Source organism: Mesorhizobium sp. M1428, from assembly GCF_040317515.1.
In the GTDB taxonomy this organism is placed as follows: domain Bacteria; phylum Pseudomonadota; class Alphaproteobacteria; order Rhizobiales; family Rhizobiaceae; genus Mesorhizobium.
Window position 1 is genome coordinate 168,542 of sequence record NZ_JAMYKT010000005.1, and the last position, 55,607, is coordinate 224,148.

The following is a 55,607-nucleotide window of genomic DNA, read 5'->3' on the forward strand; positions in this document are numbered from 1 at the left end:
TAAGGATCGGCAGCAGCGAGCCGACGTCTTCCAGCCTCAAGGTTGTCTGCTCATAGGGCTCGAAATCGGCTATGCGATCGACCTCGCCGGCCGCCATCACGACGAAGGGCAATTTGCCCTGCCGGGCGAGCGCTCGGGCAATTTCGACCGGGAGACTACCGCCGCCGGCGATGATGCCGACCTTGGCATCTGGCGCGAGATCAAGGCCCTTTCCGGCAGCCTCAATCTTCGTCATCTGCCCTCAGTCTTCATCATCGGTATCGTCGCCGTCGCTACCCTTGAGCGACGGCACGGCGTAGTGCCGCTTGCCGCGACCGGCGATGAAGTCGACGATCTTCATGGCAGTCGGCGACGAGGCGAATTCCGCCTTGGCGAATTCGATGTTTTCGCCGACGGTCCGGGAGCGATCGAAGATCGTCTTGTAGGCTTTGCGCAGCAAGTGGATCTCCGAACGCGGCAGGCCGGCGCGCTTCAGGCCAATGATGTTGAGGCCGCGAAGGCTGGCACGGTTGCCAACGGCGATGGCGTAAGGAATGACGTCGCCGACGATCGCCGAGCAACCGCCGAGGAAGGCGTTATCGCCGATGCGGACAAACTGATGAACCGCGGTAAGGCCGCCGATGTAGACATTGTCACCGACTTCGCAATGCCCGCCTAACGTCGCTTGATTGGCGAAGGTGGCATTCTTGCCGACCACGCAGTCGTGGGCAATGTGGGCATAGGCAAGGAAATTGCCGTTGTCGCCGATCGTCGTCTCGCCGCGGCTGGAATCGGTGCCGACATGCATGGTGACGCCTTCGCGGATCGTGCAGTTCTCGCCGATCACCAGCGTGGTACGGCCGCCCTTGTGCTTGGTGTTCTGCGGCGGCCCGCCCAGTATCGCCATCGGATAGACCTTGGTCGATGCGCCGATGGTGGTCGCGCCAATCACCGAGACATGGCTGACCAGTTCGACGCGGTCGCCGATCACGGCGTCGGGGCCGACGTGACAGAAGGGCCCGATGCGGGCGCCTTCGCCGATTTGGGCGCCTGCCTCGATGACCGACGATGGATGGATGACTGTCTGGATTTTCATTAGCATTCGTTTGTCAGCCGCTTGCGACCATCATCGCCGAGATCTCGGCTTCCGCCGCCTTGGCGCCATCGACGAGGGCCTCGCAAGCGAATTTGAGAAGATTGCCGCGTTTCTTGATTTTCTTCACATGAATTTTCAACTGGTCGCCTGGAACGACCGGCTTGCGGAACTTGGCATTGTCAATGGTCAGGAAATAAACCAGCGACGGCTTTTCCGTACCAAGGCTGCGGATGCAGATGGCGCCGGCCGTCTGCGCCATCGCCTCGATGATCAGCACGCCGGGCATGACCGGCTGGTCGGGGAAATGACCTTGGAAATGCGGCTCGTTTATGGTGACGTTCTTGATGCCGATGGCGGATTCGTCGCCATCTATGTCGACAATACGGTCGATCATCAAGAACGGATAGCGGTGCGGCAGAAGCTTCATCAGCCGCATTATGTCAACCGCTTCGAGCGTCGCCGCTGCGATGTCAGCCATTTCCCCCCTCACCCTGTTTGCGCGTCCGTGCAAGTCTGCGCAAGGCCGCTATCTCGCGCATGGCTTCCGCCATCGGCTGCGCCGGATATCCTCCCCAAATCTCACCGGCAGGCACATTGCTCATAAACCCGCTTCTTGCCGCAAGCTTGGCCCCGGACCCGATGGTCAAATGATCCGCAAGGCCGACACCGCCACCCATGGTGACGTTGTCGCCTACCGTCACGGAACCGGAAATACCCGAAAGCCCGGCTATTATGCAATTGCGGCCGATGCGAACGTTGTGGGCGATCTGTACCAGATTGTCGATCTTGGTACCCTGGCCGATGATCGTGTCGGACATGGCGCCGCGATCGACGGTCGTATTCGACCCGATCTCGACGTCGTCCTGGATGATGACACGGCCGATCTGCGGAACCCGCTCCGGACCCTTGGCGCCGGCCACGAAACCGAAGCCATCCTGGCCGATCCTGGCACCGCCATGGATGATGACACGATTGCCGATCAACGCATATTGCACGCTGGCTCCTGGACCGACATAGCCGTCGCGGCCGATCTGCGAGGACGGACCGATGACCGCATGCGGGGCAATAACGGTCCCGCTGCCGATGGCAGCGCGCGGTCCGATGACCGCACCCGCTTCGATGATCGCACCGGGCTCGATATGGGCGGTCGCATCGATATGGGCGTGCGGCGAGATACCGGTTTCGCTGGTCATCGGTCCAGGCGTCGCAGCCGCCGGGAAAAGCAGGCGCCCGACCATTGCGAAAGCCTGCTGCGGGCGCGGATGCACCAGCACCGCAATGCCCGCCGGCGCCTTGCCGGCAAATTCGGCAGGGCAGAGAACCGCCGCCGCCCGCAGTGCCTGCATCAGCGCGAAATTGCGCCTGCCATCGACGAAGACAAGTGCGTTCTCGCCGCCTTCGTTGGCGGGCGCCAGAGCCTCGATCGAAACATCGGAGAGACCGGAATCGACAAGCGTCGAGCCGGTCAGATTCGCGACTTCGCCGGCCGTATACCGGCGTGAGGGCGCGAAGAACACCGGATCGGTCATTCCAGAAGCAATATCCAGCTAGCGCATGACCCCGAAATCGGAAATCGATCCTCGGAAAGGATCATGCGCAAATCAAAGTGCTACAACGTCGTTTGCGCGTCCGCTAGGACGCGCTGCGCTGTAGTTTCGGATCACTGCCATCCACGCATCAGAAGCGGGTCGATATGCCGAAGTTGAATTCCTGCACGTCGTCGGTCTTTTCCTTCTTGACCGGGATCGCATAGTCGATGCGGATCGGGCCGAAAGGCGATGCCCACATCATGCCGACACCGACGGAAGCGCGCCATTCCATGCCGGTTGTCGAAGAATTGACAAGGCCACTTGCGATTTTGCTGCCGTAGAGCGTTGCCGCATCGGCGAACACAGCGCCGCGCAAACCGAAGCTTTCGGGGATGACCGGCAGCGGGAACTGCGCTTCCGCCGAGGCATTGAAGTAGGTGGTGCCGCCGAGATGGTCATTGCTGTTGTCCGAAGCAACCGGGCCGATGCCGCCATATTCGAAACCGCGGATCATACGGTCGCTGCTCTGGAAATGGTCGAAGACGCGCAGATCGCCGTTGCCATACCCCTGGACATGGCCGGCGCCGCCCGAAATGAGGCCCACCAGATCCAATTGTTCGGATAGCGTCTGATAGATGCTGCCGCGCGCCGTGACCTTGATGAACTTGGCGTCGCCGCCGAGGCCGGCCACTTCCGTGCCGACATTGGCATAAATGCCGTCATGCGGGTTCTTCATGTCGTCGATCGTATTGTAGATCAGGCCGAGACTGACCGAAGACTTGAGCCATGGGCTCTCGTTAACGCCGTTTACGATCGCCTGGGAGACGTCGCAGGTGCCACCATTGATAATGGGAACGCAGCCCTCGTCGAACTTGTACTTCTCTTGCGAGATGTTGTACGCCAGCTGCGTCGAAATGTTGTCTGTGATTGGCAGGCCGAAGCGAACGGTCGCGCCCGTCGTGTCGCTGTCGTAATGGTCGTAGTTACGGCTCTGCTTGTAGATGTCGAAGCCGGCCGCGATGCGGCGTCCGAGGAAATAGGGTTCGGTGAAAGAGAAGCTGTAGTCGCGCGAGTTCTTGCCACCGCCCGCCGCCACCTTGATGAATTGGCCGCGACCGAGGAAGTTGCGCTCACTGATGGAGCCTTCGACGGACGGACCTGACGTTTCACCGCCGCTCGAATAACCGGCGCCAACGGTGAACTCACCGGTCGATTTCTCGACCACGTCGACCACCAGCACAACCTGGTCCGGCTCAGAGCCCGGAACGGTGGAAATTTCGACTTTCTCAAAATAATCGAGCGCTTCCAGCCGCCTCTTCGCGCGCTGGATGAGGACCTGATTGAAGGCGTCGCCTTCGCTGACATCGAACTCGCGGCGAATGACGTAGTCGCGCGTCCGATCGTTGCCGCGAATCTCGATGCGCTCGATGTAGGCCTTGGTACCCTGGTCGACCGTATAGACGACCGAGATCGTGTGATTCTCGAAGTTGCGGTCGCCGCGCGGCGTCACCTGGGCGAAGGCATAGCCGGATCCAGCCACCTTCTCGGTCAGCGCAATGATCGTGTCCTCGACGTTCTTGGCGTTGTAGACATCGCCCTTGTGCGTCTCGACCACCGATTCAAGCGACTTGCTGTCGACCTCGGGGATCGTGCTTTCGACGCTGACATCCCCGAACGTATAACGCTCGCCCTCCTGCACCGTGATGGTGACGGTGTATTTGTTGGTGGTGTCGTCGAGTTCGCCGACAGCCGAGACGACCTGGAAGTCGGCATAGCCGTGGTTGTAATAGAAGCGGCGCAGCAGCTCCTGGTCGGCGCGCAGCTTGTCCTCGTCATAGACGTCGTCGCGCAGAACGAACGACAGGAATGACGAGCGCTTGGTGGAGATGATGTCCGACAGCCGGCGGCTCGAATAGGCGCTGTTGCCGACGAAATTGATCGCTGCAATCTGGGTGCGGCCGCCTTCGTTGATGTTGAAGACCACGTTTACCCGGTTGTCGCCGAGATCCATAATCTGGGTGGTCACGGCGGCGTCGTCGCGGCCAATACGCCGGTATGCGGCCTTGACCGCCTCAACATCGGCGTCGAGCTGCTGTTGCGAGAAGGTGCCGCGCGGCTTCAATTGCACCGCGGCTTCAAGCGCGTTGTCCTTGAGCTTCTTGTTGCCCTGGAACAGCACCTGGTTGACGACCTGGTATTCGGAAACCTTGATGACCAGCGTCGATCCGACCTGGTTGATCTGCACGTCCGAAAACAGCCCGGTGCCAAACAGCGCCTTGACCGCATCGTCGATATCCGAACTTGAAAACGCCTTGCCGGGTTTGATCGTCACGTAATTGCGGATGGTGTCCGCGTCGACGCGCTGATTGCCGGTGACTTCGACTCTGGAGACGACAGCCGCCTCGGCGGCCGATGTGGCAACGAACTGCACTGCGAGCGCGCCTGGTACAACCAGAGCGGCGGACATAGCCACCGCGGACGCGGCGCTCAGAAACTTGGATGCTGCCTTCATCGGGCTTTTGTACCTTTTCTCGAAGTCCCCACGGCGAGAAAACCGGACGTGCGGTAATTTCCCCTACCGTATTAACCGGATTTTCCCTACACGCAAGGCTTCTGGTTAATTTGTATTTACTTAACCCTGTGGCGTGGCTTTCGCGTCACGCATATCCCCACGCATGGTAAACGGCGTCTCAACATTGCTCGTGCCGAAGCCAAATTCCTTCATGATTTCAGCACCCAAACAGATCGTTCCAGAAAACAAAGCCCATGAAGCCGAGCACCAATATGAGGCCGCTTCGGTAAGCCATTTCCATCATCCGTTCGGACACCGGCCGCCGGATGACAGCCTCCACGCCGTAGAACAGAAGATGCCCTCCGTCGAGGGGGGGAATCGGCAATAGGTTCAGAATCCCTATCCCGACTGACAGGAATGCAACAAGCTGCACGAGCCATTCAAAGCCGAGCTTTGCCGCCTGACCCGACATCTTGGCGATCTTGATGGGGCCGCCCAGCTGGCACTTGTCCTCGCGACCGACAACGAAACGTTGCAGGAACTGGCCGGTGCGCTGGATGACGTGACCGGTTTCCTGGACCGCTGCCCCGACCGCCCCGGCCGGGCTGTAGGTGATCAGCCGCGGTTGGCCGAGTTCCTTGTTGTTGACGACGCCGATCACGGCCACCTGGACCTTGTTGCCCAGTGCGTCTTGTTGTTCCATCAAGCGCGGCGTCGCCGTGACGGTGATTTCCTTGCCGGCGCGTAGCATGACGAAGGTGATGCTGTCGCCGGCGCGGCCAGAGACCAGACGCTGGACGTCGGCAAAGGTCTCGACCTTGCTGCCGTCGACGCTGACGAATCGGTCGCCGGGCATGATGCCGGCCGCGGCGGCCGGACTGCCGACGGTGACCTCGGCCACCATCGGCTCCAGCACGGGCCGGCCATGGACGGAAAACAGCACGGCAAAGACGGCGATCGTCAGCAGGAAGTTGAACAGCGGCCCCGCCACGACGGTCGCCGCACGCTTCCAGATCGGCTGCGTGTGGAAGGCAACCTTGCGTTCCTCGTCGCTCAGCGCCTCGATCTCCTCCGAGCTGGGCTGGCTCGACGTCGCGTTCATGTCGCCGACGAACTTGACATAGCCGCCGAGCGGTATGGCGCAAAGCTTCCAGCGCGTGCCGCGGCTGTCGTTGAAGCCTATGATCTCAGGGCCGAAACCGATCGAAAAGGCTTTTGCGCCGATACCGCACCAGCGCCCGACGAGGTAATGGCCCATTTCGTGGACGAAAACGACCACGGTCAGCACGAACAGGAAAGGCACCAGCGTGCCGAGGACAAAGCCCTCTGTGCTGAAAAGCGCGTGAAGAATCTCGTTCAACTCATGCCCTCAAATTCATCCACGGCACAGATCACGCCGCGACTGTGACATCAATCCAGGCGAATCCATGGCGCAGCCCCGCGCCGGCCCACCGACGATGCCGCTCAAACCGGAAACAGCCCCTGTGCCGGATGATCGGCGGTCGCGGAAATCCAGCCGATGACGTATAGGGCGACAGCCGCCGCGACAAGCCCATCGACCCGATCCATGATGCCGCCATGGCCGGGTATCAGCGTGCCGGAATCTTTACGGCCGTGGCGTCGCTTGACCCATGATTCGAACAGGTCACCGGCCTGCGCGGCGATCGAAAGCACCAGTGCGACCACGCCAAGCACGACGAGGTTGCCCGTTCCGGCTACGGCGGCCAGAAGCAGCCCGGCCACTACGCCGCCGACCACCCCACCGAGCGCCCCGCTCCGCGTCTTGCCCGGCGAGATCGACGGCGCCAGCCTTGGGCCGCCGACGGAGCGGCCGACGAAATAGGCAAAGATATCGGTCGCCCAAACCACGGCGAATAGGAACAGAATGGCCAGCAGCCCTGAATGGTCGCCGTCACGCAAGAAGGCCAGCGACAAGCCGGACACGGCCGCATAGGCAAGGCCGGATGCTTCCCACGGTCCTGCCCTGCGCATGGAGGAAGCGACGGCAGTGATAGCCACCAGAGCCGCGACGAGCGGCAGCAGCAAAGATGCAGGCAGGCCGGCGACAAGGGCACCAATAAAGACCACGATCAGCGCCGCGGGCAGAAAGCCGAGACCTGCCGTAGCACTAGCGCCCGCCGGGGCAACGGGGCGGCTCATCCGCGTCCACTCGTGGAAGATCGCCGCCGCCATGGCAGCGCAAAGCAACCGGAAGGACAGTCCGCCGAGCCAGGTCAGGGCAAGCGTGACGATGGCAAGCACGACGGCCGAAATGACCCGGAGTTGGAGGTTGCTCATTCCTCAGCCTGAGGCGACATCTTGGGCGGCAAGTCCGCCGAAGCGGCGCTCGCGGCCGGCGAAATCGCGCAGTGCATCGGACAGGTGCTCGCGACTGAAGTCGGGCCAGTAGCAAGGCAGGAAAACGAGTTCGCTATAGGCAGCCTGCCATAACAGGAAATTCGACAACCGAAGCTCGCCGCTGGTGCGGATGACCAGTTCCGGGTCCGGAATGCCCTCTGTATCGAGCGAGCTGGCAAAGGAATCGGCCGTGATCGCCTCGCTCTCGATCTCACCGCGCGCCACCGCCGCTGCGAGCTTGCGCGCGGTGCGCACGATCTCGTCGCGCCCGCCGTAATTGAAGGCAATAACCAGTGTCAGCGCCTCGTTGCGGAGAGTGAGCGTTTCGGCTTCCTCAAGCAGGCCCCTTATGTCGGGCTGCAGCCCTGCCCTGTCACCGATGACCCTGATCCTCACCCCACTCTGGTGCAGCTCGGCGAGGTCACGTCGGATGAAAAGCTTCAGCAGGCCCATGAGGTCGCTGACTTCGGATTTCGGCCGTGACCAGTTTTCCGACGAAAAAGCGTAGACGGTCAGGAAGGAGATGCCGAGGCCGGGGGCGGCCCGCACTGTCTTGCGCAGCGCCTCGACGCCGGCGCGGTGACCGGCCAGCCGCGGCAAGCCACGCGCCTTGGCCCAGCGTCCGTTTCCGTCCATGATGATCGCGACATGCGCGGGCGTTGCCATATTCTCGCTTCCGGGCCAGGCGTGGCCAGACCCTAGACCTGCATGATTTCCGCTTCCTTGTCGGAAAGCAGGTGGTCGATGGTGCTGATTGTCTCGTCGGTCAGTTTCTGAACCTGGTCGGCCCGTTTGCGATGGTCGTCCTCACTGATGTCGCCGTCCTTTTCCGCCTTTTTCAGAAAGTCCATGCCGTCCCGACGAACGTGGCGTGCGGCGACGCGGGCATTCTCGGCATAACCGTGCGAGATCTTGACCAGCTCCTTGCGGCGCTGTTCGTTGAGCTCGGGCAGCGGAATCCTGAGATTGGTACCGTCGACGATAGGATTGAAGCCGAGATTGGCTTCACGGATGGCGCGGTCGACTGCGCTGACCATCGACTTGTCCCAGACCGAAACCGAAATCATGCGCGGTTCCGGCACCGACACTGTTGCCACCTGGTTGATCGGCATGGTGGTGCCATAGGCCTGCACCTGGACGGCGTCGAGCAGGTTGCTCGACGCGCGGCCGGTGCGCAGCGAAGCCAGATCATGCTTGAACGCGGCGATCGCCCCGTCCATGCGCCGTTTGAGATCGTCGTACTCGCCACTCATCATCGTCTCCTCGACCCGTTAACCCGGGTTCACTGCTTAGGCCCTGTTCGAGCCTCATCCGCAACCGGTCCCTTTCGGGTTCATGGTCCGGTCAATCGTCTGCGACAACCGTGCAACGGCCGCCGCCCCTCAGGATATCGCCGAAACCACCCTTCTCGTGGATCGAATAGACGATTATCGGAATGTTGTTTTCGCGCGCAAGTGCAATCGCCGCCGTATCCATGATCGAAAGCCCGCGTTTGATGACTTCGTCATGGCTGATCCGCTCGAAACGTGTCGCGTGCGGGTCCTTCTTGGGATCAGCCGAATAGACACCATCGACCTGGGTGCCCTTGAACAGAGCATCGGCTCCGATCTCGGCGGCGCGAAGGGCTGCAGCCGAATCGGTGGTGAAGAACGGATTGCCGGTGCCGCCAGCGAAGATGACGACCTTGCCCTGGTTCATGTAGGCGGTCGCCTGACGCTGCGAAAAACTTTCGCAAAGCTCGGGCATGGCGATCGCCGACAGCACAACGGCGTCGACGCCGATCTTGTTGAGCGAGGTGCGCAGCGCCAGCGAGTTGATGACAGTGGCTAGCATGCCCATATGGTCGCCGGTAACGCGGTCGCCGCCCTTCGAGGCAACCGCGACGCCACGGAAGATGTTGCCGCCGCCGATGACGACACCGACTTCGATGCCCAGTGCGCGGGCCTCGGCGATGTCGGCGGCGATGCGGTCGACCACCGATACGTCGATGCCGAAATGCTGCTCGCCCATCAACGCTTCGCCCGATGCTTTCAGCAAGACACGTCGGTAGAGGGGCTTCACCGTCATCTGGTCCTCGTCATCGTGCGTGTGACGCGTTTCGGTGCGCCCCGAACCACTGGGCGTTCCGATACACGAAGGGCGCCGCGATGTCACGCGGCCCTCGAGCCGGAAACTTGAGATAGTCGCCCGGGATAGCCGTCAGCTCACGCCGGCAAAAGTGCCTTGCATGAACAGGTCCGGCAGATAACTTGCCGGCTTACCGCCCACCGCCTGTCCACCGGTCAGGCCGCCTTGTTTCAGGGCCGAAGAACGAATACGGAAAGGGCGTGACCGGCCGGCTCACCTCATCGAGCCGTGCCCGAAGATCTTCGGGAATGTCGAAATCAAGCGCGCTGAGATTGTCCTTGAGCTGGTCAAGCCTGGTGGCGCCGACGATGACGGACGCAATGCCTGGCCTGTTTGCCGTCCAGTTCAGGGCGACCTGAGCCATGCTGCGGCCGAGCTGGCCGGCAACCGTCTCCAGTTCGGCCACGATTTGCCAGTTGCGATCGGCGAATTTCTGGAAACCGGGATTGGTCGAACCACGCATTGTCTCCAGCCGGCCACCATCCTTGACGATTGTATCGAAACGGTATTTTCCGCTGAGCAGGCCGCTGGCCAATGGACTCCAGACCATGATTCCGGCGCCATAGCGCGTGCCGAACGGCACGAACTCGTGCTCGATGTTGCGCTCGGCCAGCGAATATTCGAGCTGAAGCGCCGAAACCGGTTCATAGCCGCGCTGCTCGGCGACCGCCTGCGCCCGGCTTGCGTACCAGGCCGGCACGTCGGACAGACCGACATGCCGGATCTTTCCGGCGCGCACCAGATCGTCCAGCGTCCGCATCACCTCCTCCGGTGGTGTCAGCCTGTCCCAGGTATGGAGGATGTAGAGGTCGATGTAGTCGGTGCCGAGCCGCTTTAGCGAACCGTCTACCGCTCGCAGGATGTTCTTGCGGCCGTTGCCGCCGGCGTTCGGATTGCCCGGTTCGGCGTTGTAGGTGAATTTGGTACTGATCACCGCCTTGTCGCGCAGCCCACGCTCGGCGATGAATTCGCCGAGCCACGTTTCGGCCGTGCCACCGGTATAGAGATCGGCGGTGTCGAAGAAATTGCCACCGGCTTCGACATAGGCATCAACCAAGGCGCGCGCGGTTTCCTTCTCCGCGCCCCAGCCCCATTCCGTGCCGAACGTCATGGTGCCGAGCGCCAGGCGGGTGACACGCAGCCCGCTGTTGCCGAGCGTGTAGTAGGACATGGTCATGGATTTCTCCTGAAGTTTGAAAAGCGGGATTGAGGTCTTGCCTGGGATACGCAGTCAGGCCTTGGCCAGCGCATCGACCACCACCTGGAACCGGCGCGGATCGAAATAATCGTGGTAGGCGCTGATCAGACCGCTCTTGAAGCGGAAAATCGCGATATTGCTGTTGGTGTATTCAGTGCCGCCGATCAGCACCGCGCGGTTCTTGTACTCAACGACGATCGCGTCCGAATCTACTGCCGGATAGATGGCTGTCAGCTGCGAATCGAAAAATTCGAAATTGCCGAAGAGGCCTCGGAAGGCCGCCAGGATCGCGGCCTTGCCATCGATGCTGTTTCCAAATCCTGCCGGCGGGTAGAAGATAAGGATTCGGCCGTCTTCAGCCCAAAGGTTGCCCCATGCCTCAATGTCCTTGCGGTGCATCAGATCAAAGAATTTACGCACGGTCTCGAGATTACGGGTTCGTTCGGAATCGGGGTCGGTCATTGGACATCTCCTTGGCTGCTCGGCGATTGCCGTGTGATGCAGCCAAAGATGCGCCCTCCTTTCCCCACCGATAAGATTGCATTATCCGCATGCACTATGCGATATCATGCATGAATGGATCGCGATCTGCTTAGCCACCTACCTATAATCGTTGCCGTCGCGCGGCGTGCCGGCTTCGCGCCGGCAGCCGCCGAGCTCGGCATGAGCCCGTCAGCGGTCAGCCATGCGGTTCGGCTGGTGGAGGAGCGGATCGGCCAGCCGTTGTTTGCCCGCACCACGCGCAGCGTCTCGCTGACCGAGGCTGGCACCGCGCTTGTCGCTGCGGCGGAGCCGGCACTGGAGGACATTGCCGACCGGATCGAACGTATCCGCTCTGTCAAAGGCCGGGCAAGCGGACTGCTCAGGATCAACGCGCCGCGTTTGGCGCTGCCTCTGGCGCTGACGCCCATCCTGACGGTGATGGCGGAACGTTACCCTGACGTGACGGTGGAGATCGTCACCGACGAACGTCTGAGCGATATCGTCGGCGAGGGTTTCGACGCTGGCATCCGGCTGGGCGAGATGATCGCCGAGGATATGGTGACGGTGCGGCTGACTCAGCCGTTCCGGACGACCATTGTCGCCTCTCCGGCTTATGTCGGCCGCCACGGAAAGCCGCGAACAATTGCGGATCTGTCCACCTGCAACTGCATCGGCTATCGGCTGTTGCGATCACGTGCGCTCTATCGCTGGGATCTGTCCGATCAGGGCAAGGATATCAGCGTCGAGACACGCGGCAGCGTGGTCGTCAGCGATCCACTGTCGGCAAGGGAAATGGCGCTTGCCGGCATCGGCCTCGCCTATCTGTTCGAGCCGCTTGTCAAGCCCGACATCGAGGCAGGCCGGCTGGTCGAAGTCCTTGGCGAGGCATCGATCGAGGAGCCGGGACTGTTCCTCTATTTCCCGCGCCGCGCCGCGATGGCCCCGAAACTCCGCGCCTTTATCGACACCGCGCAAGAAATCGGCCGGGCATCCTCGCGGACACCCGGCCGAAAAAACCTTTTAAAGGAATAGTTTACTTCTTGACCGCTGCCGCGACTTCCGCCGCGAAATCGGTCTCTTCCTTCTCGATGCCCTCACCGAGCGCGAAGCGCAGATAGGCAGCGATTTTGGCTGGCGCGCCGATCTCGCTTTCGGCATCCTTCAGCGCCTTCTCGACGGTAATGTCGGGATTGAGCACGAAAGCCTGCTTGAGCAGCACGACCTCTTCGTAGAACTTGCGCAAACGGCCCTCGACCATCTTCTCGATGATCGCTTCCGGCTTGCCGGACTGGCGCGCCTGGTCGGCGAAGATCGCCTTCTCGCGTTCCACCGCGGCCGGATCGAGCTGTTCGGTGGTCAAGGCCATCGGATTGGTGGCAGCGACATGCATGGCAACCTGACGGGCGAAGGCGTTGGCGGCATGCGCGTTGCCTGTCGTCTCGATGGCCACCAGCACGCCGAGCTTGCCAAGGCCGTCGGCGACCGCATTGTGAACGTAGGTTGCGACAGCGCCGTGCTCGACGGTGAGCTTGGCCGAGCGGCGGAAGCCCAGATTCTCGCCGATGGTGCCGACAGCGTCCTTGATGGTCTCGGCGACCGACTTGCCCGAGCCCGGATAGGGAGCGGCGGCAACGGCCTCGGTCTTGCCGCCATAGGCAAGCGCGACCTTCGCGACATTGGCGACGATCTCCTGGAACGCAGCATTGCGCGCAACGAAGTCCGTCTCGGAATTGACCTCGACGATCGCTGCCTCGCGGACGCCGGAATCGACGCCGATCAGGCCTTCGGCAGCGGTACGGCCAGCCTTCTTGTCGGCCTTGGAAATGCCCTTCTTGCGCAGCCAGTCGATGGCTTCTTCCATGTTGCCGTTGGTTTCGTTCAACGCCGCCTTGCAGTCCATCATGCCCGCGCCGGTCAAGTCGCGGAGTTCTTTGACCTGTGCAGCCGAAATGCTCATTGTTGCCTCTTTGTCTAAATGCACCGACGCACCATCGATTTTCGATGATGCGCCTGGTGCGGTAGCGCTTACCGCGCCAACATATTGGAAAGATGAAGGCCGCAGCCGGCCTTCGCTACTATGCTTCCGGCGTCTGGGCTGCCGGGCTCTCGGCGGCCGGGGTCTGATCGAGCGCCGGCTCGACCGGAGCCTCGACCGATGCGCCGATATCGACACCGAGCGCGCCCTGCTGACGGGCGATGCCGTCGATAGCTGCCTTCGCGATCAGATCGCAATACAGCTGGATGGCGCGGGCCGCGTCGTCGTTGCCGGGGATCGGGAAGTCGATCTTGTCCGGGTCGCAGTTGGAATCGATGATGGCAACGACCGGGATGCCGAGACGCTTGGCCTCGAGAATCGCGATCGCTTCCTTGTTGGTGTCGATCACGAACATCAAATCGGGCGTCGAACCCATATCCTTGATGCCGCCCAGCGCCTTGTCGAGCTTCTCACGCTCGCGGTCGAGGTTGAGGCGCTCCTTCTTGGTCAGGCCCTGAGCCTCGCCGGCCAGCATTTCGTCGAGCTTGCGCAGGCGCTGGATGGAATTCGAGATCGTCTTCCAGTTTGTCAGCATACCGCCGAGCCAGCGCGAGTTGACATAGTACTGGGCCGAGCGCTGCGCGGCATCGGCGACGATGTCGGAGGCCTGGCGCTTGGTGCCGACGAACAGCACGCGGCCGCCCTTGGCAACAGTGTCGGAAACCTGCTTCAGCGCCTGGTGCAGCAAAGGCACCGTCTGCGAGAGGTCGATGATGTGGATGTTGTTGCGGGCGCCGTAGATATAGGGCGCCATTTTCGGGTTCCAGCGGTGGGTCTGGTGGCCGAAGTGAATGCCAGCTTCCAATAGCTGGCGCATGCTGAAATCAGGCAGAGCCATTCTTATTTCCTTTCCGGTTAGCCTCCACGGACACAGGCATTTTTGGACTTTGTCCTCGAACGCCACCGGAGGTTTCAGCCGGATTTCTCCCGGGCAGACACCAAAGTCCGTGTGTGGAATGAGCGCGCATATAGAGGGGAAGCGCGACAAACGCAAGCGTTGTGGCGTGTTGCGGCTCAGCGTGCGGCGATCAGCGCACCGGTGTCATCGCCGCATCTTCGCCTTCGGCACGCGCACACGCCGGAAAACGGCGACGATCTCCTCGCGGCTGCATTCGATGGCGCCTAACCGCACTGCGCGGTCGCGCTCGAGCCCGGTTATGTCATAATGCGGTGCCGATGTCTTCGGCGGCCCTTGGTAGGACGAGCGCTTGATGCCGAGCTGCCCAGCAAAGCGATGCAGCTCGTCGGTGTCGTCTGCCAGCAGATGACACCAGCGGTGGCCGACCCATTTCCAGATCGCCGCATCGACATAGACCGCCATGAGGCTTGCCGCACTCCTTCATCTTGCGCCGACCAACACACCGCTAACGATGATAGAAGGGATTGGCATAGAAAATGAACCCGCCGCCGGCCTCGAGTTGCGTCATCGTCCTGGTGACGGTCTCCTGCATCCGATCGTGCAGTTCGGCGAGTGCCTCCTCGACGGAGCCTTGATAGGCGTGCAAGCCTAGCGGCTCCGGTACACGGATATGAGCGCGGCGCGGGCCTGCCGGCTGCGGCACGAAACGGTTGATCGTATCGCGCAGCGTACCCTTGCAATAATCGTTGCGGATTCGCTTCAAATGTTCGGCGATCTCCTCCTGCGTGATGCGCGGATTGGCTGAAGCCCACGACCCGACACGCTGCAGGCGCTGGATTGTATCCGCCAGCATTCGGACCTGCTTCTGCCGTCCGGTGCCGTCTGTGTTTTCTCGCAGCCAGCGCCGCGAACGGCGCAAAAGGTCGGCATTGTCGAGCGTGCCGGCGTCGAGCGAAACAAGTTCGGCAAGGCGACGGCCTAGTTCGGTCAGCAGGTCCTTCTGACGTGCGTCATACGAAGCCCGCTCATCTGATCGCAGGCCATTTGCAGCCTCTTCGCGCGATAGCAGCGTCGCGTAGATATGATGGACGCGCTCCGGCAGCGTATTGGCGGCACGGCGTTCGATCTTCAGGCTGTGCTCGACATAGGCACATTCCTTTGCCAGCGCCGCCTCGACATTCCCCGTGAAAGCGAGCTTCCAGATCACGGGCGCGATCCAAACCTTGAAATCCGGATCCGTCAGGCGGCCGCGCTTCAGCGCCTCGAACCCCATCTCGACCGCGCCTGGCAGCAGCGGGGCAATGATGTTGGCATGCCAGCCGACACCGCCTTCGGGATGCAGCAGCACGCCGTGCCCTTTCAGCGCCCAGGCCACCGAATGTTCCTTGGCGGCCGCGCTGTTGCCGGGGATTTGCGCGATCAGATTGTTGGCCAACCAGAATTTCTGCATCAGCCGGCCAAGCCCATTGACGACGCCGTGCGTGGCCCAGGATGCCGCCAGTGGGCTTACCCGCGACACGACCTCCTTGTCGATCATCCAGTCGGTAAAGAATTCGGGATGGTTGGGTGTGATGAACGTCGCCTTGCCCGCACCGCAACAAGCCTTCAGCCTTTGCCGGTCATCCTCCGGAAAATCGATGTGACGGACATTGGCGACGCCGCGCAAACCGGCCAGGCGGTTGAATGGCAACAGGTCGCGAAGCCCCGGAATGCCGTGCAGCATGACAATCCGGTTGACGAATGTCATGGCCTTGATCAGCGTCGCATTGGGCCGCGGCGCCACAAAAACGTCGATCCTGCTCAACCTGCTCCCCCGCGGCGCTTACCGTCGTAAAACGTTGATTGGCAATTGCGGCATGCTCAAGTCGATGCGACATGCCCCACAAGATCAAGCGCTACTATCCCGGATAGCGGCCGGCGGCTTGTCGGTGGTTCGAGCCTATTTCGACGGGCAGGTCTTTGGCTGATCGAATAGTGACAGATTGACCAGTTTGCCGGTCATCGAGAACTCGCCATAGTCCATGACGAGATCGCGCGTGATGCCGTTCTTGTGCAGCTTGAAGCTGATCCGGTATTCCGGCACCTCCTCGCCGCCTTTGTCGGCATCATCGAAGTAGGCGATGTCGACCGGCCAGTATTTGTCGGTGGCGAGCTTGGCCAGCGCCGGCGCTTCCGGATCGGTGTTGTCGGCATCGGCTTGCTTGCCGACGACAACGGTGGTGGTTACCACCTTGTTGGCATCCTCAGAGCCGTCGAACAGGTTGGTTTCGTAGAAACGCTCGCCCTTTTCCGCCTTGCCGATCATTTCGACCATTTGCTGGGTCGGGAACTGGGTCGGCGCAAGTTCCAGGCTGCTCTTCTCGGGCTTGTCGATATCGACCTTGAGACCGTTGGCTTCCTTCGTCGCGGTACCCTTGACCTCCTTGTCGAGGTTCTGGTCGACAAAGGATTTGTTCACGAAGGAGAAGGTCTTGCCCTCGGCATCCTCGAAGGTGGTCATCTGCTGGTCGGTCAGCCTGGTGTTGTCGCTGGTTACGATCTGGGTCACCAAACGGAACTTTACCGTATAGCCCTCGCAAGGCGAGCCGTTGAACTCGTAGACCATCCGGCCGGTGATGCCGGTAATGCCGGAACGGTCTGAGGCCTTGTCGAGTGAAATGTCGTAAACAGCACGATGCGCCTGCAGCGCAGGCACCGCAAAAGCGGGAGCCGCCCAGGAAGCCGCTGTCAAGAGAACGGCGTTGAATGCGAGGCGCGTTGCGCGCATGGGGTGCTCCGATCATCGCGGCTAATGGCAGGCCGCATGGAAAGATGGTCCAGCTTAAAAAAAGTCGTGGCGGAAGCGAGGCAAAAATAGCAATTTCGGCCCGGCCTGCGCGGCACCTTCAAGCAATAGGGAAATAGCATGAGCGAAACAATCGAAAAGCGGCTAAGCGATCTCGGCGTGACGCTGCCGGCCGCCGCCGCGCCCGCCGCCAATTACGTGCCCTATTGCCGGACCGGCAATCTGCTGTTCACCGCCGGGCAGTTGCCGCTCAAGGAGGGCAAGCTCCAGGCGAGCGGACTGCTTGGCCGCGATGTCGACACCGCGACCGGCAAGGAAGCCGCAAAATACTGTGCGATCAACATATTGGCGCAGGCCCAGGCGGCACTTGGCGATCTCGAGAAAATCCGTCGCTTGGTGAAGATCACCGTCTTCGTCGCCTCGGCACCGGATTTTGTCGAACAGCATCTGGTTGCCAACGGCGCCTCGGATTTTCTCGCCGCCGTGCTCGGCGATCGCGGCAAGCACGCACGCTCCGCCGTCGGCACCGCCTCCCTGCCGCTTAATGCCGCAGTGGAAATCGAAGCGATCTTCGAAGTCGAATGACCGGGACTGAGACCATGACCGATCTTTCCTGGCTGACTGCCCGGCCCGTCGCCCATCGCGGCCTCCACGACATGAACAAGACGCGCTGGGAGAACACGCTTTCCGCCTTCGCCGCGGCGGCCGAGCGCGGCTATGCGATCGAGTGCGACGTGCACCTGTCATCCGACGGCGTCCCCGTCATTATCCACGATGGCGATCTGCGGCGGCTGACCGGCAAGGACGGCTTCGTCTGGCAGCGTACCGCTGCCGAGATCACGGCGCTGACGGTCGGCGGCACCGCTGACCATTTGCCGACGCTACAGCAGGCGCTTGATCTGGTCGACGGCCGTGTGCCGATGGTTATCGAGCTGAAAGGCGCTGCCGGGCACGACGAAGGCCTGGTCGAAAGCGTCGGCAAGATGCTCAAACATTACAAGGGCAGGACCGCGATCATGTCGTTCGACCATTGGCTGATCCGCGAGTTCGCGAAACATGCACCCGGCATACCCGGCGGGTTGACCGCCTACGGCAACGACAACCACCTGATCGAGGCGCATTTCGCCATGCTGGCGCATGACATCGCCTTTACCTCCTACGCCGCCGGCGACCTGCCGAACCGGTTCGTCTCCTTCGTGCGAGAAAGACTCGGCATGCCGGTGATCACCTGGACCGTGCACGACCAGCCTGCCGTCGATCTGACCTTCAAATATGCCGACCAGATGACGTTCGAAGGATTCGAGCCCGATCTGGTACGGCTTGCCTGAGCGGGCTTGTATGGGTCCGCAGCGAGCTTAAGTAAGCCTCATGGATCAAGGGGACGACTGCGAAAGACAAACGGCGAATGCGGAACTGTCGATCCGCATCGCCGCGGGTATCGGCGCCTTTACCAGCGCTGAATGGGACAGCCTCGGCGGCACTACACGCGGTGATGCAGAAAACGGCTACAATCCGCTTGTTTCATTCGCTTTTTTGAGCGCGCTGGAAGATTCGGGCTGCGCTGTTCGGCGCACCGGCTGGCAAGGCCATCACCTCAGGCTGGAAACCGCCCGAGGCAAGCTGCTCGGGGCGGTCCCCTGCTATCTGAAGTCGCACAGCCAGGGCGAATATGTATTCGACCATGGCTGGTCGGACGCATTCGAGCGCGCCGGCGGGCGCTACTACCCGAAGCTGCAATGCGCGGTGCCGTTCACACCCGTCACCGGCCCTCGCCTGCTCGTCGGCAAGGGCGAGGACAGCCCTACCGTCAAGGCCGGGCTTGCGGCCGGCCTGAAGGCGGTGACGGATAAGCTGGGCGTGTCTTCCGCGCATGTTACTTTCGCGCCGGAAGACGACGTCCGGATATTGGCAGCGTCCGGCTTCCTGCATCGTACCGACCAGCAGTTTCACTTCTTCAACGAAGGCTTTTCGAGCTACGACGATTTTCTCGCGACGTTAGCCTCGCGCAAGCGCAAGGCAATGAAGAAAGAGCGGCGCGAGGCGCTCGCCGACGGCATCTCGATCGACTGGCTGACCGGCAAGGATCTGACCGAAAAGGCCTGGGACGACTTTTTCGCGTTCTACATGGATACCGGCAGCAGGAAATGGGGCCGGCCCTACCTCAACCGCGCTTTCTTCTCGCTGATCGGCGAGCGCATGGCCGACGACATCCTGCTGGTCATGGCCAAACGCAACGGGCGCTACATTGCCGGCGCCATCAACTTCATCGGCTCAGACGCGCTCTACGGCCGCAACTGGGGCTGCATCGAAGACCACCCATTCCTGCATTTCGAAGTCTGCTACCATCAGGCAATCGATTTCGCCATCTCGCGCAAGCTGAAGGTGGTTGAAGCCGGTGCGCAGGGCGAGCACAAGCTGGCGCGCGGCTACCGGCCCGTGACAATGCATTCGGCGCACTACATCGCCCATCCAGGTCTGCGCAATGCAGTGGCCGACTACCTCCAGCGCGAGCGGCGCGAAGTCGAGCGGATGAGCGAATATCTGGAAGAGCACACTCCGTTCCGCAAGGACATGGCGGAGTAGAGTAGCGAGCCCCAATCGCTCAGCCGAGCGGGCCGGCACGGCCGATGTCGACCGATCGTGTTGCCCGCCCGGAACAGCTTCGCTACACGAGACAGCGAGCCAAGAACCGGAGCGCGCCATGGCCGAAGCAACCTACGACAGCAGCAACATCTTCGCAAAAATCCTGCGCGGAGAAATTCCTTCGCACCGCGTCTACGAGGATGACGCGGTCATGGTCTTCATGGATGTGATGCCGCAAGGACAGGGTCACACGCTGGTGGTGCCGAAAGCCCCGTCACGCAACCTGCTCGACGCGGATCCGGCGGTGCTTGGCCCGCTCTTCGCTCACGTCCAGAAAGTTGCGCGGGCCGTAAAGAAGGCCTTCGATGCCGATGGCGTCACGGTTATGCAGTTCAATGAACCAGCCTCGGGGCAGACCGTTTTCCACCTCCATGTCCATGTCATTCCGCGCTTCGAGGGCATTCCCTTGAAGCCGCACAGCGGACAGATGGAAAAGCCTGAAGTCCTGGCCGAGAACGCCGGCAAGATACGGATGGCGCTGGCAAGCTGAACCGGCGCAAACCGCTCCGGCGGGCGCCGGGTGCATAACCGGAACGTGTCATAAAAAAAAGCCCCGTTTCCGGGGCTTTTTTACTGGCTGGTTCGTCAGTTCTTGCGCGGCAGTTGCGGCACAAGGCTGCGCTTGCCGCCATCCTTGCCTTTCGGCTCCGGCTTCTGCGCCACCGCCTTTTTCGCGGCGGGCTTCTTCGCCACGGCCTTCTTGGCCTTCGGCACGTCGTCCGGCTCTTCCTTCTTCGGCTTCACCGGCGCCTCGTCGGCGAGCGATTCGAGCTTCAGGCCGGTCTCGCCGGTTTCCTTCTTCTCGACGGTGACACGCACCGTGCCGCCCTTCTTGAGCTTGCCGAACAGGACCTCGTCGGCCAGCGGCTTCTTGATGTGCTCCTGGATGACACGGCCAAGCGGCCTGGCGCCCATGCGCTCGTCGTAGCCTTTGTCGGCCAGCCATGCGATTGCATCCTGCGACAAGTCGAAGGTCACGCCACGCTCGGAAAGCTGCGCTTCCAGCTGCATGACGAACTTCTGCACCACCTGATGGATGACCGGCACCGGCAGCGAGCCGAACGGAATAATCGCATCGAGACGGTTGCGGAACTCCGGCGTGAACAGCCGGTTGATCGCCTCGACATCGTCGCCTTCGCGCTTGGTCGAACCGAACCCAATGGCTGCGCGCTGCGCATCGGATGCGCCCGCATTGGTGGTCATGATCAGGATGACATTGCGGAAGTCGATCTGCTTGCCGTTATGGTCGGTCAGCTTGCCGTGGTCCATGACCTGCAACAGGATGTTGAACAGGTCCGGATGCGCCTTCTCGACTTCGTCCAGCAACAGCACGCAATGCGGATGCTGGTCGACGCCGTCGGTCAGAAGCCCGCCCTGGTCGAAGCCGACATAGCCGGGAGGCGCGCCGATCAGCCGCGAAACGGTGTGGCGTTCCATATATTCCGACATGTCGAAGCGGATCAGTTCCACGCCGAGCGAGGCGGCGAGCTGCTTGGCCACTTCCGTCTTGCCGACACCGGTCGGGCCCGAGAACAGGTACGAGCCGATCGGCTTTTCCGGTTCGCGCAGGCCGGCCCGCGCCAGCTTGATGGCCGAGGTCAGCGCTGTGATCGCGGTGTCCTGGCCGTAAACGACGCGCTTCAACTCGATGTCGAGGCCTTGCAGCACCTTCTCGTCGTCGGCGGAAACCGTCTTCGGGGGGATGCGTGCCATGGTGGCGATCGTCGCTTCGATCTCCTTGATGCCGATGGTCTTCTTGCGCTTGGCTTCCGGCACCAGCATCTGCGAGGCGCCGGTCTCGTCGATCACGTCGATCGCCTTGTCCGGCAGCTTGCGGTCGTTGATGTAACGTGCCGAGAGCTCGACCGAAGCCTTGATCGCCTCGCTCGTGTAGCGGACCTTGTGGAACTCCTCGAAATAGGGTTTTAGGCCCTTCATGATCTCGATGGCGTCCTCGACCGTCGGCTCGTTGACGTCGATCTTCTGGAAGCGCCGCACCAGCGCGCGGTCCTTCTCGAAGAACTGGCGGAACTCCTTGTAGGTGGTAGAGCCGATGCAGCGGATGGCGCCTGACGACAGTGCGGGTTTCAACAGATTCGATGCATCCATGGCGCCGCCGGAGGTGGCCCCTGCCCCGATCACGGTGTGGATTTCGTCGATGAACAGCACGGCGCCGGGATAATCCTCGAGCTCCTTGACGACCTGCTTGAGCCGCTCCTCGAAATCGCCGCGATAACGGGTGCCGGCCAGCAGCGTGCCCATGTCGAGCGCGAAGATGGTGGCATTGTGCAGCACTTCGGGAACGTCGCCCTCGACGATGCGCTTGGCGAGGCCCTCGGCGATCGCCGTCTTGCCGACGCCGGGATCACCGACATAGAGCGGGTTGTTCTTGGAGCGGCGGCACAGCACCTGGATGGTCCGGTTGATCTCGCTCTCGCGACCGATCAATGGATCGATCTTGCCGGCCTTGGCCTTGTTGTTCAGGTTGACGCAATAGGCAGTCAGCGCGTCCTGCTGCTGCTTCTTCTTGCCGCCTTCCTCTTGCGGCTCGGCCCCGCTCTGGCTGCCTTGCTCATCGTCGGCGCCGCGCGGCGTCCGCGTCTCGGAAGCGCCGGGGCGCTTGGCAATGCCATGCGAGATATAGTTGACCGCGTCGTAGCGGGTCATCTGCTGTTCCTGCAGGAAGTACGCGGCGTGGCTCTCACGCTCAGCGAAGATGGCGACGAGCACGTTGGCGCCGGACACCTCCTCGCGGCCTGACGACTGCACATGGATCACCGCGCGCTGGATGACGCGCTGGAAACCGGCGGTCGGCTTGGAATCTTCATCGTAGCCGGTGACGAGGTTGTCGAGTTCGGTGTCGATATAGGTGAGGACCGTATGCTTCAACTCGTCGAGATCGACGTTGCAGGCACGCATGACGGCGGCCGCCTCGGTGTCATCGATCAGGGCGAGCAGCAAATGTTCAAGGGTTGCATATTCATGGTGCCGCTCATTGGCGAGCGTCAGCGCTTGGTGAAGCGCCTTTTCCAGGCCTTGGGAGAAAGCCGGCATGTTACCTCACTTCTTCTCCATCACGCATTGCAGCGGATGCTGATTCTGTCGGGCGAAATCCATGACCTGAGACACTTTGGTCTCGGCCACCTCGAATGTATAGACCCCGCACTCGCCCACCCCATGATTGTGAACATGAAGCATTATGCGTGTGGCGGCTTCGCGGTCCTTCTGGAAAAAGCGCTCCAGCACGTGGACCACGAATTCCATGGGTGTGTAGTCGTCGTTAAGAATGAGGACCCGGTACAGACTGGGCTTCTTGGTCTTGGTTTTTGTGCGCGTGATGACGGCCGTGCCGCGACCGGCCTCATTGCCGTTGCTGCCGTTCTGCATTCGCACCACGTAGCTCGTGGCAGTCAAACCTGTAGTCACGTAGTCCTGCCTCTTTCGAATCCTCATGCATGCTCGACATGTAGGTGTTCGATGGACGATTTTAAGCCCTTCTGTTTAGCTGACAATATGGCTAGGTGGCCAAACTTGACCGATTTTTCAAATCGTGAAGACCGCAGGCCCTCAATTTCGAGCTGGCATGAAAAAACCCGGCCGCGCGTTCGCGACCGGGTCTGTCTTCGCAAGCCCAAGGGCCGGCTCGGAACGTTCGTCGAATTTACTTCGCCTTGGCGACGATCGATTCGAACGGCTTGTAGGCTTCCTTGGCGAGTTCGGCATAGAGATCGCTAAGCTTGGTGGCCTCGCTGACGAAGCTCTCATAGGACTGCTTGGCATAGTCGGACTGGATCTCGATCGCCTTGTCCAGCGACTTGGCGGAAAAGAGCTTCTCGACAGCGGCGCTACCGGCTTCGAAGCTTTTCTTGGTGTACTCGCCCGCCTCGGCGGCGATAGCCTGCGCACCCTTGGACAGCGAGGCGAAGCTCTTCAATCCGGTGTCCGCAAATTCCTTGCCGTATTTGCTGAAATCTTCATAGGTCTGGGTCATTTCACGCATTCCCTTGAACGGTTGCCTTTGGACGATAGACGCGCCTTGTCCGGGCCGCGTTGTGCAATGCGTGTAAATATATTGTGCAGTGCACAAAAGTCAAGATTCCCGCGGCAATACGCATCGTGAGCTGCCGGTAATCGCTAAGATTCGAATAAAGAGAAGCTCAATCCCGCAGAAAATGGTGAACGCGGCGGTTACCATAAACGGATTGGTAACGCTGCCCGCGTTAGCGTGGCCGGAGGTGAGGCAGGACCCTTTGCCGCCTCCAAGGCAACGGAAATTCAAAGGAACTATCAGTGCGTAAGGCGTTGTCGGGCTTCGTTTCCAAATCCGCGTCCCCCCTCAAAACGATCATGATCCTCGCTATGGCGATGAGCTTCGTCGTCGCGGATGCGGCTTCATCCATGGCGGCCAAGTCGGCAGCCATCGTCATCGATGCCAAGACCGGCAAGGTGCTTTATTCGTCGGACGCCGATGGCCGGCGCTATCCGGCATCGCTTACCAAGATGATGACGCTCTATCTGACGTTCGAGGCGTTGGCGAAGGGCAGGATCAGCAAGAATTCCCCGGTCGTGTTCTCGGCCAATGCCGCTGCCGAACCGCCGACGAAGCTCGGCGTCAAGCGGGGCGGCTCGGTCACGGTCGAGACCGCGATCCTGTCGATGGTGACCAAATCGGCAAACGATTCTGCAACGGCGCTTGGCGAGATGCTCGGCGGCAATGAAGCCAATTTCGCCCGCATGATGACCGCCAAGGCGCGCGCTCTGGGCATGAGGGGAACCGTTTTTCGCAACGCCAACGGCTTGCCTGATCCCGGCCAGTTCACGACCGCGCGCGACATGGCGATGCTCGGCATCGCCCTGAGAGAGCATTTTCCGCAATATTACGGCTATTTCTCGCAGCGCTCCTTTCTTTACGGGCGGCAGCGCATCAACGGCCACAACCGGCTGCTCGGACGCATCAAGGGCGTCGACGGCATCAAGACCGGATACACCCGCGCCTCCGGTTACAATCTGGTCTCCTCGGTCTCAGATGGCGATCGGCGCATCGTAGCGGTGGTCATGGGCGGCAGGTCCGGCGGCAGCCGCGACAGCCAGATGGCCGGGTTGATCAATGACTACATGCCGAAGGCGTCGTCGCGCGGCGGCGGCGTGCTGATTGCCAAGGCTAGCGGGGGCAATCCGATTTCAGCCTTGGCCAAGGTGCTTTTACCGAAGCATGACGCTCCGACACCGGACAGTAAGCCGGACGACGATGCCGTTGCCTCCCTTGTCGAGGAAAATGCGCCCGTCGTTGAAGAAACCACTCCGGTCGTTCAGGCCAAGAGGGTCAAGACGACGGCCGTGGCGACAGTGGACGATGTGGCGACAGCCCGGGTCGCCGCAGCCTATGCCGAACCGGCGCCAGAGGTCGATCCGGTCAGCACGGCATCGGTGCCATCCGGCTGGGCAATACAGGTCGCCTCTTCGCCAAAACAGGCCGAAGCGAAGGCTTTCCTCGACAAGGCGACGAAGCAGGCGCCCTCCGTTCTGGCCGATGCCTCCGGTTTCACCGTCGCCTTCGACAAGGACGGCGTCACCTACTACCGCGCCCGGTTCGGTGGTTTCGGTTCGAAGACCGCTGCCTGGAAGGCCTGCAACGCTTTGAAAAAGAAGAAGATCGAGTGTTACGCCGTCCAGCAGTAAGCGGCGCCCGAAACGATATCTTTCCCGAAAGTTCTGCGTCGAAGGAGACTAGTTGTGATTGGAGAGCAAGACGTCCTTGGCTTCATTGATCCGCGCCGCCAGGAAAGACGTGCCACCGATATCGGGGTGCAGGCGCTGCATCAGGCGGCGGTGCGCCTTGCGGACATCCGCCGCGGCAGCCCCCGCTTCAAGACCAAGGATCTTGTAGGCCTCCTCCTTAGTCATGGCGCCAGAACCTGGCGCAACACCCAGCCCTTCGCCACCATTCGCATCAGCGTCTTTGCGCCAGATGGGAAATCTGCCGTCAAGATACGTCTCTAGCAATTGGCGGCTCTCCGGATCGCCGGAGAGTTCGCGATAGAGTTGCTGCAATTCGGCAAGCCCCATCGAGCCAAGCATCTTGCCCTCATGGCGCCCGGCCAGCACAAGGCCTTCGAGGCCGCCGGTATCGTGATCGAGTTCCATCTCAAGCGCCGCGGTACGAACTGTCGAACGCTTGCCTGGTGCCAGTTTGGCTGCCGGCCGATTCATGCGCATGGAGCCGTACCAGGCGAGCGCAGCCGACAGGATCAAGCCGCCGATGCCCTCGCGCCCGACCAGCAGCACGGCGACGCCGACCAGCCCGAGCAGCACAGGTCCAAGCGTTCTCATGCCGCCTGCAAGCTTCGCCGGATCGGCGCGCAGGAAGATGGTGAGCGTGCCGAGAAGCACTAGAAGCAATGCTACAAAAGCGATAATTGCGCCCATCAGTTTCCGCCGCCCCGCATATGCTCGATCATCAGCCGGTCCTCCGGCCTGCCCCGGGCCTCCAGTGCTTTCAGCCCGCCGGTCGCAAACACGGCGACGGACGACAGCAGGCCGGCCAAGGTTGCGGCAGCCCGTCGATCGAACCGGAACCAGGCCCCTTTCGACAGCCGCGCAATTTCCTTGAACGCCTTTTCCGCAGCGGCATCATGACCTTCCTGAAAGACGAAGACAGGAACTCCGTGCAGACCGAGGCTGCCGGCCTTTTCGGCCAGATCATCTATGTTTTCTTCCATCGCGTCGCCGATATAGACCAGCGCGTTGACCTTGGCCGCCGCCGTCTGTTTCAGCGCATGGGCGAGCACCTTGCCGATCTGGGTATGGCCGCTGCGGCAGTCGATGCGCGTCATCAGCTGTTTCAGAGCTTCGGTATCGGTGACGAATGCGGAGGAGCGGCACTCGCCAAGGCCGCGAAAATAGACAAGTTGAACCTTGAGCGCCCCGGCCTTGCCGACGGCGTCGAACATCTCGGCCTGCAGCGCACAGGCGAGATCCCAGGTCGGCTGGCGGCTCATCGTCGCGTCAAGGGACAGGATCAGCCTGCCTGAACCGGTGGCGGATGCAGCGAGCGTCCTTGCCTGACGGAGAAACGCGTCGATTTCGCCGGTGCTCGATTGAGACTCGACCGGCGCAGGATTGGCCTTTGCAGGCACGGACTGCTTCTTGTCGCTCATGACATTCAAGATGTGGCGTTGTTCCCCGGCTTGCAAGCCCAGATGAGGCGACCTGGAGGACCGGTGATGATGGCAACTGCGGACAAGCGCTTCGGCTGGTGGTCTTGGCGCTGCGTTTCTTGGCGTCAGAGTAGGCCGAGATCGGCAAGCTCACGCCTGAGCTTCGGCGGCATCTCGATCAGCCCGGCTTTGCCCTTGCCGAGATCGGCCGGCGCGTCCGCCTGCTTCAGGTAGCGCCACCCCTGGAATGCACGGCGCGGTTGCCAGTCAGTTCGCACGACCTCGGGATCGAGGATCAGATGGCAACGGCCGATGCCCTTGTCATCGGTGAAGGGCCGGATTTCGGTGATCAGCTGGCGGCATTGGACATTGCCCTTGATCACCCAGTAGAGCGAGCCGCCGTCGGTAATCTCGGCGCCGCGTGTCGGCACCATGCGGGTGGTGTGATAGTGCTCGGCCGGTTCGCCGGCGCGGCGCCGCTCGTCGAGACGGAAGGCGATCCACTCCTCCAGATCCTCGACGCTGTCACAGCCGACGCAAAGCTTTATGAGATTGAGAGACATCGTTTAAGGTTTAGTCCAGCACGCGAACGCGTCAACGGCCTGATCGACTTCTCCACAGTGGTGGTCCGGCCCCCAGAATGGCGCTCAGCACTCCACGACATTGACGGCCAATCCGCCAAGGCTGGTTTCCTTGTACTTTTCGTTCATGTCGAGGCCGGTCTGGCGCATCGTCTCGATCGCGGCATCGAGCGGCACGAAATGAACGCCGTCGCCCTTGATGGCCAGCGAAGCGGCGGTCACCGCCTTGACGGCGCCAAGCGCGTTGCGCTCGATACACGGCACCTGCACCAGGCCGCCGACCGGATCGCAGGTCATGCCGAGATGATGTTCCAGCGCGATCTCGGCAGCGTTCTCGACCTGCTCGGGCGTGCCGCCCATGACGGCGCACAATCCCGCCGCAGCCATTGCCGAAGCCGAACCGACCTCGCCCTGGCAGCCGACTTCCGCCCCCGAGATCGAAGCATTGGTTTTGATGATGCCGCCCACGGCCGCCGCCGTCAGCAGGAAATCGCGGATGCTGGGCTGGTCGGCTTCGGGATGAAAATGCAACCAGTAGCGCAGCACTGCGGGCAGGGTGCCGGCCGCCCCATTGGTTGGCGCGGTGACGACACGTCCGCCGGCGGCATTCTCCTCATTGACCGCCATCGCATAGATCGACAGCCAGTCGTTGGCGAGCAGCGGGTTGGGCCGGTTCTGCTGCCATTGCTCCTGCAGCTTGTCGTGCAGCATCCGGGCGCGGCGGCGCACCTTCAGTCCGCCCGGCATGATGCCGTCTTGCGACAGGCCGCGCTCGATGCAGCCCTTCATGGCGCTCCAGATGCCGTCGAGGCCGGCGTCGAGCTCCCCGCGCGACATCTGCGTCTCCTCGTTGACGCGCTTCATCTCGGCAATGGAAAGCCCGCTTTTTGCTGCCATCGATAGCATTTCGACGGCATTCTTGAACGGATACGGAACCTTCTTGCCTTCGGTTGTCGCCGAGCCCCTTGCTTTCATCCGCTGCAGTTCTTCCTCGGACACTACGAAGCCGCCGCCGATCGAATAATAGACGCGCCTCAGCAGCAACCGGTCACCGGCATCATAGGCAGAGAAGGCCATGCCGTTGGCGTGACCCGGCAGCGGCGTCTTGCGATCCAGCACAAGATCCGTTGCCGGGTCGAAACGATAGGACGGATGGCCGGGCGGCGAAATCCGCTTCTCGGCGGCGATGCGAGCGACGATGCCGTCCGCCTGGTCGGGATCCACCGTCTGCGGCGTCTGGCCGGCGAGGCCGAGCACCACGGCACGATCGGAGCCATGGCCGATGCCGGTATAGGCGAGCGAGCCATGCAGGCTGGCCGCGATCCGGTCGACCTTGGCGCCGGCCGGGCGCGGCCAGTCGTCTCCCGCAATCTCGTCGAGAAACCGCCGCGCAGCCGTCATCGGCCCCATCGTGTGCGAACTCGATGGGCCAATGCCGATCTTGAACAAGTCGAAAACCGAAAGGAACACGTGGGCGTTTTCTCCTGGGACCCTGTTGAGGTCTACATATAGGAATTCCCATGATGTTTTCCGCTGTTTTAAGGACCGCGGCGCTGCGCCTGCCGACCTTGTTTGCTCCGGCAGCGACATTCCAGCTTAGGCCATCGAAGCGTTAGCGCCGCCTGTGGTAAAAGCAATGCATGAGCGATTCCTTTCATCTATCGACGGCCGATCTTGCCGCGCTGGGGTTCTTCCTTGCCGCGTGGGTGCTGCATACGCTCGCCGCCGACGGAATGCTGGTCAGCCGCATGTCGCTGACGAGGGCGATGAACGCGCAGCGCGAGGCCTGGATGCGGACCATGGCCGAACGCGAGATCCGCATCGTCGACACCGCTATCATGAGCGGCCTGCAACAGGGGACCGCCTTCTTTGCCTCCAGTTCGCTGATTGCGATCGGCGGCTGTTTTGCCCTGCTCGGCGCCTCGGATCAGGTTCTGACCGTACTGAGCGACCTGCCGTTTGGCGCCACGTCCTCACGCGCGGCCTTCCAGACGAAGGTGTTCGGGCTGGTGCTGATCCTGGCCTTTTCCTTCTTCAAGTTCGGCTGGGCTTACCGGCTGTTCAACTATTGCTCGATCCTGATCGGCGCCGTGCCGATTCCACATGGCGAGGCGTCGCGCAATCCGGTCACCGAAACGGCGGTGTGGCGTGCCGCGCGCATGAACATGCTGGCCGGAAAGCACTTCAATTCGGGCCTGCGCGGCGTGTTCTTCTCGATCGGCTATCTCGGTTGGTTCGTCGATCCCACAGTCTTCGTGCTATCGACGCTGCTGCTTCTGGCGGTACTGGTGCGCCGCCAGTTTTTCTCGGCGGCGCGGCAGGCGGTGCTCGGTCAGCCGCCCGGTCCGGGAAAAGGCCGATCGATGCGGCCCGACAGCCAATAGGCGGTGAGCCCAATCCATTCGCGGATCGCAACAGTGGTGACCTCCAGCCAGTCGCCGGGATAAGGCAAGGTGCCGATGCTTTCCCTGCCGGAGGTGCGATAGTCGACCGGCCACGGAACGGTCGAAAAGCCAGCTTTGTCGAACAGCGCCTTGGCGCGTGGCATGTGGAAGGCCGAGGTCACCAGCAGCCATGTCTCCCCCGGTTTCGGCGTCACCAGTTCCCTGGTGAAGACAGCATTCTCGTAGGTGCTGCGGGATTTGTTCTCGAGGATCAGCCGATCGGCCGCCACGCCGAAAGCGGCAAAAAGACGCGGCGCAGTATCTGCATCGCCTTCGCCGCCGCGGAACGTTTCGACGCTGCCACCGGAGATAACGACTTTCGCTGTCGGAAACCGCCGCGCCAGCACGGCAGCCTCGACCATCCGGTCGCCGCTGGCGTTCATTTCATAGCCGCCACGCACCAGATTGACGGCGCCATCCAGACTGCCGCCAAGCACGATGATACCGTCAACCTTTTCCGGCAGCGGCGGCCTGGGGAAGCGCTCCTCCAGCGGATTGAGCATCATGGGTCCGAGCGGGCTCCATGTCGAAACAACAAGGATGAGGAAGGCAAGAGTGCTGCCGGCGGTCGCCAACCGTCGCCGCCCGAGCATCGCCGCGACCATCCCCGCCAGCAGCAGAAAGATCGCGAGATTCAACGGCTCGACGAAGAACCCGATAACCTTGGAGACATAGAAGAACATCCCTCACCCCCTCCGATGAGAAACGATCCTACCACCATTTTTCCGGCTGAAATGTGCCGGCCGCCTGTTCGATGACATGGGCGGTCTGGAACAGCGTTTCCTCGTCGAAGGGCCGGCCGATCAGCTGCAGGCCGAGCGGCAGCCCCTTGGCGTCGAGCCCGGCCGGAACCGCTATGCCGGGCAGGCCGGCCATGTTCACCGTCACCGTAAAGATGTCGTTGAGATACATCTTGACCGGGTCGGCGGCCATGTCCTCGTCGGCGATGCCGAAGGCGGCGGACGGCGTTGCCGGCGTCAGGATGACGTCGACGCCTGCGGCAAACACGTTTTCGAAGTCACGCTTGATCAGGGTTCGAACTTTCTGCGCCTGCAGATAGTAGGCATCGTAGTAGCCGGCGGAAAGCACATAGGTGCCGATCATGATGCGGCGCTTGACCTCGCGCCCGAAGCCGGCGGCGCGGGTCTTTTCATACATGTCGACAATGTCCTTGCCGGGCACCCGCAAGCCATAGCGGACGCCGTCGTAACGGGCGAGGTTGGACGAAGCTTCGGCGGGCGCCACAATGTAATAGGCCGGCAGCGCGTATTTCGTGTGCGGCAGCGAGATATCGACGATCTCGGCACCGGCATCCCTCAGCCAGGCAATGCCTTTCTGCCACAGCGCCTCGATCTCCGCGGGCATGTCGTCGACACGATATTCCTTTGGAATGCCGACCTTCATGCCTTTGATCGGGCGGCCGATCGCCGCCTCGTAGTCCGGCACTGGCAGGTCGACGGACGTCGTATCCTTCGGGTCGACCGAAGCCATCGACTTCAACAGGATCGCGGCGTCGCGTACGTCGCGCGCGATCGGCCCGGCCTGGTCGAGCGACGAGGCGAAGGCAACGATGCCCCAGCGCGAACAGCGGCCATAGGTCGGCTTGATGCCGACTGTGCCAGTGAAGGCGGCGGGCTGGCGGATCGAGCCGCCGGTGTCGGTGGCGGTGGCGCCTGCGCACAGGAAGGCCGAGACCGCTGATGCAGAGCCACCGGACGAACCGCCCGGCACCAGTTGGGCATTGTCCAACGTGCGCGCGGTCCTGGTGCCGCCCGCCGAAACGAAGCCGCCCTCGCCCTGATGTGTCGTCGGCATCACCACCGTGTCGAGGCGCGAACGCCGCCACGGGTTGATGACGGGCCCGTAATACGAGGTCTCGTTGGACGAGCCCATCGCGAACTCGTCCATGTTGAGCTTGCCGAGCATGACGGCGCCATCCGCCCACAGATTGGCGGTGATAGTCGATTCATAGCGCGGCTTGAAGCCATCCAGCACATGGCTGCAGGCTTGGGTGTGGACACCTTCGGTGCCGAACAAATCCTTGATGCCGAGCGGGATACCCTCGAGCGACCCGCCCTCGCCCTTGGCCAGTTTCGCGTCGGAGGCCTTGGCCATGTCGCGCGCCTTGTCGTCGGTAACCACGACATAGGCATTGAGCGCCGGATTGGCTCGCTCGATCGCCGATAGATAGGCTTCGGTGATTTCGGTGGCGGTGATCTCCCTGGAACGCAATTTGGCGCGGGCCTGCGAAATCGTCAGCTGGGTCAGGTCGCTCATCAGGCAAGGCTCTTTTCGTAAAACACCGACCACTCGGAATCGGGATAATCCAGTACCGGGCCGCAGCGCGAAAAACCGGCGCGTTCGTAGACGGTCCAGGCGGCGGGATGACGGTCCCCCGTCTCCAGCACCAGACGCTTAAGCCCGTCTTGGCGCGCCGCCGCCTCGATACGCTCGACAATCTTTGCGCCGATCTTGCGGCCGCGATGCGAAGGTCGCGTATACATACGCTTGACCTCGCCCACCGTGGCATCGTGGCGCTTCAGTGCGCCGCAACCGATGGCAAGACCGTTATCGCGGGCGATGAAGACGGTCGTGTCGCGGTCCGCCATCTGCTCGACCGTCAAATGGTAGCAATGCTCCGGCGGCGTCAGCTCCAGCAATGTGGCATTGAGCTCCTCGACCAGCCCGCGCACGTCGTCCTGCAGCGGCGTCTCCGCGGCGATCTCGATTGCCATCGGCCTGCTACTCCACGACCTTCGGCACAAGGAAGAAATTCTCTTCGGTCGCCGGTGCATTAGCGACGATGTCGGCTGCCTTGCCGCCGTCGGTGACGATGTCCTGGCGCTTTTTCATTGCCATCGGCGTGACCGAGGTCATCGGCTCGACGCCGGAAACATCGACCTCGTTCAACTGCTCGACAAAGCCCAAAATAGCGTTCAGTTCGCCGGTCATGCGCTCTGCATCCTCTTCGCTCACCGCAATGCGGGCAAGATGCGCAACGCGCTTCACGGTTTTAATATCAACGGACATGTTCGTGCCTCGGGGAAAACCAGCGCTATAGCGACGTAGCGCGTGCCGCGCAACATGCATCGTGCCGACAACTGCCCTATGGCATCGCCACGCCGTCGCAGAGGAAATAACTGCCGCCGTTGCCGCTCTGCTCGCCTTCGTCGGTGGCAGGCCGAACCGATACCAGGTCGATCTGCTTCGGGCTCATCTGTGTCAGTGAGAGCACATCCGGAAAGACGTAGCCCGGCTCCTGGCATATGGCGGTCACCGCCCAGCTTGGTGAACGTGTCGCTTTGGTGATTTGCAGGAATTCACAATTATATTCGATGCTTTCCAGGCCATTTGCCGACAGCACGATATTGCCGCCCTCGATCACCGTCTGCAGCGTATCCTTTTTGGCCTGCGCGCAGAGGTCCTCCGATTGCAGATAGATGCCCTCGATGAAATCCTCCGCCGCCAGCGCCGGCGACGCGGCAACCAGCATGGAAATGCAAAGAGAATTTCTCAAGCGCATCGTATCGTTCCGGATCAGCTTTCTTTACAGCGTAATCGTCTCGCCGATCTTCGGCAACGCCACTTTCACGCCCGATCCGTCCAGCCCGGCCACGAATTTGTCGGCGGTCTGGTCGATCATCGGAAACGTGCCGAAGTGGGCGGGAACGACGGTCTCGAACTTGAAGAAACGCTGGCAGGCAAGGGCTGCTACCGCCCCACCCATGGTGAAGCGGTCGCCGATCGGCACGATGCCGATCTTCGGTTCATGCAATTCGTTGATCAGCGCCATGTCGGAAAAAATGTCGGTGTCGCCCATATGATAAAGCGTCTGGTCCTCGGGGAAGTGCAGGACGAGCCCACCCGGATTGCCGAGATAGGTATTCTGGCCGCCCTCGCCCGAAAAGGACGATGAGTGCAGGGCCTGAACGAAGGTGGTGGTGAAGCCGCCGCAATCGACCGTACCGCCGATATTGCCGGGATTGATCTGCTTGTCACCGACGCCCTTGCCGACCAGGTACATGCAAATCTCGAAATTGGCGACCAGCATCGCGCCGGTCTTCTTGAGCACTTCGATGGCGCCGCTGATGTGGTCGCTGTGGCCATGGGTGAGCAACACGTGCGTGACCCCTTCGGCCGGCCCTTCCCAGCCGCCTGTCCATGACGGATTGCCGACCAGATAGGGGTCGATGAGGATTTTCGCGCCTTCGATTTCAATTCGGAATGCCGAATGTCCGTACCAGGTCAGTTTCATCAATGCTTTCCTCGATTTTTGCTTCGGTAGAGGATAGAACGCCGACGGCGAAATTAAAGCGCCACGCACGCTTTGCGCGTATAGGACGTGCGGCGTCGCGGTCAAAGGAAAAGCCGTTGGGCATCATCACCATCGAAGAGTTGCCGGCCCGGCTCGGCGGCGGCAAGACCCTGGCTGGTCTCGACCTCGGCGACAAGACGATCGGCGTGGCGGTTTCCGACCGCGGCTTGTCCTTCGCGCACCCGCGCCCTGTCATCATGCGCAGAAAATTCTCGCTCGATGCCGCAGTGCTGCTCGCTCTGCTACAGAAGGAAAATGCCGGCGCCGTGGTGATCGGCCTCCCCATCAACATGGACGGCTCGGAAGGCCCGCGCGCCCAAAAATCCCGCGCTTTCGTCCGCAACATGGCTGGATTGACCGATCTGCCGTTCGTCTTTTGGGACGAAAGGCTGTCGACGGTGGCGGCCGAGCGGACGCTGATCGAGATGGATTTTTCCCGCAAGAAACGCGCCGGCAAGATCGATTCAGCGGCGGCCGCCTTCATCCTCCAGGGCGTTCTCGACCGGCTTCAGGCGCTCGGCGTCGATGCCTGGTCGAAATAGCGGTTGCGCATCGCCGTGATCCAGCCGCCAATTGCGTTGCGGCGGCGAAATGCCCAGAACGCCATCAGCAGCAGCCCGTCGAATACGCAAGCTTTCGCCACCATGCCCGGAATAAGCGCCGGATCGACGCCCAGCATCTGTCCATAGAGCTGGAAGACGAGATCGTGCAATTGGCGGCTCAGCATGACATAGCCGAAATTGATGTCGTTGAGCGACAGGAAGAACCAGCCCCAAAACAAGAGGAGCGGAGCCGCCCACAGCGCGAACAAGGTGCGCATCAGCGGTCATCCCTCGAATCCAGCCGGCCGGAAATGCGGGCAAGCGAGGAATTATGCGCCGCTGCCTTGGCCATGACATGCGCGGCCGCTCGGATTTCGCCGGTTCCGGGAACTGCCGCGGCAACGGCCGACCGCCGCTCGGCGAGCATCGCGACATAGGACGCCAGAAGTGCCGCCAATTGCACCGCGACAACCATGAACAGCCCATTGATGCCTTGCGCGGCGCCGCCGATGACTATCAGCGACAGCACGCCCAAGGCGGAGATGAAGGCGATTCGCACGACGCTGTCGGCCGGATCCGGGTTGGTCGTGTCGCTGGTCAGTGCTTCAACAAAGGCCCAGCAGAACAGCACCGCGACGACAAGCAGTGCCACGGCGAGCGGCGCCACGACGACGGCGTTTTCGAGATCGGCAAATCGAGTGTTCTGGACTGGAACGCCCAGCACGCCAAGGGCCGTCGCCACGCCTCGATTCCCGTCGATGCAGATGAACGCCAGCAGGGCGAAAACGGCCGCCCAATGCAATGCCAGAAAAGAGCTCAGAATATGCCGCATGACGCTCCTGCTTCGCAGGGCAAAGCCGCTCAAGCTGAACAATCCTTGCCTTAACCATAACAGTGGGCTTTGCCACCGGCCGCCGCAATGGAAACCATTCGTTAAGGTTAACGGCCATCCACAGGGTCGCGAGAGCGGCAGCGAATAGGGCGACGGCCCTTAGTTGATCGGCGGGTAGAGCGTATCGATGATCATGCGCGCATCATGGCGCGAATCGATCATGCCATAGGTATTGCGCCACTGGCCGGCGAGGCGCGTTTCGACGAAGGCGTCGGCGATCCGCCCTGCCCCCAGCCTGCGAAGCTCTGCCGCCGCCGCCGACAATGCCAATTGCTCGGTCAAGAGCCGCGCCGAGCCCTCGTCGGTTGCTGCGACCTGCATTGCCGCCTTGAGCACGCCGACGGTGCCGCGTCCGCCGGCGCCGAGATCGCGGTCGATGCCGGCCAGCACGTCGTCGAACAGGCCTGGCGCGCGGCCGAGCACGCGCAACACGTCGAGCGCCATGACATTGCCTGAACCTTCCCAGATCGCGTTGACCGGAGCTTCGCGATAGTAGCGGGCGAGCGGTCCCTCCTCGACATAGCCATTGCCGCCGAGGCACTCCATCGCTTCATAGAGCAGCGGCGGCGCAATCTTGCAGACCCAGTATTTGACCACCGGCGTCATGGCGCGGGCGAAGGCCGCCTCGCCGCGGTCGCCGGCCGCCTCGTCGAAGGAGCGCGCCAGCCGGAACGACAGCGCGGTAGCGGCGGCAACGTCGAGCGCCATATCGGCCAGCACACGCTGCATCAGCGGCTGCTCGATCAGATTGGTTCCAAACACCTTGCGGTTGCGCGTGTGGTGGACGGCCTCGGCCAGTCCGGCCCGCATGATCGCCGACGAGGCGACGGCACAGTCGAGCCGCGTCAGGGTTACCATGTCCATGATCGTCTTCACGCCGGCGCCGGGCTCGCCGACCATCTCGCCGATGGCATTGACGAATTCCACCTCCGACGAGGCGTTGGATCGATTGCCGAGCTTGTCCTTCAGCCGTTGAAAACGGAAGCCGTTGCCAGATCCGTCGCCGAGCAAGCGGGGCACGAGAAAGCATGACAGTCCCTCCGGCACCTGTCCGAGCACCAGGAAGGCATCCGACATCGGCGCCGACATGAACCATTTGTGGCCGGTCAGGCGATAAAACCCGCTGCCGGCGCGCTCGGCCCTGGTGACGTTGGCACGGACATCGGTGCCGCCTTGCTTCTCGGTCATGCCCATGCCGAGTGTCAGCCCGGCTTTTTCGACCGGAGGCTTTTGGCTTTGATCGTATTTGCGCGTCGTCACCCGAGGCGCCCACTCGCGAAACAGCTTCGGGCTGGCCATCAGCGCTGCCAGCGAAGCGCTGGTCATGGTGATCGGGCAGAGATGTCCGGTCTCGAGCTCAGCCGTGAGGTAAAAGCGTGCAGCGCGCACCTGGTGGCGTCGGCCGATCTCGGCGTCGCCATTCTCCCAGACCGACGAATGCAGCCCGTTGGCAACAGAGCGGCGCATGAGCGCGTGATAGGCGGGATGGAACTCGACCTGGTCGATGCGCCGGCCCTGGCGGTCGTGGGTCCTGAGCTTCGGCGTCTCGACATTGGCAAGACGGGCCAGTTCCTGCGCCTCATGGGTCAGAACGAAACGGCCAAGCCCGTCGAGGTCCTTGCGCACCGGATCGGAAAAGCGCTCGGCAAGCTGGATCAGCAACGGATCGCCCCGCCAGGCGTTGCCGCCGGCCAGCGGCGGCGGCTGGTTGGTCACGTCGTCAGTCACGCTTCGTCCTTATCACCTGAAGGCTGCGAATCCAAAGCCAAGGCGGTTTATAGCCTATGGCCAGCGGCGCGCGACGAAAATACCGGGGAGAACCAATCCATTCCAAAGCCGGTGCTTGCAGCCGCGGAGCCTCCCCCCTATAGCAGCGACTTGAGATGACCGACGCATCGTCCCTGCCGCTTTATCCCCACCGCCATCTTCTGGGCATCCGCGATCTTTCCCCCGCCGACATCGAGCTTCTGCTCGACCGGGCGGACCGGGCCGTTGCCATCTCGCGGCAATCGGACAAGAAGACATCGACGCTGCGCGGCCGCACCCAGATCAATCTCTTCTACGAAGCCTCGACGCGTACGCAATCGTCATTCGAGCTGGCCGGCAAACGGCTCGGCGCCGACGTCATGAACATGTCGGTGGCGAGCTCTTCGGTGAAGAAGGGCGAGACGCTGATCGATACCGCAATGACGCTGAACGCCATGCGCCCCGACATATTGATCATCCGCCATCAATCGGCCGGCGCGGCAGCACTTCTTGCCCAGAAGGTCGGCTGTTCGGTGGTCAACGCCGGCGACGGCGCCCATGAGCACCCCACCCAGGCGCTGCTCGACGCACTGACCATCCGCCGCGCCAAGGGTCCGCTGTCGAAGCTGATCGTGGCGATCTGCGGCGACATCCTGCATTCGCGCGTGGCCCGCTCCAACATCATTCTGCTCAACGCGCTTGGTGCCCAGGTCAGGGTCGTCGCCCCTTCGACGCTTTTGCCCGCCGGCATCGAGAAGATGGGCGTCATCGTCACCCGCTCGATGGCCGAGGGTCTGAAGGACGCCGACGTGGTGATGATGCTGCGCCTGCAGCGCGAACGCATGGAAGGCGCTTTCGTACCGTCGGTGCGCGAATATTTCCGCTATTTCGGCCTCGACGCCGAGAAGCTGAAAGCAGCCAAGGACGGCGCGCTGGTCATGCATCCCGGGCCGATGAACCGCGGCGTCGAGATCGCCTCGGAGATCGCCGACGGCCCGCAAAGCGTCATCCAGGAACAGGTTGAGATGGGCGTCGCCGTGCGCATGGCGGTGATGGAAGCGCTGCTCGACCCCCGTCGAAACCACGAGGGCCGCGGCTGATGAGCATAACGGTCTTCAGCCGCGCCCGCATCGTCGACCCGTCGCGCGGCATCGATGAGGTCGGCACCGTCATAGTCGAAGGCCGCAAAATCGTTGCGGCCGGCAAGGCGGCCTTGAACCAGGGCACGCCCGAAGGCGCCGCCATCATCGACTGCGCCGGCAAGACTATCATTCCCGGCCTGATCGATGCGCGTGTCTTCATCGGCGAACCGGGCGGCGAACACCGCGAAACCATTGCTTCCGCGAGCATCGCTGCGGCGGCCGGCGGCGTCACCTCAGTCGTTATGATGCCCGATACCGACCCGGTGATCGACAATGTCGCATTGGTCGAGTTCGTGCTGCGCACCGCCAAGGACACCGCAATCGTCAACATCTTTCCGGCGGCAGCGATCACCAAGGGGCTGGAAGGCCGCGAGATGACCGAATTCGGCCTGCTGCGCGAGGCTGGAGCGGTCGCCTTCACCGACGGCCGCCATTCTATTGCCAGCGCGCTGGTGATGCGCCGCGCGCTGACCTATGCGCGCGATTTCGGCGGCGTCATCGCGCATGAAACCCAGGACGCCGACCTCGCTTCGGCCGGCGTCATGAACGAAGGCCTTTACGCAAGCTGGCTTGGCCTTGCCGGCATTCCGCGCGAAGCCGAATCGATCCCCCTGGAGCGCGATCTCGCATTGGCTCGGCTGACCGGCGGCGCCTATCACGCTGCCAAGATCTCGACGGCTATGGCGGCAAGCGCGGTAGCGCGCGCGAAAGCCGATGGCGCCAATGTCACATCAGGCGTGTCGATCCACAATTTGTCACTCAACGAGAACGATGTCGGCGAGTACCGCACCTTCTTCCGGCTGACGCCGCCGCTGCGCGCCGAGGAAGACCGGCTGGCGATGATCGAGGCGGTCAAGGACGGCACCATCGACCTCATCGTCTCCTCGCACGACCCGCAGGACGTCGACACCAAGCGCCTGCCCTTTGCCGATGCCGCGGCCGGCGCCATCGGGCTGGAAACATTATTGGGCGCAGCGCTGCGGCTGTATCACAATGGCGACGTGACGCTGCTCCGGCTGGTCGAGACACTGTCGACCGCGCCGGCAAGATTGTTCGGACTGCCCGGCGGCACGCTGAAACCGGGGGCATTGGCCGACCTTGCGCTCATCGATCTGGACGAACCATGGGTCGTCAGCGAGAGCGGCATCCGCTCACGCTCGAAAAACACCTGTTTCGAAGGCGCGCGACTGCAAGGCAAGGTCTTGCAAACGATGGTGGCGGGCCGCACAGTGTTTTCGGCGTAGGACGAAAACAGGCGTCACGCCTTAGAATCCGCTTAGCCAAGGAAAGTTCGGGGGAACAATGGCTTACAGTCCCGTCTTGGCATTGGTGTTCGGCTATCTTCTCGGCTCGATCCCGTTTGGCCTGCTGATCACCCGTGCCGCCGGCCTCGGCGACGTGCGCAACATAGGCTCCGGCAACATCGGCGCCACCAACGTGCTGCGCACCGGCAACAAGAGCTTGGCCGCGGCCACACTTCTGCTCGATGCGCTGAAGGGCACCGCGGCGGTGTTGATCGCAGGCCGCTTTGCGCCCGAACTCGGACTTTGGGCCGGGTTCGGCGCGTTTTTAGGTCATCTCTTTCCGGTCTGGCTCGGCTTCAAGGGCGGCAAGGGCGTCGCCACTTACCTTGGCGTGCTTATCGGCCTTGCCTGGCAGGTGGCGCTGATCTTCGCCGTCGTCTGGCTGGCGGTGGCCATCCTGTTCCGCTTCTCCTCGCTTGCGGCACTGACGGCAGCGGTCGTCGTGCCCGTAGCCCTGTATTTCCTGAGCACGCAGCAGATTGCCGGGCTTTTTGCGGCGATGAGCCTCATCGTCATCGTAAAGCACCGCGCCAACATTGCGCGGCTGCTTGCCGGCACCGAGGGTAAGATCGGGGCCAAGGAGTGAGCGAGCCCGACGCCGGGCCGCGCCTCAGCGACCGGCAGCGGCTGAGCTGGCTTCGTCTGATCCGCACGCCGAATGTCGGCCCGGCTTCCTTTCGCGACCTGATCAACCGGTTCGGTTCGGCCGAAGCAGCGTTATCGATGCTGCCCGAGCTGATGATTTCGGGTGGCGCCAAAAAAGTCGTCCGCATCCCGTCCATTGCGGAGGCCGAGGCCGAGCTGGAGACGGCCCGGCGGGCCGGCGCCCGTTTCGTCGGCATCGGCGAGGCGGATTATCCGCCGCTGATGAAAAGCATGGATCATCCGCCGCCGCTGCTTGCGGTCAAGGGCAATAGCGCGGTGTTCCGCTTGCCAGCGGTCGCCATCGTCGGCGCGCGCAACGCATCGCTGGCCGGCATCAAGATGGCGCGGATGCTGGCGACGGACCTTGGCCGTGACGGCTATGGCATCGTCTCCGGTTTGGCGCGCGGCATCGATACGGCCGCGCACCAGGGCAGCCTTTCGACCGGCACGATCGGCGTGCTCGCCGGCGGCCTCGATTTGCCCTACCCGCCCGAAAATGCCGGCCTGTGCGACGAGATCGCCGAGCGCGGTGGCGCCATCATCTCCGAAATGCCGTTTGGCTGGCAGCCGCGCGCACAGGATTTTCCGCGCCGCAACCGGCTCGTCGCCGGCGCTGCATTGGGATTGGTGGTGGTCGAGGCCGCACAGCGCTCCGGCTCGCTGATCAGCGCCCGGCTGGCGGGCGAGATGGGCCGCCTGGTCTTCGCCGTTCCCGGTTCGCCGCTCGATCCGCGCGCCGCCGGCACCAATGGCCTGCTCAAGGATGGCGCCACCCTTGTGACCGAGGCCGCCGATGTCACCAGTGCGATCGCGCCGCTGGTCGGCGACTGGGCGCCAAGGACATCGCCGCTTGAAGAGCCGCCCGACTTTTCGGCAACACCGCCGCCGCGCGAGGACGACCGCGACCGCGTCGTTGAGGCGCTCGGCCCGACGCCGGTAGCAGTGGACGAGATCATCCGCCACACCGGCCTGCATCCCGCCCAAGTGTTCATGGTGCTGCTGGAGCTCGACCTAGCCGGCCGGCTCGAACGCCATGCCGGCGGCAACGTCTCGCTGATCTGACCGAGAGCTTGCGCATGCCCCGGCAAGCAATTCCGACGTGATCCCGATGGCCGATCCGAGCAACAAACCAAAGCAGACGCTGTTCGCTCGTACGACGACCCTTGTCTGGTCAGCGCTGAGCCTCATGCTGGCGCTGCAATGGTCGATGGATCTCGGCATGCTGGGTTTCCCGACGGCTACATAACGCCCTTCGCAAGAGCGACCAGCACGCTTCTGGGCATTCTGGCGGCAGCCTGCATGGCCCAGGGTCTCTACTTTTTCCTGGCCGGTGTGTTCGGCAGGAAGGTAAGCGCCGTCGGTCTTTGCCTACAAATCCTTGCCGCAGCGGTTCTTACCGTGGTGCCAGTGCTTATCGTGAAGGATTGTCCGCATTCACAGCTATGCAGCAGAGCTTATGAGGCGCTCACCGGCACGATGATGGACGATGGCGCGGGCGGCTAAGGCCACCGCATGCGTTCGGCACGAGGTTTAAGTACAAACTGTTACCCATGTCTCCGGGCCGTACACAATCTGGATTGGTGAGCGCGATGGGATTCGAACCCATGACCTACTGATTAAAAGTCAGTTGCTCTACCGGCTGAGCTACGCGCTCCCGCGGGCTCAGAAAGGCCGCCCTCGAAATTGCGCGGAACATAGGGAGAGTGCCTCTGCCGGTCAACCGGAAAAAGACGGCTCCCAAACCGGACTTTCCTGCTGTGTCATCATGCCGTGCGGTCCGCTTAGGCATTGACGGAACTGCCTCCCTCTGGCGCAAGGCCGAAGCTCGTGCTTTGCGGGACAAGCGCAAGCAACCAATCGGGAGAACCTTTACAGATCAGCAACTTGGGATTTTTGGCGGAACAATTTGCGCAGCCTGCCCGTTTTTCCGCGACAAGGGACACGCGTTTCAAGGAGAAGATCATGAATAGGATCATGTCGGGCCTGCTGGCGACCACCCTTTCGATCTCATTCGCTGCCGCGGAGATCGTGCCAGTCAACGCTCAGCCCAGCTATGCGCCCCCTGCCCAGGGGCTCACCTCGAATGTCCAGACTATCCAGTACGAGCCGTGGCGGAGGCACCGGAATTTCAATCGCGATTTCTCGCGTCGCGATTTCCGCCGCAATTTTTCGCGTGACGACGGCATGTACTGGCGTGGCCATCGCGGCTATCGCTACTACCGTCCGGGCTACCGCCGCCACGGCGACTTCTGGTTCCCGCTGGCCGCGTTTGCTACCGGAGCGCTGATCACCGGCGCGATTGTCAACCAGAATCGTGTCTATCGTGGCGATGCACACGTGCAGTGGTGCTACGACCATTATCGAAGCTATCGTGCCTCCGACAATACGTATCAGCCCAACTACGGTCCGCGTCGGCAGTGCCGGTCGCCTTACTGAGTGTTTGATTAGAGGCTACAAGCCCGCGCCCGAAACGGCGCGGGTTTTTCATGAGTGCGAAGCCGGTGCCATTCCTGCTTATTGCACGCTTAGCGTCCTGCGCACAGCGTGGCGCCAACCGGCCAGCTTGGCGGCACGTGTCGAAGCATCCATGTCCGGCTTGAACCGGCGCTCGAGCACCCAACTCCTGGCGAATTCCCGCGCCTTCGGCCAGACACCGGCCTTCGAGCCGGCCAGCCATGCCGCACCAAGCGCGGTCGTCTCGAGAATTGTCGGCCGGTCGACAGGCGCATCGAGAATGTCGGCCAGCCGCTGCATGGTCCAGTCCGACGCCACCATGCCGCCATCGACCCTGAGCACGGTCTTGACCGAGGCGCCCTTCCAGTCCTTCCGCATGGCGTCAAGCAGATCGCGCGTTTGGAACGCAACGGATTCCAGTGCCGCGCGGGCAAATTCCGCCGGCCCCGAATTGCGGGTCAGCCCGAAGATGGCGCCGCGCGCCTCGGCATCCCAGTGCGGTGCGCCGAGCCCGACGAAAGCCGGCACCAGATAGACGTTCTGCGTCGGATCGGCGTCCGCCGCCAATTTGCCGCTCTGCTCGGCCTTGCCGATCACCTTGATGCCGTCCCGCAGCCACTGCACGGCGGCGCCGGCGATAAAGATCGAGCCCTCCAGTGCATAGGTGGTCTTGCCGTTCAGCCTGTAGGCGATGGTGGTCAAAAGCCGGTTCTTCGAACGCACTAGATCGCTGCCGGTGTTGAGCAGTGCGAAGCAACCGGTGCCGTAGGTAGATTTCATCATGCCTGGCTCGAAACAGGCCTGGCCGATCGCCGCCGCATGCTGGTCGCCGGCCACACCGAGGATTCTGATCTCTGCACCAAACAGGCTTTTGTCTGTGATTCCAAAATCATCGGCACAATCTTTCACCTGCGGCAGCATTCTTGCAGGTATGCCGAGTATGGCCAGCAGCTCGTCATCCCAGGCGTTTTGTTCGATGTTGTAGACCAGTGTGCGCGAGGCATTGGTGGCGTCAGTGGCGTGGACCTTGCCGCCAGTCAGGCGCCAAATCAGGAAACTGTCGATGGTGCCAGCCAGCAGTTCGCACTTCTCGGCGCGTTTTCTGGCGCCCTTCACCTTGTCCAGCATCCAGGCGATCTTGGTGCCGGAGAAATAGGGATCGAGCAGCAGGCCGGTCTTTTTCGTGAACTTCTTCTCCAGCCCCAGCTGCTTCAGTTTCTGGCATAGCGGCGCGGTGCGGCGGTCCTGCCAGACAATCGCGTTGTGGATCGGCTTGCCGGTCTCCTTGTCCCAGATGACGACGGTTTCGCGCTGGTTGGTGATGCCGATCGCGGCGACTTCCGCCGCGTTGCGGCCGGCTGTCTTCAGTGCGGCCTTCACCGTTTCCACGACACTTGCCCATATCTCTTCGGGATCGTGCTCGACCCAGCCGGAGGCCGGATAATATTGGGTGAATTCCTTTTGCCCGCTGCCGACGACCTTCATCTTGTCGTCGAACAGGATCGCCCGGCTCGATGTCGTCCCCTGGTCGATTGCAAGGATATATCCGGTCATTCTCTCTCCCGTCGAAGCGAATTCAAGGTGCAACGGTGTCTCGACGCCAGATGGCGCGGAGCCGTTCACGCAAACAGGGGAGACGGCAACATGCCGCCTCCCCTGAGTATGGCGATGCGGGCGCGAACGCCCGCATCAAACGGTCCTATTGCTGCCAGCTCTTCACCAGCTCGTCGTAGTTGATGGTGACCGGCTTTTCCTTCTCGTTCTCGATCTTGAGCTGAGGAGCGAGATTGCCCTTCTTGACCGCGTCGGCGTTCCAATAGGCGAGGTCATGCTCTTCGGCCATCTTCGGGCCGATATCGCCCTGGACGCCCGACTTCTCGATGCGGCTCATCACCTTTTCCTGCTCGGCGCAGAGCGAGTCCATTGCTTCCTGCGCGCTCTTGGCACCCGACGAAGCATCGCCGATCGCCTGCCACCAGAGCTGTGCCAGCTTCGGATAGTCCGGCACGTTGGTGCCGGTCGGCGACCACTGGACGCGCGCCGGCGAGCGGTAGAACTCGATCAAGCCGCCGAGCTTTGGCGCACGTTCGGTGAAGCTCTTGTCGTGGATCGTGCTCTCGCGGATGAAGGTCAGGCCGACATGGCTCTTCTTCACGTCGACCGTCTTCGAGGTGACGAACTGCGCGTACAGCCAAGCGGCCTTGGCGCGGTCGGTCGGCGTCGACTTCATCAGCGTCCAGGAACCGACGTCCTGATAGCCGAGCTTCATGCCGTCCTTCCAGTAGACGCCATGCGGCGACGGCGCCATGCGCCACTTCGGCGTGCCGTCGTCGTTCAGCACCGCCTTGGCGCTGGCGTCGACCATGCTGGCGGTGAAGGCGGTATACCAGAAGATCTGCTGGGCAACCGCGCCTTGCGCCGGCACCGGCCCTGACTCGGAGAAGGTCATGCCCTGGGCTTCCGCCGGTGCATAGGCCTTCAGCCAATCGAGGTACTTCTGGATGGCGTAGACGGAAGCCGGACCATTGGTGTCGCCGCCGCGCGCCGTGCAGGAACCGACCGGACGCGAATTCTCATCGACCTTGATGCCCCATTCGTCGACGGGCAGACCGTTTGGAATGCCCTTGTCGCCATTGCCGGCCATCGACAGCCAGGCGTCGGTGAACCGCCAGCCGAGCGACGGGTCCTTCTTGCCATAATCCATATGGCCGTAGACCTTCTTGCCATCGATCTCGCGGCCGGTGAAGAACTCGGCGATGTCCTCATAGGCCGACCAATTGACCGGCACGCCGAGGTCGTAGCCGTATTTGGCCTTGAAGTCCGCCTTGTTCTTCTCGTCGTTGAACCAGTCGTAACGGAACCAGTAGAGATTCGCGAACTGCTGGTCGGGAAGCTGGTAGAGTTTCTTGTCGGGCGCGGTGGTGAACGAGGTGCCGATGAAATCCTTCAGGTCGAGATTCGGGTTGGTGACATCCTTGCCGTCGCCTGCCATCCAGTCGGTCAGGTTGCGCACCTGCTGGTAGCGCCAGTGCGTGCCGATCAGATCCGAATCGTTGACCCAGCCGTCATAGAGGTTCTGGCCGGTCTGCATCTGGGTCTGGATCTTCTCGACGACGTCGCCTTCCTGGATGACGTCATGCGTAACCTTGATGCCGGTGATGGCCGTAAAGGCCGGCGCGAGCACCTGCGATTCATACTGATGCGTGGCGATGGTTTCGGAAACCACCTTGATATCCATGCCGGCGAAAGGTTTCGCGGCATCGATGAACCATTGCATCTCGGCTTCCTGGTCGGCGCGCGAAAGCGTCGAAAGGGGCCCGATTTCCTTATCGAGGAAGGCCTTGGCCTCGTCCATTCCGGCATAGGCATTGCTTGCCCCGAGCAACAGGACAAGCGCAGTTGTTGATGTCAAGAATTGCCGTCGCATGTATTTCCTCCACTGTTAAAGTTCAAAGTGCGATCTGGATCGGCGGCCGGCACGCCGCCGTTCCAACAGTTTCCCCCTCTATACGTAGCGGAACACGCCGACGGCGTAGACCACGGAGAGAGCGAGAGCCCACCACAGATTGGGTCCGACTAGACCCAGCCAAGCGAGATGGATAAAGGCGCTGCCAAGCAGCGACAGGAACAGGCGGTCGCCGCGTGTCGTTTCGAAGCGCAGCACGCCGACGCGCGGATTGCCGCCCGGCGAGACGTATTCCCACACCGCCATGCCGCAAAGCAGCAGAAAGATGGTTCCAAAGAAGGCCGCGGTCGGCCACGTCCAGGCCATCCACGAAAAATCGAGATTGGACGAGAGGTTAAATCCCCACAGGCGGATATTGGCCGGATCGCTGAAGCCTACCGTTATTGCCACGAAATCGATTTGAAGTGCCACCCAGGCCACGACGACCAGGGCGAGAAACAGCACGGCCCACCACCATGGGCTTCTGTCGACCTGCTCCATCATACCCTCCCCAGGGCAAAGCCCTTGGCGATGTAGTTGCGCACAAACCAGATGACGAGCGCGCCCGGGATCAGCGTCAGCACGCCGGCTGCGGCGAGCAGCCCCCAATCCATGCCGGCGGCCGAAACGGTGCGGGTCATGGTCGCGGCGATCGGCTTGGCGTCCGTGGTCGTCAGCGTGCGGGCGATCAGCAGCTCGACCCACGAGAACATGAAGCAGAAGAAGCACGCCACGCCGATGCCGCTCGCAATCAGCGGCATGAAGATCTTGATGAAGAAGCGCGGGAACGAATAGCCGTCGATATAGGCGGTCTCATCGATCTCCTTGGGCACGCCCGACATGAAACCTTCTAGGATCCACACCGCCAGCGGCACGTTGAACAGGCAATGCGCCAGAGCCACGGCGATATGGGTATCGATAAGGCCGAAGGCCGAATAAAGCTGGAAGAATGGCAGCGCGAACACCGCCGGCGGCGCCATGCGGTTGGTCAGCAGCCAGAAGAACAGGTGCTTGTCGCCGAGGAAGCGATAGCGCGAAAAGGCATAGGCAGCAGGCAGTGCCGCAGCCACCGAAATCACCATGTTCATAACCACATAGGTGATCGAGTTGATGTAGCCAGAATACCAGGACGCGTCGGTGAAGATGGTGCGGTAATTCGCCAATGTCGGCGCGTGCGGGTAGAGCGTCAGCGACGAGACGATCTCGCCATTGGTCTTGAAGCTCATATTGATGAGCCAGTAGATCGGCAAAAGCAGAACGACGATGTAGAGCGTCGGCACGATCCACCACCAGCGCGACTCCTCGCCGCGACGGCGCATCAGCCGTGCGATCTCGTCCTGCCGCAGCGCGCTGGCGAGCCCTTCCGAAGCCGTCGTCTCGCTCACCCTATCGGCTCTCTCTTCGGTGCGGCTCATCTCAACGCTCCGCGTCGTAATTGGTCATCACGGTGTAGAACACCCACGACAACAGCAGGACGATAAGGAAGTAGACCAGCGACATCGCCGCCGCCGGGCCGAGGTCGAACTGGCCGAGCGCCGTCTTGACGAGATCGATCGAAAGAAAGGTCGTCGAGTTGCCGGGTCCGCCGCCGGTCACCACGAACGGTTCGGTGTAGATCATGAAGCTATCCATAAAGCGCAGCAGCACGGCGATCAGCAGCACGCGGTTCATCTTCGGCAGCTGGATGTAACGGAACACCGCCCAGCGTGAGGCGCCGTCGATCTTGGCCGCCTGATAAAAGGCATCCGGGATCGAGACCAGGCCGGCGTAGCAGAGCAGAACGACGAGGCTGGTCCAATGCCAGACGTCCATGATGATGACCGTGACCCAGGCGTCATAAGGGTCTTGCACATAATTATAGTCGATGCCGAGCGCGTTGACGTAATAGCCGAGCAGGCCAATGTCGTTGCGCCCGAACACCTGCCAGATGGTGCCGACGACGTTCCATGGGATCAGCAGCGGCAACGCCATCAAAACAAGGCAAACAGGCACGCCCCAACCCTTCTTCGGCATATTGAGCGCAATGAAGATGCCGAGCGGCACTTCGATCGCCAGGATGATGAAGGAGAAGACAAGGTTGCGGATCATCGCCTGCCAGAAGCGACTGGAGGAAAGCAGTTCCTCGAACCACTCGGTGCCGGCCCAGAAGAAGACATTATTGCCGAAAGTGTCCTGCACCGAATAATTGACGACCGTCATCAGCGGTATGACCGCCGAGAACGCCACCAGCAGCAGCACCGGCAGCACCAGGAACCAGGCTCTGTTGTTCCAGGTCTTTTCCACTTCAGGCTCCCATCTCGACGCGCCAGGAATCGGCATAGATGTTGATGCCGGCCGGGTCGAACCGCACCTTCGGATCGGCCGGAACTGTCTCGTCCTCGCCGATGACGGCGGCGATCTCGCGCCCTTCGAGATTGGCACGGACCACCTTGTGGCGGCCGACGTCCTCGACCTTGCTGACCCGGACGGCCATGCCTTGGCTGCCCAGGCGCACATATTCGGGACGGATGCCGAGCTCGATGGCGCCGCCGCCCGCCTTGGGCACGCCCGGCAGTTCGATCTGCTGCGAGCCCAGCTTCGCGGTCTTGCCGTCGATCGCCACCGGCATGACATTCATGCCGGGCGAGCCGATGAAATAGCCGACAAAGGTGTGGCGCGGGCGCTCGAACAGCTCCGCCGGTGTGCCGATCTGCACGATTTCGCCGTCATACATGACGACCACCCTGTCGGCGAAGGTCAACGCCTCGGTCTGGTCGTGCGTGACATAGACCATGGTGTAGCCGAAGCGGCGGTGAAGCTGCTTCAACTGCGAGCGCAGCACCCATTTCATATGCGGGTCGATGACGGTCAAAGGTTCGTCGAACAGGATGGCATTGACGTCGGACCGCACCAGCCCGCGTCCGAGCGAGATTTTCTGCTTCTGGTCGGCGGTCAGTCCGCGCGCCTTTCGTTTGGCCATGTCGGCCAGCCCGGTCATCTCCAGCGTCTCGCGCACCTTGCGGTCGACGTCGGCCTCCGGCACGCCGCGATTGCGCAGCGGGAATGCCAGATTGTCGTAGACGGTCATCGTGTCGTAGATCACCGGGAACTGGAAGACCTGGGCAATGTTGCGCTCTTGGGTCGACAGATTGGTCACGTCCCTGCCGTTGAACAGCAGCTGGCCATGCGAGGGATGCAGCAATCCCGAAATGATGTTGAGCAGCGTGGTCTTGCCGCAGCCGGACGGGCCGAGCAGGGCATAAGCACCGCCATCCTCGAACGTGTGGTGCACTTCCTTCAGCGCGAAATCGGCATCCGTGCGCGGGTTCTGCAGATAGGAGTGGCGGATATGATTGACGTCGATGCGCGCCATCGCTTCCTCCTAAGCCGCCAGCTTCGGCGCGGCCACGGCGCGGCCGTGCTCGTCGAAGACCATGATGTGGCGCGGGTCGATGAACACCTCGACTTCCTCGTCCGGCTCGAAGTCGCGAATGCCGTGGGTCAGCATGACCCAGCGGGCATCGGCAAAATCGAGATGGATGAAGCTTTCCGATCCCGTGATCTCGGTGATCGTCACCTTTGCGCGCACCGGCACTGCGGCGGCGTTGGGCCGATCGAGGGAAAGATGATGGGGCTGGAAGCCGATCGTATAGATCGCATCGGCAATGCCGAAGAGCTCGGCCGGCACCGGCAATTTCACGCCTCCCTCGAGCAGGAAATCCAGGCTCTTCTTGGCAAGCACGATGGTGTTGAGCGGCGGATCGGCGAAGGTTCTCGCCGTCACCAGATCGACCGGCTTGCGGAACACTTCGATGGTCGGCCCGAACTGGGTGATGCTGCCCTCGGAAAGCGTCGCCGTGTTGCCGCCGAGCAGCAAGGCCTCGTGCGGCTCGGTCGTGGCATAAACGAAGATTGTGCCGGCGGCCGCGAAGACTTTCGGCAGTTCCGCGCGTAATTCTTCGCGCAGCTTGTAGTCGAGATTGGCAAGCGGCTCGTCGAGCAGCACGAGGCTGGCATTCTTGACGATGGCGCGGGCCAGCGCGGTGCGCTGCTGCTGGCCGCCCGACAGACTGAGAGGCGTCCGATCGAGATAGGGCGTGAGTTTGAGAAGGGCGGCGGCATTGCGCACCTCCCTGTCGATCGTTGCCTGATCCGTGCCGGCCACCCGCAGCGGCGAGGCGATGTTCTCGTAGACCGTCATCGCCGGATAATTGATGAATTGCTGGTAGACCATGGCGACGTTGCGCTTTTGCACCGGCATGCCGGTGACATCCTTGCCATCGAACCAGACCGAGCCGGAGGTCGGCACGTCGAGGCCCGCCATCAGCCGCATCAGGCTGGTCTTGCCGGAGAGCGTCGGCCCGAGCAGGACGTTGAGCGAGCCGTGCTGAAGCGTCATTGAGACGTCGCGGATATGTTCCGCCGCACCCACCGTCTTCGTCACGTTTCTCAGTTCAAGCATGATGCCTCCTCCCAGGCTTTCTGCATCAGTCGGCCGTCCCTATTCGGCAGCCGCTACGTGCTGCCGGCTTATTCCGCGCATGAACTCGTCGAGCACTGCCGCCTGCTCACGGCTGAGACGCAGGCCGCGCTTGGTCCGGCGCCACAATACATCCTCGGCAGTCATCGCCCATTCGTTTTCGACGAGGTAGCGCACCTCGGCTTCGTAGAGATCGGCGCCGAAGTTGCGGCCAAGATCGACGTTCGACTTAGCGAGGCCCAGCAGCTTCCTTGTGCGGGTGCCGTAGAGCCGGGTCAACCGGCGGGCCAGCCGCGCATCGAGGAACGGGTATGCCGTTTTCAGTTTCGCCACCTCGGCATCGAAGCCGGTGACGGGAAAGTCACCGCCGGGCAGCGGCGCGTTTGCCGTCCATGGCTTCCCGCGCTTGCCGAGAAAACCCTCGATCTTCTCAAGCATTGATTCCGACAATCGGCGGTAGGTCGTGATCTTGCCGCCAAAGGCGTTGACGATCGGGGCGGCACCCTCGCCTCCATCGGCCTTCAGCACATAGTCTCGGGTAGCTTCCTGCGCCTTTGAGGCGCCATCGTCGTAGAGCGGCCGCACCGCGGAATAGGTCCAGACAATATCCGACGGCTTGACCGGCTGCGCGAAATATTCGCTTGCCGCAGCGCAGAGATAGTCGATCTCGGCGTCACTGATCCTGACGTTGTGCGGATCGCCGGGATAGTCCCGATCGGTGGTGCCGATGAGCGTGAATTCGTCCTCGTAAGGGATGGCGAAAATGATGCGCCCGTCCTTGTTCTGAAAGAAATATGCGCGTGGGTCGTCGAATTTCTTGCCAACGACGATGTGGCTGCCTTGTACGAGGCGGACATTGTGCACGTCGTTCAAGCCCACGGTGGCCGACAGCACCTGATCGACCCACGGGCCGGCGGCATTGACCAGCAGCCGCGCCTTGACCTCCTCGGTATCGCCGGTCCGCACATTTTCAAGCCTGACCGTCCAGAGATTGCCTTCGCGGCGTGCGCTGACGACCTTTGTTCGGGTTCGAATGGTTGCGCCGCGCTCGGCAGCGTCACGGGCGTTCAACACAACCAGCCGGGCATCGTTGACCCAACCGTCCGAATATTCGAACGCCTTTCGAAACAGCGGCTTCAGCGGCTTGCCGGCCGGATCCTTGGCCATGTCCAGCGTTTTCGTCGGCGGCAGCAATTTGCGCCCGCCAATATGGTCGTAGAGGAAAAGCCCGAGCCGGATCAGCCAGGCCGGACGCAGCCCCTTGGCGTATGGCAGCACGAAGCGCATCGGCCAGATGATGTGCGGCGCGTTCCTCCACAGGACCTCGCGTTCCATCAGCGCTTCGCGTACCAGGCGGAATTCGTAGAATTCGAGATAGCGCAAGCCGCCATGGATCAGTTTAGTTGAGCCGGAAGAGGTCCCGCTGGCCAGATCGTTCATCTCGGCAAGAAAGACCGAAAAGCCACGTCCAACAGCATCGCGGGCGATGCCGCAGCCATTGATGCCGCCACCGATGACGAAAATGTCATGAATCGGTGATGCGCTCAAAGAATCCTCCCTCGATTTCGCATTGCAGCATATTTGGGATCTTGCGAAACCGTAGCGGAATTATTTCGAAATGATAACGAATGTCAAACGAAATATATTGGGCGGAAGATGCCGCGACGGCATCTCTAGGAGAGCGACGTTTCGATCAGCTGAACTTCTGCCTCCTGGCAGATCTTACGCACCGACGGGATGTCGCAACGATCGGTGATAAAGGTGTTGACCTGCGACAGATGGCCGATGCGGACGGGCGCGGTTCGCTCGAATTTGGTCTGGTCCGACACCAGGATCACATGCCGGGCGTTGGCGATGATCGCCTGGGCCACCTTCACCTCGCGAAAATCGAAGTCGAGCAGTGCGCCGTCATGGTCGATGGCCGAGGCGCCGATCACCGCAAAATCAACTTTGAACTGCCTGATGAAATCGACCGCCGCCTCGCCGACCACACCGCCGTCGGAACCGCGCACGACACCGCCGGCGATCACCACCTCGATCGAAGGATATATGCGCATCCTGTTGGCGACATTGATGTTATTGGTGATGACCATCAGGCCGCTGTGATCGAGCAGCGACTTGCTGACAGCTTCCGTCGTTGTCCCGATATTGATGAACAGAGACGCGTTGTCAGGGATCAGCCGGGCTGCTGCGCGACCGATCGCCTCCTTCTCCTCGGCGGCGATCTTACGCCGAGCCTCATATTCCATGTTCTCGATGCCGGACGGGAATAACGCCCCGCCATGGATGCGGGACAAAAGCCGCTGGTCGCAGAGATCGTTGAGATCCTTGCGGATCGTTTGCGGCGTCACGTTGAAATGCGTCGCCAACTCCTCGACCAGTACGCGGCCATGGTCCTTGGCCATCTGGATGATTTCGGAATGACGCGGCGACAGATACATCTAGCAACCTCTCATTTTCGTTTTTCTCGTCTATAGCTGAAAACGAAAGCCATGAACAGGTATGAGCCGGCTAATGAAAATCGGGCGACTGCAGAGAGAAAAGCTCCGGCGCTATCTCGACGAGGCTATCAACTCAGGCCCCGCGCGATCTCAGTGATGACCTCGAAAGCAGTGTCGACGTCCGCCGCAGTCGTTTCGAACTGCCCGACCTGAAACCGGATCGCCACCTGCCCGTCCACCCGGGTCTGCGTCAGGTAGATGCGGCCGTCATCGTTGATCGCGCTGACCAGTCGCAAATTGTGCTCGTCAAGGTCGATTCCCGCAGCCGCGAGATGGCGGAATGAGAATAGCGACAGCATCGGTTCCGTGACGATCTCGAAATCCGGTTCCCGAGCCAGCCGCGCGGCGAGGCTCTCGCTCCAGGCGACATGGTTGCGGATCATGTTCCGCAGATTTTCCAAGCCATGCGCACGCAGCAGGAACCAAAGTTTCAGCGCGCGGAATCTTCGGCCGAGCGGCACCGACCATTCGGAGTAGTTGATGACCCCGTCGCGGCCATGCGTCTTGAGGAATTCGGGCTTGATCGCCAGCGTGCGCACGAGGTCTTCCGGCTGGCGGATGAATTGCATCGAGCAATCGAACTGTGCGCCTAGCCATTTGTGCGGATTGAAGACGATCGAATCCGCATGTTCGGCGCCGGCCCAGAAATGCCGGAACTCGGGGCAGATCATGGCGGAGCCGGCCCATGCGGCATCGACATGCAGGTAGAGCCCGTGCCGCTTCGCCACCGCGGCAACAGCCGCGACATCGTCGGTGCCGCCGGTACTGGTGCCGCCGACGCTGGCGATAATGCCGGCCGGCAGCATGCCGTTTTCGCGGTCGGCGACGATCGCCGCTTCCAGAGCCGCCGTCTCCATAGCGCGGAAGCGTCCCGCGACCGGAATGCGCACGAGGTTCGCCTCCCCGATGCCCGACACCCAGATCGCCCGGTCGATGGAAGTATGGACTTGGTCGGAAGAATAGACCCGCACCACCGACTGGCCTTGCAGGCCGCTCTTGTTGCCTTGCCAGTCGAGCGCGCGCTCGCGCATGGTCAGCACGGCGGCAAGCGTCGCCGATGAAGCCGAATCCTGCATGACGCCGGAAAATCCCTCCGGCAAACCAAGCGCCTGCCGCATCCAGTCGACGACCCGCGTCTCGAGCTCGGTTGCCGCCGGCGAGGTCTGCCAGAGCATGCATTGCGCAGCCATCGCGGAAACCAGATACTCGGCCACGACGGAGACCGGTGCCGCATTGGCGGGGAAATAGGCGAAGAAACGCGGATGCTGCCAGTGCGTCATGCCTGGCAGGATCTTTTGCTTGAAATCGGCGAAAATTGCCTGCATCGTTTCACCGTCTTCCGGCGGCGCGGCATCGATGCTTTTGAAGATTTCGCCGGGCTCGACAAGCGGCCGCACCGGTCTCTCCCGAAGGCTGTTTCTGTAGTCGACGCCCCATTCAGCCGCTCGCAGCGACCATTCGCGGAATTCGTCGCTATTCATCTTCGCCTCCGTAGCGCCTCATCGAGCCGCCATCAAAGAGCACGAAAAACGTAGGTTTTCATTCGGGAAAATCAGGCAAACTGGCAAAGGCGGTCTTCAGCGCGTTCGACCAGCTATCCGAGATCGTGCGATAATATTGATCGTCCTGGGTTATTCGCTTTTTGAGGCCGACCTTGAAAGTGTCCTTTTCATAGAACAGCAGGTCGAGCGGCAGGCCGACCGACAGGTTCGACTTCAGCGTCGAGTCGAACGACACCAGCAGCAACTTCACCGTCTCGGCGAAACTCATCGTCTTTTCATAAGCGCGGATAATGATCGGCTTGCCGTATTTGGTCTCACCGATCTGGAAGAACGGCGTGTCGTCGGTGGATTCGATGAAATTGCCTTCCGGATAGATCATGAACAGGCGCGGCGCGCTGCCCTTGATCTGACCGCCGAGGATGAAGGAGGCGTTGAAGTAGGAATCCGCCTTTTCGCCAGCCGGCGACGAGCTGGCGATGACCTCCTTGACGGTGTCTCCGACCAACCGCACTGTCTGGTACATGGAAGGCGTTTCGAGCAGCGTGGCACGGCGCTCCGCCACGGCCTTGGTGCGTTCGTCGAGCAGGCTGACCACGGCCTGGGTCGTCGCCAGATTGCCGGCCGACATCAAAACAATGACGCGCTCGCCCGGCTCTTCCCAGACATGCATCTTCCTGAAGGTCGAGATCGAATCCATGCCGGCATTGGTGCGCGTGTCCGACATGAACACGAGCCCGCGATCGATCTTCAGGCCGACGCAATAGGTCATCGAATCTCTTTGGCAACAATCTTGCCGGGGATTACTGCTCCACGGTGACGGTGACCGCAAGCTGTTCTTCCGCCTGTCCCTGCCGAATTCCCGACACCGGCGTGG

At 61.9% G+C, this 55,607-nt stretch carries 58 protein-coding genes, 1 tRNA gene and 1 pseudogene (2 of these 60 running past the window's edge); 14 read left to right on the forward strand and 46 right to left on the reverse strand.

Features of this window, described 5'->3' with window-relative positions; genetic code table 11:
- From NKG60_RS09645 to NKG60_RS09700, 12 genes and pseudogenes are all read right to left on the reverse strand, one after another.
- Positions 1–235, reverse strand: partial view of an LpxI family protein gene (locus NKG60_RS09645; RefSeq protein WP_352665083.1) — the 5' end (the start) only. It extends 668 nt beyond the left edge of the window; 235 of the gene's 903 nt are visible here — the first part of the coding sequence; its start codon is at positions 233–235; its stop codon lies beyond the left edge, outside the window.
- Between the two features lie 6 nt (positions 236–241).
- A complete protein-coding gene (lpxA, locus tag NKG60_RS09650; RefSeq protein WP_352474276.1) occupies positions 242–1,075 on the reverse strand; it encodes an acyl-ACP--UDP-N-acetylglucosamine O-acyltransferase in 834 nt (277 codons plus the stop codon).
- Between the two features lie 13 nt (positions 1,076–1,088).
- Positions 1,089–1,553 carry a 3-hydroxyacyl-ACP dehydratase FabZ gene (fabZ, locus tag NKG60_RS09655; protein WP_023674942.1) on the reverse strand — a complete coding sequence of 155 codons (465 nt, stop codon included), beginning with the start codon at positions 1,551–1,553 and terminating at the stop codon, positions 1,089–1,091.
- Positions 1,546–2,604, reverse strand: a complete 1,059-nt coding sequence (lpxD, locus tag NKG60_RS09660; protein ID WP_352665085.1) for a UDP-3-O-(3-hydroxymyristoyl)glucosamine N-acyltransferase — start codon at positions 2,602–2,604, stop codon at positions 1,546–1,548. The genes fabZ and lpxD overlap by 8 nt, the downstream gene beginning before the upstream one ends.
- A 148-nt stretch (positions 2,605–2,752) precedes the next feature.
- Positions 2,753–5,116 carry an outer membrane protein assembly factor BamA gene (gene bamA / locus NKG60_RS09665; protein WP_352665087.1) on the reverse strand — a complete coding sequence of 788 codons (2,364 nt, stop codon included), beginning with the start codon at positions 5,114–5,116 and terminating at the stop codon, positions 2,753–2,755.
- A gap of 217 nt (positions 5,117–5,333) precedes the next feature.
- Positions 5,334–6,476 (reverse strand): RIP metalloprotease RseP, encoded by a 1,143-nt coding sequence (gene rseP / locus NKG60_RS09670; protein WP_352665089.1) that lies wholly within the window; start codon positions 6,474–6,476, stop codon positions 5,334–5,336.
- A gap of 104 nt (positions 6,477–6,580) precedes the next feature.
- Complete coding sequence (locus NKG60_RS09675) at positions 6,581–7,414, reverse strand: phosphatidate cytidylyltransferase (protein ID WP_352665091.1); 834 nt, start codon at positions 7,412–7,414, stop codon at positions 6,581–6,583.
- Positions 7,415–7,417: 3 nt separating this feature from the next.
- The gene (locus tag NKG60_RS09680; protein WP_352665093.1) at positions 7,418–8,140 is read right to left on the reverse strand and encodes an isoprenyl transferase; all 723 of its coding nucleotides are present in this window, start codon (positions 8,138–8,140) and stop codon (positions 7,418–7,420) included.
- A gap of 32 nt (positions 8,141–8,172) precedes the next feature.
- Positions 8,173–8,727: a ribosome recycling factor gene (frr, locus tag NKG60_RS09685; protein ID WP_084640965.1), complete on the reverse strand. Its 555-nt coding sequence runs from the start codon at positions 8,725–8,727 to the stop codon at positions 8,173–8,175.
- 91 nt (positions 8,728–8,818) lie between these two features.
- The gene (gene pyrH, locus NKG60_RS09690) at positions 8,819–9,541 is read right to left on the reverse strand and encodes a UMP kinase (protein WP_023674934.1); all 723 of its coding nucleotides are present in this window, start codon (positions 9,539–9,541) and stop codon (positions 8,819–8,821) included.
- A gap of 132 nt (positions 9,542–9,673) precedes the next feature.
- Positions 9,674–10,778 (reverse strand): annotated as a pseudogene (locus tag NKG60_RS09695) (aldo/keto reductase).
- 54 nt (positions 10,779–10,832) lie between these two features.
- Positions 10,833–11,261: a nuclear transport factor 2 family protein gene (locus NKG60_RS09700; RefSeq protein ID WP_352974886.1), complete on the reverse strand. Its 429-nt coding sequence runs from the start codon at positions 11,259–11,261 to the stop codon at positions 10,833–10,835.
- 114 nt (positions 11,262–11,375) lie between these two features.
- On the opposite strand from NKG60_RS09700, the gene NKG60_RS09705 reads away from it, so the two are divergent.
- Entirely contained in the window at positions 11,376–12,314 is a 939-nt protein-coding gene (locus NKG60_RS09705) for a LysR family transcriptional regulator (protein WP_352666605.1), read from the forward strand.
- A gap of 1 nt (position 12,315) precedes the next feature.
- On the opposite strand, the gene tsf is transcribed toward NKG60_RS09705, so the two are convergent.
- The 5 genes from tsf to NKG60_RS09730 form a co-directional block, all read right to left on the reverse strand.
- A complete protein-coding gene (gene tsf / locus NKG60_RS09710; protein ID WP_352666603.1) occupies positions 12,316–13,239 on the reverse strand; it encodes a translation elongation factor Ts in 924 nt (307 codons plus the stop codon).
- Between the two features lie 118 nt (positions 13,240–13,357).
- Entirely contained in the window at positions 13,358–14,155 is a 798-nt protein-coding gene (gene rpsB / locus NKG60_RS09715) for a 30S ribosomal protein S2 (protein WP_031211288.1), read from the reverse strand.
- 204 nt (positions 14,156–14,359) lie between these two features.
- The gene (locus tag NKG60_RS09720) at positions 14,360–14,638 is read right to left on the reverse strand and encodes a DUF4031 domain-containing protein (RefSeq protein WP_352666601.1); all 279 of its coding nucleotides are present in this window, start codon (positions 14,636–14,638) and stop codon (positions 14,360–14,362) included.
- A 43-nt stretch (positions 14,639–14,681) separates the two neighbouring features.
- Entirely contained in the window at positions 14,682–15,980 is a 1,299-nt protein-coding gene (locus tag NKG60_RS09725) for a lysophospholipid acyltransferase family protein (protein ID WP_352666599.1), read from the reverse strand.
- 135 nt (positions 15,981–16,115) lie between these two features.
- Entirely contained in the window at positions 16,116–16,943 is an 828-nt protein-coding gene (locus NKG60_RS09730; RefSeq protein WP_352666597.1) for a cell envelope integrity EipB family protein, read from the reverse strand.
- A 138-nt stretch (positions 16,944–17,081) separates the two neighbouring features.
- Between NKG60_RS09730 and NKG60_RS09735 the strand changes: the two genes are divergently transcribed.
- From NKG60_RS09735 to NKG60_RS09750, 4 genes are all read left to right on the forward strand, one after another.
- On the forward strand, positions 17,082–17,546 hold the full coding sequence (locus NKG60_RS09735) for a RidA family protein (RefSeq protein WP_352448812.1): 465 nt from the start codon (positions 17,082–17,084) through the stop codon (positions 17,544–17,546).
- A gap of 14 nt (positions 17,547–17,560) precedes the next feature.
- Positions 17,561–18,289, forward strand: coding sequence for a glycerophosphodiester phosphodiesterase (locus NKG60_RS09740; protein ID WP_352666596.1), 729 nt, complete (start codon positions 17,561–17,563; stop codon positions 18,287–18,289).
- Positions 18,290–18,329: 40 nt separating this feature from the next.
- Positions 18,330–19,544 (forward strand): GNAT family N-acetyltransferase, encoded by a 1,215-nt coding sequence (locus NKG60_RS09745; protein WP_352666594.1) that lies wholly within the window; start codon positions 18,330–18,332, stop codon positions 19,542–19,544.
- Positions 19,545–19,662: 118 nt separating this feature from the next.
- Positions 19,663–20,094, forward strand: a complete 432-nt coding sequence (locus NKG60_RS09750) for an HIT family protein (protein ID WP_352666592.1) — start codon at positions 19,663–19,665, stop codon at positions 20,092–20,094.
- 95 nt (positions 20,095–20,189) lie between these two features.
- On the opposite strand, the gene clpA is transcribed toward NKG60_RS09750, so the two are convergent.
- From clpA to NKG60_RS09765, 3 genes are all read right to left on the reverse strand, one after another.
- Complete coding sequence (clpA, locus tag NKG60_RS09755; protein ID WP_023674922.1) at positions 20,190–22,658, reverse strand: ATP-dependent Clp protease ATP-binding subunit ClpA; 2,469 nt, start codon at positions 22,656–22,658, stop codon at positions 20,190–20,192.
- Between the two features lie 6 nt (positions 22,659–22,664).
- On the reverse strand, positions 22,665–22,991 hold the full coding sequence (gene clpS, locus NKG60_RS09760) for an ATP-dependent Clp protease adapter ClpS (RefSeq protein ID WP_023717744.1): 327 nt from the start codon (positions 22,989–22,991) through the stop codon (positions 22,665–22,667).
- Between the two features lie 274 nt (positions 22,992–23,265).
- Complete coding sequence (locus NKG60_RS09765) at positions 23,266–23,595, reverse strand: phasin family protein (protein WP_352666591.1); 330 nt, start codon at positions 23,593–23,595, stop codon at positions 23,266–23,268.
- 299 nt (positions 23,596–23,894) lie between these two features.
- Here NKG60_RS09765 and NKG60_RS09770 point away from each other — a divergent pair, with 299 nt between their 5' ends.
- Complete coding sequence (locus NKG60_RS09770; protein ID WP_352666590.1) at positions 23,895–25,283, forward strand: SPOR domain-containing protein; 1,389 nt, start codon at positions 23,895–23,897, stop codon at positions 25,281–25,283.
- Positions 25,284–25,331: 48 nt separating this feature from the next.
- On the opposite strand, the gene NKG60_RS09775 is transcribed toward NKG60_RS09770, so the two are convergent.
- From NKG60_RS09775 to NKG60_RS09790, 4 genes are all read right to left on the reverse strand, one after another.
- Complete coding sequence (locus tag NKG60_RS09775) at positions 25,332–26,030, reverse strand: DnaJ domain-containing protein (protein ID WP_352491541.1); 699 nt, start codon at positions 26,028–26,030, stop codon at positions 25,332–25,334.
- The gene (locus NKG60_RS09780) at positions 26,030–26,761 is read right to left on the reverse strand and encodes a vWA domain-containing protein (RefSeq protein WP_352666587.1); all 732 of its coding nucleotides are present in this window, start codon (positions 26,759–26,761) and stop codon (positions 26,030–26,032) included. Before NKG60_RS09780 ends, NKG60_RS09775 begins: the two co-directional genes overlap by 1 nt.
- A gap of 125 nt (positions 26,762–26,886) precedes the next feature.
- Positions 26,887–27,324: a DUF1489 family protein gene (locus NKG60_RS09785; RefSeq protein WP_352666586.1), complete on the reverse strand. Its 438-nt coding sequence runs from the start codon at positions 27,322–27,324 to the stop codon at positions 26,887–26,889.
- 84 nt (positions 27,325–27,408) lie between these two features.
- Positions 27,409–28,812: an L-serine ammonia-lyase gene (locus NKG60_RS09790; protein ID WP_352666584.1), complete on the reverse strand. Its 1,404-nt coding sequence runs from the start codon at positions 28,810–28,812 to the stop codon at positions 27,409–27,411.
- Positions 28,813–28,982: 170 nt separating this feature from the next.
- Between NKG60_RS09790 and NKG60_RS09795 the strand changes: the two genes are divergently transcribed.
- Positions 28,983–29,726: a DUF599 domain-containing protein gene (locus NKG60_RS09795; protein WP_352666582.1), complete on the forward strand. Its 744-nt coding sequence runs from the start codon at positions 28,983–28,985 to the stop codon at positions 29,724–29,726.
- Here the strand turns inward: NKG60_RS09795 and NKG60_RS09800 are convergent.
- From NKG60_RS09800 to NKG60_RS09825, 6 genes are all read right to left on the reverse strand, one after another.
- Positions 29,675–30,469 carry a YdcF family protein gene (locus NKG60_RS09800; RefSeq protein ID WP_352666580.1) on the reverse strand — a complete coding sequence of 265 codons (795 nt, stop codon included), beginning with the start codon at positions 30,467–30,469 and terminating at the stop codon, positions 29,675–29,677. The two genes, NKG60_RS09795 and NKG60_RS09800, sit on opposite strands and share 52 nt — an antisense overlap.
- Positions 30,470–30,497: 28 nt before the next feature.
- Positions 30,498–32,063: an amidase gene (locus NKG60_RS09805; protein ID WP_352666578.1), complete on the reverse strand. Its 1,566-nt coding sequence runs from the start codon at positions 32,061–32,063 to the stop codon at positions 30,498–30,500.
- A complete protein-coding gene (locus NKG60_RS09810; RefSeq protein WP_352666576.1) occupies positions 32,063–32,521 on the reverse strand; it encodes a GNAT family N-acetyltransferase in 459 nt (152 codons plus the stop codon). The genes NKG60_RS09805 and NKG60_RS09810 overlap by 1 nt, the downstream gene beginning before the upstream one ends.
- A 7-nt stretch (positions 32,522–32,528) precedes the next feature.
- The gene (gene gatC, locus NKG60_RS09815) at positions 32,529–32,816 is read right to left on the reverse strand and encodes an Asp-tRNA(Asn)/Glu-tRNA(Gln) amidotransferase subunit GatC (protein ID WP_352666613.1); all 288 of its coding nucleotides are present in this window, start codon (positions 32,814–32,816) and stop codon (positions 32,529–32,531) included.
- A 76-nt stretch (positions 32,817–32,892) separates the two neighbouring features.
- Complete coding sequence (locus NKG60_RS09820) at positions 32,893–33,309, reverse strand: hypothetical protein (RefSeq protein ID WP_352666575.1); 417 nt, start codon at positions 33,307–33,309, stop codon at positions 32,893–32,895.
- 24 nt (positions 33,310–33,333) lie between these two features.
- Positions 33,334–34,041: a metal-dependent hydrolase gene (locus NKG60_RS09825; RefSeq protein ID WP_352666573.1), complete on the reverse strand. Its 708-nt coding sequence runs from the start codon at positions 34,039–34,041 to the stop codon at positions 33,334–33,336.
- Between the two features lie 116 nt (positions 34,042–34,157).
- Between NKG60_RS09825 and ruvX the strand changes: the two genes are divergently transcribed.
- Positions 34,158–34,643 (forward strand): Holliday junction resolvase RuvX, encoded by a 486-nt coding sequence (gene ruvX, locus NKG60_RS09830; RefSeq protein ID WP_352624902.1) that lies wholly within the window; start codon positions 34,158–34,160, stop codon positions 34,641–34,643.
- On the opposite strand, the gene NKG60_RS09835 is transcribed toward ruvX, so the two are convergent.
- The 3 genes from NKG60_RS09835 to NKG60_RS09845 all read right to left on the reverse strand — a co-directional run bounded on the left by NKG60_RS09835 (position 34,610) and on the right by NKG60_RS09845 (position 37,263).
- Positions 34,610–34,921, reverse strand: coding sequence for a DUF6105 family protein (locus NKG60_RS09835; protein WP_352974890.1), 312 nt, complete (start codon positions 34,919–34,921; stop codon positions 34,610–34,612). The genes ruvX and NKG60_RS09835 overlap by 34 nt on opposite strands.
- Positions 34,921–35,475, reverse strand: a complete 555-nt coding sequence (locus NKG60_RS09840; RefSeq protein WP_352666571.1) for a hypothetical protein — start codon at positions 35,473–35,475, stop codon at positions 34,921–34,923. Before NKG60_RS09840 ends, NKG60_RS09835 begins: the two co-directional genes overlap by 1 nt.
- A 159-nt stretch (positions 35,476–35,634) precedes the next feature.
- On the reverse strand, positions 35,635–37,263 hold the full coding sequence (locus NKG60_RS09845; protein WP_352666570.1) for a DNA alkylation response protein: 1,629 nt from the start codon (positions 37,261–37,263) through the stop codon (positions 35,635–35,637).
- Positions 37,264–37,418: 155 nt separating this feature from the next.
- Here NKG60_RS09845 and NKG60_RS09850 point away from each other — a divergent pair, with 155 nt between their 5' ends.
- The 5 genes from NKG60_RS09850 (at position 37,419) to NKG60_RS09870 (ending at position 41,875) form a co-directional block, all read left to right on the forward strand.
- Complete coding sequence (locus NKG60_RS09850) at positions 37,419–38,381, forward strand: aspartate carbamoyltransferase catalytic subunit (RefSeq protein ID WP_352666568.1); 963 nt, start codon at positions 37,419–37,421, stop codon at positions 38,379–38,381.
- Positions 38,381–39,667, forward strand: coding sequence for a dihydroorotase (locus tag NKG60_RS09855; RefSeq protein WP_352666566.1), 1,287 nt, complete (start codon positions 38,381–38,383; stop codon positions 39,665–39,667). The genes NKG60_RS09850 and NKG60_RS09855 overlap by 1 nt, the downstream gene beginning before the upstream one ends.
- Before the next feature lie 58 nt (positions 39,668–39,725).
- Positions 39,726–40,313 (forward strand): glycerol-3-phosphate 1-O-acyltransferase PlsY, encoded by a 588-nt coding sequence (gene plsY, locus NKG60_RS09860; protein WP_352666564.1) that lies wholly within the window; start codon positions 39,726–39,728, stop codon positions 40,311–40,313.
- Complete coding sequence (gene dprA / locus NKG60_RS09865) at positions 40,310–41,434, forward strand: DNA-processing protein DprA (RefSeq protein WP_352864977.1); 1,125 nt, start codon at positions 40,310–40,312, stop codon at positions 41,432–41,434. The genes plsY and dprA overlap by 4 nt, the downstream gene beginning before the upstream one ends.
- Before the next feature lie 138 nt (positions 41,435–41,572).
- Positions 41,573–41,875 (forward strand): hypothetical protein, encoded by a 303-nt coding sequence (locus NKG60_RS09870; protein WP_352666562.1) that lies wholly within the window; start codon positions 41,573–41,575, stop codon positions 41,873–41,875.
- A gap of 75 nt (positions 41,876–41,950) precedes the next feature.
- On the opposite strand, the gene NKG60_RS09875 is transcribed toward NKG60_RS09870, so the two are convergent.
- A tRNA-Lys gene (locus tag NKG60_RS09875) sits at positions 41,951–42,026 on the reverse strand.
- Between the two features lie 308 nt (positions 42,027–42,334).
- Between NKG60_RS09875 and NKG60_RS09880 the strand changes: the two genes are divergently transcribed.
- On the forward strand, positions 42,335–42,808 hold the full coding sequence (locus NKG60_RS09880) for a BA14K family protein (RefSeq protein WP_352666561.1): 474 nt from the start codon (positions 42,335–42,337) through the stop codon (positions 42,806–42,808).
- A 78-nt stretch (positions 42,809–42,886) separates the two neighbouring features.
- Here NKG60_RS09880 and glpK read toward each other — a convergent pair whose 3' ends face one another.
- The 12 genes from glpK to NKG60_RS09940 all read right to left on the reverse strand — a co-directional run.
- The gene (gene glpK / locus NKG60_RS09885) at positions 42,887–44,380 is read right to left on the reverse strand and encodes a glycerol kinase GlpK (RefSeq protein WP_352666559.1); all 1,494 of its coding nucleotides are present in this window, start codon (positions 44,378–44,380) and stop codon (positions 42,887–42,889) included.
- Between the two features lie 145 nt (positions 44,381–44,525).
- Positions 44,526–46,253 (reverse strand): ABC transporter substrate-binding protein, encoded by a 1,728-nt coding sequence (locus NKG60_RS09890; protein ID WP_352471681.1) that lies wholly within the window; start codon positions 46,251–46,253, stop codon positions 44,526–44,528.
- A 78-nt stretch (positions 46,254–46,331) separates the two neighbouring features.
- Positions 46,332–46,598: a DUF2160 domain-containing protein gene (locus NKG60_RS09895; protein ID WP_031193610.1), complete on the reverse strand. Its 267-nt coding sequence runs from the start codon at positions 46,596–46,598 to the stop codon at positions 46,332–46,334.
- 173 nt (positions 46,599–46,771) lie between these two features.
- Positions 46,772–47,686, reverse strand: a complete 915-nt coding sequence (locus tag NKG60_RS09900; protein ID WP_352666557.1) for a carbohydrate ABC transporter permease — start codon at positions 47,684–47,686, stop codon at positions 46,772–46,774.
- A 1-nt stretch (position 47,687) separates the two neighbouring features.
- The gene (locus tag NKG60_RS09905; protein ID WP_023674893.1) at positions 47,688–48,554 is read right to left on the reverse strand and encodes a carbohydrate ABC transporter permease; all 867 of its coding nucleotides are present in this window, start codon (positions 48,552–48,554) and stop codon (positions 47,688–47,690) included.
- Position 48,555: 1 nt separating this feature from the next.
- A complete protein-coding gene (locus tag NKG60_RS09910; RefSeq protein WP_352455722.1) occupies positions 48,556–49,623 on the reverse strand; it encodes an ABC transporter ATP-binding protein in 1,068 nt (355 codons plus the stop codon).
- A 9-nt stretch (positions 49,624–49,632) separates the two neighbouring features.
- Complete coding sequence (locus tag NKG60_RS09915; RefSeq protein WP_352666556.1) at positions 49,633–50,712, reverse strand: ABC transporter ATP-binding protein; 1,080 nt, start codon at positions 50,710–50,712, stop codon at positions 49,633–49,635.
- A 39-nt stretch (positions 50,713–50,751) separates the two neighbouring features.
- Complete coding sequence (gene glpD / locus NKG60_RS09920; protein ID WP_352666554.1) at positions 50,752–52,278, reverse strand: glycerol-3-phosphate dehydrogenase; 1,527 nt, start codon at positions 52,276–52,278, stop codon at positions 50,752–50,754.
- Between the two features lie 125 nt (positions 52,279–52,403).
- A complete protein-coding gene (locus NKG60_RS09925; RefSeq protein ID WP_023674889.1) occupies positions 52,404–53,171 on the reverse strand; it encodes a DeoR/GlpR family DNA-binding transcription regulator in 768 nt (255 codons plus the stop codon).
- Between the two features lie 128 nt (positions 53,172–53,299).
- A complete protein-coding gene (locus tag NKG60_RS09930; RefSeq protein ID WP_352666552.1) occupies positions 53,300–54,712 on the reverse strand; it encodes a pyridoxal phosphate-dependent decarboxylase family protein in 1,413 nt (470 codons plus the stop codon).
- Between the two features lie 58 nt (positions 54,713–54,770).
- Entirely contained in the window at positions 54,771–55,502 is a 732-nt protein-coding gene (locus NKG60_RS09935; RefSeq protein ID WP_352448780.1) for a proteasome-type protease, read from the reverse strand.
- A 31-nt stretch (positions 55,503–55,533) separates the two neighbouring features.
- Positions 55,534–55,607, reverse strand: the final stretch of a protein-coding gene (locus NKG60_RS09940; RefSeq protein ID WP_352666549.1) for a transglutaminase family protein. Its footprint extends 721 nt past the window's final position; the window shows 74 of its 795 coding nt (coding positions 722–795); its start codon lies beyond the right edge, outside the window; its stop codon occupies positions 55,534–55,536.

What these genes read in the sequence shown, in the direction of transcription:
- frr (WP_084640965.1), bottom strand. Translation starts at nt 8,727, where the DNA reads ATGAGTGGCGAGTACGACGATCTCAAACGGCGCATGGACGGGGCGATC.
- NKG60_RS09890 (WP_352471681.1), bottom strand. Translation starts at nt 46,253, where the DNA reads ATGCGACGGCAATTCTTGACATCAACAACTGCGCTTGTCCTGTTGCTC.
- pyrH (WP_023674934.1), bottom strand. Translation starts at nt 9,541, where the DNA reads ATGACGGTGAAGCCCCTCTACCGACGTGTCTTGCTGAAAGCATCGGGC.
- NKG60_RS09745 (WP_352666594.1), top strand. Translation starts at nt 18,330, where the DNA reads ATGGATCAAGGGGACGACTGCGAAAGACAAACGGCGAATGCGGAACTG.
- NKG60_RS09810 (WP_352666576.1), bottom strand. Translation starts at nt 32,521, where the DNA reads ATGGCAATCGAGATCGCCGCGGAGACGCCGCTGCAGGACGACGTGCGC.
- NKG60_RS09870 (WP_352666562.1), top strand. Translation starts at nt 41,573, where the DNA reads ATGGTCGATGGATCTCGGCATGCTGGGTTTCCCGACGGCTACATAACG.
- NKG60_RS09705 (WP_352666605.1), top strand. Translation starts at nt 11,376, where the DNA reads ATGGATCGCGATCTGCTTAGCCACCTACCTATAATCGTTGCCGTCGCG.
- NKG60_RS09785 (WP_352666586.1), bottom strand. Translation starts at nt 27,324, where the DNA reads ATGTCTCTCAATCTCATAAAGCTTTGCGTCGGCTGTGACAGCGTCGAG.
- NKG60_RS09925 (WP_023674889.1), bottom strand. Translation starts at nt 53,171, where the DNA reads ATGTATCTGTCGCCGCGTCATTCCGAAATCATCCAGATGGCCAAGGAC.
- NKG60_RS09800 (WP_352666580.1), bottom strand. Translation starts at nt 30,469, where the DNA reads ATGTTCTTCTATGTCTCCAAGGTTATCGGGTTCTTCGTCGAGCCGTTG.
- NKG60_RS09775 (WP_352491541.1), bottom strand. Translation starts at nt 26,030, where the DNA reads ATGGGCGCAATTATCGCTTTTGTAGCATTGCTTCTAGTGCTTCTCGGC.
- NKG60_RS09825 (WP_352666573.1), bottom strand. Translation starts at nt 34,041, where the DNA reads ATGAAACTGACCTGGTACGGACATTCGGCATTCCGAATTGAAATCGAA.
- NKG60_RS09780 (WP_352666587.1), bottom strand. Translation starts at nt 26,761, where the DNA reads ATGAGCGACAAGAAGCAGTCCGTGCCTGCAAAGGCCAATCCTGCGCCG.
- lpxD (WP_352665085.1), bottom strand. Translation starts at nt 2,604, where the DNA reads ATGACCGATCCGGTGTTCTTCGCGCCCTCACGCCGGTATACGGCCGGC.
- NKG60_RS09730 (WP_352666597.1), bottom strand. Translation starts at nt 16,943, where the DNA reads ATGCGCGCAACGCGCCTCGCATTCAACGCCGTTCTCTTGACAGCGGCT.
- NKG60_RS09915 (WP_352666556.1), bottom strand. Translation starts at nt 50,712, where the DNA reads ATGCTTGAACTGAGAAACGTGACGAAGACGGTGGGTGCGGCGGAACAT.
- NKG60_RS09805 (WP_352666578.1), bottom strand. Translation starts at nt 32,063, where the DNA reads ATGAGCGACCTGACCCAGCTGACGATTTCGCAGGCCCGCGCCAAATTG.
- rpsB (WP_031211288.1), bottom strand. Translation starts at nt 14,155, where the DNA reads ATGGCTCTGCCTGATTTCAGCATGCGCCAGCTATTGGAAGCTGGCATT.
- NKG60_RS09720 (WP_352666601.1), bottom strand. Translation starts at nt 14,638, where the DNA reads ATGGCGGTCTATGTCGATGCGGCGATCTGGAAATGGGTCGGCCACCGC.
- tsf (WP_352666603.1), bottom strand. Translation starts at nt 13,239, where the DNA reads ATGAGCATTTCGGCTGCACAGGTCAAAGAACTCCGCGACTTGACCGGC.
- NKG60_RS09675 (WP_352665091.1), bottom strand. Translation starts at nt 7,414, where the DNA reads ATGAGCAACCTCCAACTCCGGGTCATTTCGGCCGTCGTGCTTGCCATC.
- gatC (WP_352666613.1), bottom strand. Translation starts at nt 32,816, where the DNA reads ATGTCCGTTGATATTAAAACCGTGAAGCGCGTTGCGCATCTTGCCCGC.
- clpS (WP_023717744.1), bottom strand. Translation starts at nt 22,991, where the DNA reads ATGCAGAACGGCAGCAACGGCAATGAGGCCGGTCGCGGCACGGCCGTC.
- NKG60_RS09735 (WP_352448812.1), top strand. Translation starts at nt 17,082, where the DNA reads ATGAGCGAAACAATCGAAAAGCGGCTAAGCGATCTCGGCGTGACGCTG.
- NKG60_RS09740 (WP_352666596.1), top strand. Translation starts at nt 17,561, where the DNA reads ATGACCGATCTTTCCTGGCTGACTGCCCGGCCCGTCGCCCATCGCGGC.
- bamA (WP_352665087.1), bottom strand. Translation starts at nt 5,116, where the DNA reads ATGAAGGCAGCATCCAAGTTTCTGAGCGCCGCGTCCGCGGTGGCTATG.
- NKG60_RS09835 (WP_352974890.1), bottom strand. Translation starts at nt 34,921, where the DNA reads ATGCGCACCTTGTTCGCGCTGTGGGCGGCTCCGCTCCTCTTGTTTTGG.
- NKG60_RS09795 (WP_352666582.1), top strand. Translation starts at nt 28,983, where the DNA reads ATGAGCGATTCCTTTCATCTATCGACGGCCGATCTTGCCGCGCTGGGG.
- plsY (WP_352666564.1), top strand. Translation starts at nt 39,726, where the DNA reads ATGGCTTACAGTCCCGTCTTGGCATTGGTGTTCGGCTATCTTCTCGGC.
- NKG60_RS09750 (WP_352666592.1), top strand. Translation starts at nt 19,663, where the DNA reads ATGGCCGAAGCAACCTACGACAGCAGCAACATCTTCGCAAAAATCCTG.
- NKG60_RS09820 (WP_352666575.1), bottom strand. Translation starts at nt 33,309, where the DNA reads ATGCGCTTGAGAAATTCTCTTTGCATTTCCATGCTGGTTGCCGCGTCG.
- NKG60_RS09850 (WP_352666568.1), top strand. Translation starts at nt 37,419, where the DNA reads ATGACCGACGCATCGTCCCTGCCGCTTTATCCCCACCGCCATCTTCTG.
- fabZ (WP_023674942.1), bottom strand. Translation starts at nt 1,553, where the DNA reads ATGGCTGACATCGCAGCGGCGACGCTCGAAGCGGTTGACATAATGCGG.
- NKG60_RS09900 (WP_352666557.1), bottom strand. Translation starts at nt 47,686, where the DNA reads ATGAGCCGCACCGAAGAGAGAGCCGATAGGGTGAGCGAGACGACGGCT.
- NKG60_RS09880 (WP_352666561.1), top strand. Translation starts at nt 42,335, where the DNA reads ATGAATAGGATCATGTCGGGCCTGCTGGCGACCACCCTTTCGATCTCA.
- NKG60_RS09855 (WP_352666566.1), top strand. Translation starts at nt 38,381, where the DNA reads ATGAGCATAACGGTCTTCAGCCGCGCCCGCATCGTCGACCCGTCGCGC.
- NKG60_RS09700 (WP_352974886.1), bottom strand. Translation starts at nt 11,261, where the DNA reads ATGACCGACCCCGATTCCGAACGAACCCGTAATCTCGAGACCGTGCGT.
- NKG60_RS09935 (WP_352448780.1), bottom strand. Translation starts at nt 55,502, where the DNA reads ATGACCTATTGCGTCGGCCTGAAGATCGATCGCGGGCTCGTGTTCATG.
- NKG60_RS09840 (WP_352666571.1), bottom strand. Translation starts at nt 35,475, where the DNA reads ATGCGGCATATTCTGAGCTCTTTTCTGGCATTGCATTGGGCGGCCGTT.
- NKG60_RS09895 (WP_031193610.1), bottom strand. Translation starts at nt 46,598, where the DNA reads ATGGCCTGGACGTGGCCGACCGCGGCCTTCTTTGGAACCATCTTTCTG.
- NKG60_RS09765 (WP_352666591.1), bottom strand. Translation starts at nt 23,595, where the DNA reads ATGACCCAGACCTATGAAGATTTCAGCAAATACGGCAAGGAATTTGCG.
- lpxA (WP_352474276.1), bottom strand. Translation starts at nt 1,075, where the DNA reads ATGAAAATCCAGACAGTCATCCATCCATCGTCGGTCATCGAGGCAGGC.
- glpK (WP_352666559.1), bottom strand. Translation starts at nt 44,380, where the DNA reads ATGACCGGATATATCCTTGCAATCGACCAGGGGACGACATCGAGCCGG.
- NKG60_RS09910 (WP_352455722.1), bottom strand. Translation starts at nt 49,623, where the DNA reads ATGGCGCGCATCGACGTCAATCATATCCGCCACTCCTATCTGCAGAAC.
- clpA (WP_023674922.1), bottom strand. Translation starts at nt 22,658, where the DNA reads ATGCCGGCTTTCTCCCAAGGCCTGGAAAAGGCGCTTCACCAAGCGCTG.
- NKG60_RS09680 (WP_352665093.1), bottom strand. Translation starts at nt 8,140, where the DNA reads ATGGCAACGCCCGCGCATGTCGCGATCATCATGGACGGAAACGGACGC.
- NKG60_RS09930 (WP_352666552.1), bottom strand. Translation starts at nt 54,712, where the DNA reads ATGAATAGCGACGAATTCCGCGAATGGTCGCTGCGAGCGGCTGAATGG.